This is a genomic window from Novosphingobium sp. HNCC26BN242, assembly GCF_057180525.1.
This window is the reverse complement of the sequence record NZ_JBXUGM010000003.1, coordinates 454,610-511,100: the sequence shown is the minus strand read 5'-3', so window position 1 is coordinate 511,100 and position 56,491 is coordinate 454,610. Positions and strand designations below refer to the sequence as shown.

The 56,491-nt window shown below is 60.7% G+C and carries 52 protein-coding genes (2 of these 52 cut by a window edge); 18 read left to right on the top strand and 34 right to left on the bottom strand.

Translation table 11 applies throughout. From position 1 onward, the window contains the following. Both AC2A1F_RS14490 and AC2A1F_RS14485 read left to right on the top strand, forming a co-directional pair. A protein-coding gene (locus tag AC2A1F_RS14490; protein ID WP_484209467.1) for an amino acid permease crosses the window boundary here: on the top strand, positions 1–1,305 show its 3' portion. The gene continues 60 nt to the left of window position 1, outside the view; 1,305 of the gene's 1,365 nt are visible here — the last part of the coding sequence; its start codon lies beyond the left edge, outside the window; the stop codon is at positions 1,303–1,305. A gap of 103 nt (positions 1,306–1,408) precedes the next feature. Further along, positions 1,409–2,416 carry a DUF481 domain-containing protein gene (locus AC2A1F_RS14485; protein ID WP_484209466.1) on the top strand — a complete coding sequence of 336 codons (1,008 nt, stop codon included), beginning with the start codon at positions 1,409–1,411 and terminating at the stop codon, positions 2,414–2,416. Between the two features lie 25 nt (positions 2,417–2,441). Here the strand turns inward: AC2A1F_RS14485 and AC2A1F_RS14480 are convergent, their stop codons facing one another. From AC2A1F_RS14480 to AC2A1F_RS14460, 5 genes are all read right to left on the bottom strand, one after another. Next, positions 2,442–3,248: an outer membrane protein assembly factor BamD gene (locus AC2A1F_RS14480; RefSeq protein WP_484209465.1), complete on the bottom strand. Its 807-nt coding sequence runs from the start codon at positions 3,246–3,248 to the stop codon at positions 2,442–2,444. 76 nt (positions 3,249–3,324) lie between these two features. Beyond that, positions 3,325–3,759 (bottom strand): RrF2 family transcriptional regulator, encoded by a 435-nt coding sequence (locus tag AC2A1F_RS14475; RefSeq protein WP_484209464.1) that lies wholly within the window; start codon positions 3,757–3,759, stop codon positions 3,325–3,327. A gap of 103 nt (positions 3,760–3,862) precedes the next feature. Further along, a complete protein-coding gene (locus tag AC2A1F_RS14470; RefSeq protein WP_484209463.1) occupies positions 3,863–5,389 on the bottom strand; it encodes a carboxylesterase/lipase family protein in 1,527 nt (508 codons plus the stop codon). A 236-nt stretch (positions 5,390–5,625) separates the two neighbouring features. Next, complete coding sequence (locus AC2A1F_RS14465) at positions 5,626–6,015, bottom strand: c-type cytochrome (protein ID WP_484209462.1); 390 nt, start codon at positions 6,013–6,015, stop codon at positions 5,626–5,628. A gap of 94 nt (positions 6,016–6,109) precedes the next feature. Continuing rightward, complete coding sequence (locus tag AC2A1F_RS14460; protein WP_484209461.1) at positions 6,110–6,589, bottom strand: MarR family winged helix-turn-helix transcriptional regulator; 480 nt, start codon at positions 6,587–6,589, stop codon at positions 6,110–6,112. 170 nt (positions 6,590–6,759) lie between these two features. Here AC2A1F_RS14460 and AC2A1F_RS14455 point away from each other — a divergent pair, with 170 nt between their 5' ends. Then, positions 6,760–7,308 (top strand): DUF3237 domain-containing protein, encoded by a 549-nt coding sequence (locus tag AC2A1F_RS14455; protein WP_484209460.1) that lies wholly within the window; start codon positions 6,760–6,762, stop codon positions 7,306–7,308. 4 nt (positions 7,309–7,312) lie between these two features. On the opposite strand, the gene AC2A1F_RS14450 is transcribed toward AC2A1F_RS14455, so the two are convergent. The 4 genes from AC2A1F_RS14450 to AC2A1F_RS14435 form a co-directional block, all read right to left on the bottom strand. Beyond that, complete coding sequence (locus tag AC2A1F_RS14450; RefSeq protein WP_484209459.1) at positions 7,313–8,779, bottom strand: helicase HerA domain-containing protein; 1,467 nt, start codon at positions 8,777–8,779, stop codon at positions 7,313–7,315. Between the two features lie 171 nt (positions 8,780–8,950). Continuing rightward, positions 8,951–10,510, bottom strand: a complete 1,560-nt coding sequence (ahpF, locus tag AC2A1F_RS14445; protein ID WP_484209458.1) for an alkyl hydroperoxide reductase subunit F — start codon at positions 10,508–10,510, stop codon at positions 8,951–8,953. Between the two features lie 181 nt (positions 10,511–10,691). Next, entirely contained in the window at positions 10,692–11,255 is a 564-nt protein-coding gene (gene ahpC / locus AC2A1F_RS14440; RefSeq protein ID WP_292631768.1) for an alkyl hydroperoxide reductase subunit C, read from the bottom strand. A 4-nt stretch (positions 11,256–11,259) separates the two neighbouring features. Further along, complete coding sequence (locus tag AC2A1F_RS14435; protein WP_484209457.1) at positions 11,260–11,598, bottom strand: hypothetical protein; 339 nt, start codon at positions 11,596–11,598, stop codon at positions 11,260–11,262. 21 nt (positions 11,599–11,619) lie between these two features. Between AC2A1F_RS14435 and AC2A1F_RS14430 the strand changes: the two genes are divergently transcribed. The 4 genes from AC2A1F_RS14430 to AC2A1F_RS14415 all read left to right on the top strand — a co-directional run bounded on the left by AC2A1F_RS14430 (position 11,620) and on the right by AC2A1F_RS14415 (position 16,835). Next, a complete protein-coding gene (locus AC2A1F_RS14430) occupies positions 11,620–12,762 on the top strand; it encodes an HlyD family secretion protein (protein WP_484209456.1) in 1,143 nt (380 codons plus the stop codon). Continuing rightward, positions 12,759–14,351 (top strand): DHA2 family efflux MFS transporter permease subunit, encoded by a 1,593-nt coding sequence (locus AC2A1F_RS14425; protein ID WP_484209455.1) that lies wholly within the window; start codon positions 12,759–12,761, stop codon positions 14,349–14,351. The genes AC2A1F_RS14430 and AC2A1F_RS14425 overlap by 4 nt, the downstream gene beginning before the upstream one ends. Continuing rightward, a complete protein-coding gene (locus AC2A1F_RS14420) occupies positions 14,351–15,808 on the top strand; it encodes an efflux transporter outer membrane subunit (RefSeq protein WP_484209454.1) in 1,458 nt (485 codons plus the stop codon). The genes AC2A1F_RS14425 and AC2A1F_RS14420 overlap by 1 nt, the downstream gene beginning before the upstream one ends. A gap of 223 nt (positions 15,809–16,031) precedes the next feature. Then, the gene (locus tag AC2A1F_RS14415; RefSeq protein WP_484209453.1) at positions 16,032–16,835 is read left to right on the top strand and encodes a TetR/AcrR family transcriptional regulator; all 804 of its coding nucleotides are present in this window, start codon (positions 16,032–16,034) and stop codon (positions 16,833–16,835) included. Here the strand turns inward: AC2A1F_RS14415 and AC2A1F_RS14410 are convergent. Then, positions 16,810–18,066 carry a YceI family protein gene (locus tag AC2A1F_RS14410; protein ID WP_484209452.1) on the bottom strand — a complete coding sequence of 419 codons (1,257 nt, stop codon included), beginning with the start codon at positions 18,064–18,066 and terminating at the stop codon, positions 16,810–16,812. The two genes, AC2A1F_RS14415 and AC2A1F_RS14410, sit on opposite strands and share 26 nt — an antisense overlap. A gap of 161 nt (positions 18,067–18,227) precedes the next feature. Between AC2A1F_RS14410 and AC2A1F_RS14405 the strand changes: the two genes are divergently transcribed. Next, positions 18,228–19,061 (top strand): TIGR00266 family protein, encoded by an 834-nt coding sequence (locus AC2A1F_RS14405; protein WP_484209451.1) that lies wholly within the window; start codon positions 18,228–18,230, stop codon positions 19,059–19,061. Positions 19,062–19,110: 49 nt separating this feature from the next. Here AC2A1F_RS14405 and AC2A1F_RS14400 read toward each other — a convergent pair whose 3' ends face one another. From AC2A1F_RS14400 to AC2A1F_RS14360, 9 genes are all read right to left on the bottom strand, one after another. Continuing rightward, positions 19,111–21,573 (bottom strand): TonB-dependent receptor, encoded by a 2,463-nt coding sequence (locus tag AC2A1F_RS14400; protein WP_484209450.1) that lies wholly within the window; start codon positions 21,571–21,573, stop codon positions 19,111–19,113. 104 nt (positions 21,574–21,677) lie between these two features. After that, the gene (locus AC2A1F_RS14395) at positions 21,678–21,863 is read right to left on the bottom strand and encodes a YezD family protein (RefSeq protein ID WP_484209449.1); all 186 of its coding nucleotides are present in this window, start codon (positions 21,861–21,863) and stop codon (positions 21,678–21,680) included. A gap of 328 nt (positions 21,864–22,191) precedes the next feature. Next, positions 22,192–22,389 (bottom strand): hypothetical protein, encoded by a 198-nt coding sequence (locus tag AC2A1F_RS14390; RefSeq protein ID WP_484209448.1) that lies wholly within the window; start codon positions 22,387–22,389, stop codon positions 22,192–22,194. Between the two features lie 465 nt (positions 22,390–22,854). Beyond that, positions 22,855–23,370, bottom strand: coding sequence for a c-type cytochrome (locus AC2A1F_RS14385; protein ID WP_484209447.1), 516 nt, complete (start codon positions 23,368–23,370; stop codon positions 22,855–22,857). Positions 23,371–23,377: 7 nt separating this feature from the next. After that, positions 23,378–23,920 (bottom strand): methylamine dehydrogenase light chain, encoded by a 543-nt coding sequence (locus AC2A1F_RS14380; protein WP_292631753.1) that lies wholly within the window; start codon positions 23,918–23,920, stop codon positions 23,378–23,380. 39 nt (positions 23,921–23,959) lie between these two features. After that, positions 23,960–24,562 carry a thioredoxin domain-containing protein gene (locus AC2A1F_RS14375; RefSeq protein WP_484209446.1) on the bottom strand — a complete coding sequence of 201 codons (603 nt, stop codon included), beginning with the start codon at positions 24,560–24,562 and terminating at the stop codon, positions 23,960–23,962. Further along, positions 24,562–25,110, bottom strand: a complete 549-nt coding sequence (locus tag AC2A1F_RS14370; RefSeq protein WP_484209445.1) for a MauE/DoxX family redox-associated membrane protein — start codon at positions 25,108–25,110, stop codon at positions 24,562–24,564. The genes AC2A1F_RS14375 and AC2A1F_RS14370 overlap by 1 nt, the downstream gene beginning before the upstream one ends. Continuing rightward, complete coding sequence (locus AC2A1F_RS14365; RefSeq protein ID WP_484209444.1) at positions 25,107–26,309, bottom strand: amine dehydrogenase large subunit; 1,203 nt, start codon at positions 26,307–26,309, stop codon at positions 25,107–25,109. Before AC2A1F_RS14365 ends, AC2A1F_RS14370 begins: the two co-directional genes overlap by 4 nt. Before the next feature lie 152 nt (positions 26,310–26,461). Continuing rightward, a complete protein-coding gene (locus AC2A1F_RS14360) occupies positions 26,462–27,142 on the bottom strand; it encodes a TetR/AcrR family transcriptional regulator (RefSeq protein ID WP_484209443.1) in 681 nt (226 codons plus the stop codon). A gap of 201 nt (positions 27,143–27,343) precedes the next feature. On the opposite strand from AC2A1F_RS14360, the gene AC2A1F_RS14355 reads away from it, so the two are divergent. The 4 genes from AC2A1F_RS14355 to AC2A1F_RS14340 are packed head-to-tail and all read left to right on the top strand — an operon-like array spanning position 27,344 to position 31,566. Continuing rightward, on the top strand, positions 27,344–27,862 hold the full coding sequence (locus AC2A1F_RS14355) for a (2Fe-2S)-binding protein (RefSeq protein WP_484209442.1): 519 nt from the start codon (positions 27,344–27,346) through the stop codon (positions 27,860–27,862). Next, positions 27,859–30,021, top strand: a complete 2,163-nt coding sequence (locus AC2A1F_RS14350; protein WP_484209441.1) for a xanthine dehydrogenase family protein molybdopterin-binding subunit — start codon at positions 27,859–27,861, stop codon at positions 30,019–30,021. Before AC2A1F_RS14355 ends, AC2A1F_RS14350 begins: the two co-directional genes overlap by 4 nt. Positions 30,022–30,031: 10 nt before the next feature. Beyond that, positions 30,032–31,009, top strand: coding sequence for an XdhC family protein (locus tag AC2A1F_RS14345; protein ID WP_484209440.1), 978 nt, complete (start codon positions 30,032–30,034; stop codon positions 31,007–31,009). Further along, entirely contained in the window at positions 31,006–31,566 is a 561-nt protein-coding gene (locus AC2A1F_RS14340) for a nucleotidyltransferase family protein (protein WP_484209439.1), read from the top strand. Before AC2A1F_RS14345 ends, AC2A1F_RS14340 begins: the two co-directional genes overlap by 4 nt. On the opposite strand, the gene AC2A1F_RS14335 is transcribed toward AC2A1F_RS14340, so the two are convergent. The 3 genes from AC2A1F_RS14335 to AC2A1F_RS14325 form a co-directional block, all read right to left on the bottom strand. Continuing rightward, positions 31,554–32,381 (bottom strand): penicillin acylase family protein, encoded by an 828-nt coding sequence (locus tag AC2A1F_RS14335; RefSeq protein WP_484209438.1) that lies wholly within the window; start codon positions 32,379–32,381, stop codon positions 31,554–31,556. The two genes, AC2A1F_RS14340 and AC2A1F_RS14335, sit on opposite strands and share 13 nt — an antisense overlap. A 131-nt stretch (positions 32,382–32,512) precedes the next feature. Further along, positions 32,513–33,430: a response regulator gene (locus AC2A1F_RS14330; protein WP_484209437.1), complete on the bottom strand. Its 918-nt coding sequence runs from the start codon at positions 33,428–33,430 to the stop codon at positions 32,513–32,515. Further along, positions 33,408–36,776: a hybrid sensor histidine kinase/response regulator gene (locus AC2A1F_RS14325; RefSeq protein ID WP_484209436.1), complete on the bottom strand. Its 3,369-nt coding sequence runs from the start codon at positions 36,774–36,776 to the stop codon at positions 33,408–33,410. The genes AC2A1F_RS14330 and AC2A1F_RS14325 overlap by 23 nt, the downstream gene beginning before the upstream one ends. Positions 36,777–37,161: 385 nt before the next feature. Between AC2A1F_RS14325 and AC2A1F_RS14320 the strand changes: the two genes are divergently transcribed. Continuing rightward, a complete protein-coding gene (locus AC2A1F_RS14320) occupies positions 37,162–39,597 on the top strand; it encodes a TonB-dependent receptor (RefSeq protein WP_484209435.1) in 2,436 nt (811 codons plus the stop codon). Positions 39,598–39,714: 117 nt separating this feature from the next. Here AC2A1F_RS14320 and AC2A1F_RS14315 read toward each other — a convergent pair whose 3' ends face one another. Further along, complete coding sequence (locus AC2A1F_RS14315; protein ID WP_484209434.1) at positions 39,715–41,283, bottom strand: tetratricopeptide repeat-containing sulfotransferase family protein; 1,569 nt, start codon at positions 41,281–41,283, stop codon at positions 39,715–39,717. Between the two features lie 210 nt (positions 41,284–41,493). Between AC2A1F_RS14315 and AC2A1F_RS14310 the strand changes: the two genes are divergently transcribed. The 3 genes from AC2A1F_RS14310 (at position 41,494) to AC2A1F_RS14300 (ending at position 43,974) form a co-directional block, all read left to right on the top strand. Then, positions 41,494–41,904, top strand: a complete 411-nt coding sequence (locus AC2A1F_RS14310) for a low affinity iron permease family protein (RefSeq protein WP_484209433.1) — start codon at positions 41,494–41,496, stop codon at positions 41,902–41,904. Next, positions 41,901–43,283 carry a class II fumarate hydratase gene (gene fumC / locus AC2A1F_RS14305; RefSeq protein WP_484209432.1) on the top strand — a complete coding sequence of 461 codons (1,383 nt, stop codon included), beginning with the start codon at positions 41,901–41,903 and terminating at the stop codon, positions 43,281–43,283. Before AC2A1F_RS14310 ends, fumC begins: the two co-directional genes overlap by 4 nt. A gap of 76 nt (positions 43,284–43,359) precedes the next feature. Continuing rightward, complete coding sequence (locus AC2A1F_RS14300) at positions 43,360–43,974, top strand: hypothetical protein (RefSeq protein WP_484209431.1); 615 nt, start codon at positions 43,360–43,362, stop codon at positions 43,972–43,974. Here AC2A1F_RS14300 and AC2A1F_RS14295 read toward each other — a convergent pair. The 9 genes from AC2A1F_RS14295 to AC2A1F_RS14255 all read right to left on the bottom strand — a co-directional run bounded on the left by AC2A1F_RS14295 (position 43,971) and on the right by AC2A1F_RS14255 (position 53,692). Further along, positions 43,971–45,011 (bottom strand): hypothetical protein, encoded by a 1,041-nt coding sequence (locus AC2A1F_RS14295; RefSeq protein ID WP_484209430.1) that lies wholly within the window; start codon positions 45,009–45,011, stop codon positions 43,971–43,973. The two genes, AC2A1F_RS14300 and AC2A1F_RS14295, sit on opposite strands and share 4 nt — an antisense overlap. Before the next feature lie 106 nt (positions 45,012–45,117). Next, positions 45,118–46,743 carry an AMP-binding protein gene (locus AC2A1F_RS14290; RefSeq protein ID WP_484209429.1) on the bottom strand — a complete coding sequence of 542 codons (1,626 nt, stop codon included), beginning with the start codon at positions 46,741–46,743 and terminating at the stop codon, positions 45,118–45,120. Beyond that, a complete protein-coding gene (locus AC2A1F_RS14285) occupies positions 46,740–48,143 on the bottom strand; it encodes an aldehyde dehydrogenase family protein (RefSeq protein WP_484209428.1) in 1,404 nt (467 codons plus the stop codon). The genes AC2A1F_RS14290 and AC2A1F_RS14285 overlap by 4 nt, the downstream gene beginning before the upstream one ends. Before the next feature lie 41 nt (positions 48,144–48,184). Next, positions 48,185–50,392 carry a TonB-dependent receptor gene (locus AC2A1F_RS14280; protein ID WP_484209427.1) on the bottom strand — a complete coding sequence of 736 codons (2,208 nt, stop codon included), beginning with the start codon at positions 50,390–50,392 and terminating at the stop codon, positions 48,185–48,187. 13 nt (positions 50,393–50,405) lie between these two features. Beyond that, complete coding sequence (locus tag AC2A1F_RS14275) at positions 50,406–50,879, bottom strand: cytochrome C (protein ID WP_484209426.1); 474 nt, start codon at positions 50,877–50,879, stop codon at positions 50,406–50,408. Next, entirely contained in the window at positions 50,879–51,427 is a 549-nt protein-coding gene (locus tag AC2A1F_RS14270) for a methylamine dehydrogenase light chain (RefSeq protein ID WP_484209425.1), read from the bottom strand. Before AC2A1F_RS14270 ends, AC2A1F_RS14275 begins: the two co-directional genes overlap by 1 nt. Positions 51,428–51,430: 3 nt before the next feature. Then, a complete protein-coding gene (locus tag AC2A1F_RS14265; RefSeq protein ID WP_292629236.1) occupies positions 51,431–52,018 on the bottom strand; it encodes a thioredoxin-like domain-containing protein in 588 nt (195 codons plus the stop codon). Continuing rightward, complete coding sequence (locus AC2A1F_RS14260) at positions 52,018–52,503, bottom strand: MauE/DoxX family redox-associated membrane protein (protein WP_484209424.1); 486 nt, start codon at positions 52,501–52,503, stop codon at positions 52,018–52,020. Before AC2A1F_RS14260 ends, AC2A1F_RS14265 begins: the two co-directional genes overlap by 1 nt. 1 nt (position 52,504) lies before the next feature. Then, entirely contained in the window at positions 52,505–53,692 is a 1,188-nt protein-coding gene (locus tag AC2A1F_RS14255; protein WP_484209423.1) for an amine dehydrogenase large subunit, read from the bottom strand. Positions 53,693–53,881: 189 nt separating this feature from the next. Between AC2A1F_RS14255 and AC2A1F_RS14250 the strand changes: the two genes are divergently transcribed. Further along, the gene (locus tag AC2A1F_RS14250; protein ID WP_484209604.1) at positions 53,882–54,544 is read left to right on the top strand and encodes a TetR/AcrR family transcriptional regulator; all 663 of its coding nucleotides are present in this window, start codon (positions 53,882–53,884) and stop codon (positions 54,542–54,544) included. Here the strand turns inward: AC2A1F_RS14250 and AC2A1F_RS14245 are convergent. After that, on the bottom strand, positions 54,504–54,968 hold the full coding sequence (locus AC2A1F_RS14245; RefSeq protein WP_484209422.1) for an Lrp/AsnC family transcriptional regulator: 465 nt from the start codon (positions 54,966–54,968) through the stop codon (positions 54,504–54,506). The genes AC2A1F_RS14250 and AC2A1F_RS14245 overlap by 41 nt on opposite strands. Before the next feature lie 145 nt (positions 54,969–55,113). Here AC2A1F_RS14245 and ald point away from each other — a divergent pair, with 145 nt between their 5' ends. Beyond that, positions 55,114–56,229 carry an alanine dehydrogenase gene (gene ald, locus AC2A1F_RS14240; RefSeq protein ID WP_484209421.1) on the top strand — a complete coding sequence of 372 codons (1,116 nt, stop codon included), beginning with the start codon at positions 55,114–55,116 and terminating at the stop codon, positions 56,227–56,229. Positions 56,230–56,256: 27 nt separating this feature from the next. Here the strand turns inward: ald and AC2A1F_RS14235 are convergent, their stop codons facing one another. Further along, positions 56,257–56,491, bottom strand: the 3' portion of a protein-coding gene (locus AC2A1F_RS14235; protein ID WP_484209420.1) for a phytoene desaturase family protein. The gene runs 1,379 nt beyond the window's last position; only the last 235 of its 1,614 coding nucleotides appear in the window; its start codon lies beyond the right edge, outside the window; it ends in the stop codon at positions 56,257–56,259.

Genomic DNA, 56,491 nt, shown 5'->3' with positions numbered 1-56,491 from the left:
GCGATAGGCGGGATCATCGGGGCGGGTCTGTTTGTGGGGTCGTCCACATCGATCAACCAGATCGGCCCGGCGGTGGTGGTCAGCTATGCGCTGGCGGGCGTGGTGATTCTGATGATCATGCGCATGTTGAGCGAGATGGCGATGCTCAATCCCGCCGCGGGATCGTTTACCGAACATGTGCGGATCGGCTTTGGCGACACCTGGGGCCCGCTGGCGGGGTTCGTGACGGGGTGGCTGTACTGGTACTTCTGGGTGATCGTGGTGGCGATCGAGGCGATTGCCGGGGCGGCGATTATTGCGTTATGGGTGCCCTTGCCGGTCTGGCTGATCGGTAGCGTGCTGCTGGCGCTGATGACGATGGTGAACCTGTTTTCGGCGCGATCCTATGGCGAGTTCGAGTTCTGGCTTTCATCGGCAAAGGTCGCCGCGATTATCGGGTTTATTGTGATTGCGGGGCTCTGGGCCTTTGGCGTGACATCGCCCGATGGGCCGACTTTTGCGAATTGGACGGCGCACGGCGGGTTCGTGCCCAAGGGATGGGGCGCGGTGATTGGCGGGGTGACGAGCGTGATCTTTGCACTGTGCGGGGCCGAGATTGCGACGGTGGCGGCGGCTGAATCGCGTGCGCCGGCACAAGTTATCGCGCGTATGACTGGATCGGTGGCGCTGCGCATCCTGCTGTTCTACGTGGTGTCGCTCGCGCTGATCGTGGCAGTGCAGCCGTGGGACACGATCGAGCCGGGGCTTTCCCCCTATGCCAGTTCGCTGGGGCTGATGGGCATTCCGGCGGCTGAGGCGATCATGAACGTGGTGGTGCTGGTGGCGGTGCTATCGTGCCTGAACTCCGGGCTTTACGTGACATCGCGGGCGCTGTTCGGGCTGGCTCGGCATGGCGACGCGCCGCAGAGCCTGATCCGGCTGAACAAGCGCAAGGTGCCAGTGCGTGCGACGATCATTGCCAGCCTGTTCGGCTATGGCGCGATGGCGGCATCGGTGCTGTCTCCGGGCACGGTGTTCAGCTTTCTGGTGAGCGCGTCAGGTGCGCTGATGCTGGTGATTTACCTGATGGTGTGCCTTGCCCAAATCCGTCAGCGCCGGATCATCGAAGCCACGGCACCGGAGACGTTAGCTTTGCGGATGTGGCTGTTTCCGTGGCTGTCCTATGCCACGGTAGCGGCGATCGTGATCGTGCTGCTGGCGATGGCATTGGTGCGCGATCTTCAGCCGCAGTTCATTGCCAGTGCGCTTACCGTCGTGATCGTGGCGGCCGCATGGTGGGCACTACGGCGCAAACCTATGCGATGACCGTACGCCAATTTTGGTGTGGTTCGATGGCAAAAGGCTGGCATAAAGGCTAAGATCGGTCTGCAAGGGCCTGATTTGCCAACTATTTTGGAGACGTTTGACCATGTCCGCCTGCCTGCTGGTTGCTGCCCTGACGACGGCCACACCCGCGATTGCAGGACAAGCGGCCCTTTCGCTGGCAACAAGGCAAGCAGTATCAGCCGACACGGCTGCGCCGGACACGGATTTACCCCCGACTGTTGCGCTGATATTGGACGCCGCGCTGAAATCCGGCGACGCCGCACAGGTCGATGCCGTTGTGCGCACGATTAAGAGCGCATTTCCGCAGTCCGTGGCAGCCATCGACCTGCACATCGCCGCATGGCCGGAAAGCATAGGCGCTCCTGCGCTGGCAGCGGTCAGGCCCCCTGCCCTTCCCGCGCCGCAGCCAGAGCCGGCGAAGGCTGACGCTGCTGCAACTGTTGCCGCAGCGGTGAAGATCACGGGTGAAGGCGAAGCTGGGGCGTTCAAGAATACCGGCAACGCGCCCGGCATCGGCCTGGTGGGCGCTTTCAAGCTGCTCGTCGAAGGCCAAAACTGGCGGATCGGAACCAATGCGCGGGCCGATTATCAGGAAACATTGGGCGTAGTGACGCGCGAACAGTATCGTTTTTCAGCCGAGCCGAATTACAAGTTTGACGAGCGCGGATATGTGTTCGGCCTGGGCCAATACGAACAAGACCGCTTTCAGGGCTTTGCATCGCGATACAGCATTTCCGGGGGACTGGGCTACAAGGTGCTGAACGCCGAATCTGCCAAGATCAACGTGAAGGCCGGGCCTGCCTGGCGCGTGACCGAACCGGTTGAGGCCGAACGGGAATCAGTTGTTGCCGGGCTGGCATCGCTGGAGGCCAAGGTGACTCTATCCCCCGGCCTGCAATTTACGCAGGACGCCAGCATATATTCCGACGCCACTGGTAGCACATTCTACACATTGGCCGCGCTGGATTCAAAGCTGATCGGAAAGCTGAAAGCGCGACTGTCGTACATGGTGCAGCACGAAACCGCACCCGAACTGGGGCGGTTTGGGACTGACACGACGAGCCGTCTAACGCTTGTTTACGGGTTCTGAGTGAATTGCGACCGCAGAGGCAAAATCAGCTCGCAGTCGTGCTTGGCGCGTGCTTGTTCATCAGATCGTACGACCGTTCATACCACTTGCTGCCCGGATAGTTGGTCCCGAGAACCGCAGCGGCCTTTTGTGCTTCCTTGGGCAGGCCGAGCGAGAGGTAGCTTTCGACCAGGCGATAGAGCGCTTCGGGCGCGTGACTGGTGGTCTGGAACTTTTCGGCCACGGTGCGGAAACGCAGCGTTCCAGCCAGCCATTTGCCGCTGCGCTGATAGAGCCTGCCGATTTCCATTTCCTTGCCGGCAAGGTGATCATTGATCAGGTCGATCTTGAGGCGGGCATCGGCGGCATAATCGGTGTTCGGATAGCGGCGGACCAGTTCGTTCATCGCGGTCAGCGCCTGCTGGGTGATTTTCTGATCGCGCGTAACGTCAGAAATCTGCTCGTAGTAGCACAGTGCCACCAGATAATAGGCGTAAGGCGCATCCTTGTTGCCGGGGTGGATCGACAGGAACCGCTGCGCAGACTGCACCGACTTGGGATAATCGCGCGTGACGTAGTAGCTAAAGGCCGACATCAGCTGTGCCCGGCGTGCCCACGGCGAATAGGGATGCTGGCGCTCAACCTCGTCAAACAGAGCAGCGGCCTGCTTGGAATCGCCCCGGTCCAGACGCTCTTTGGCTGCGGTGTAGAGCGTGTCCACATCGCGGGCGACATAGGCCACGTCCTTCTTCTTGTTGCCACCGCCTGCACAGCCAGCGGTCAGGCCGATGGCAAGAGTAGCAGCAGCGATAACGGCGAAGCGCAGAGGACGGCGCGGGGCAGGATGCGTCATGATGACCCTATAGCCAGCAGGTTCCTGAACGCCAAGTGAAGTTACCGGATTTTGCGCAAAGCTGCGCGAATCCCAATCAGGCTTCGGTAAACGGCGGTTCCACGCTGATCGGATCGGCCAGCGTGATGCGATCAAGGATTGCTGCCGTTTCATCGCGCAGCTGCAGCATCAGCCCGCGCAACCTGCATTCGGCTTCGGGCAGGCAATTGTTGCAATGTTCATAAGCATTGCGGCTGGCGCAGGGGACCAACGCAAGGCTGCCGCGAGTCAACCGGATGATATCGCCATAACGGATATCGACCGGGGCGAGCGCCAGTTCATAGCCGCCATCACGCCCACGGTGCGAAACGACAATCCCTTCGCGCGCCATTTCAGACAGGATCACGGTCAGGAATTTGCGCGGAATGTTCTGCGCCTCGGCAATCGCATCAAGGCGCACCGGCCCTTGCCCAACCGTATCGGCAAGATGCTGCAAAGCCCGGATCGTATAGCGCGTCTTTTGCGAGAGCATCCCCAACAAATGAACGCTCTCGCCGGAATGTCAATTCCAACGGTAGAATTACCTGCGCCAGTTTGGCGTTAGCACGATATCCAAGCGTGATGCGACGATGGGGCTATTTGCCCGCAACGAGGCTTTCGGCAAAATCGAGGCGTGCACGATAGGGATCGTCAGTGTGCGTTGCGCCGCTCTCGTCAATCAGCATGACCTTGGTATCGCCCGCTGTTGCGGCAGGCCACGCAGGTGACGGAATACCGGTTCTGGCGAAATTGACCCAAAGATCGTGTGTTCGCCGTGCGATGGAATCCTCGCCAGGCGCTTTGCCGGTTGGCTCAGTGCGGACCACAACTGTATCGAAAACATAGGGAATTTCACTGGCGTGGGGTGCGCCACCCATCACTGCCTTCACCTGCGGATGCGCATAGCCGAAGCGGAAATGATAGGCCGCGTGCCCGCGCGCTGCCAAAGCACGCGCGACGGCGCGGGCCGGTTCGATGAACAACCGGTCTGCGCTGGTCATCGTGGCAACGACAAGGCCGGGCGTCTGGCCATCGGAATCATAGAGACGGCGGGCTTGTGCGGCGTTTGCAGCGTATTCGCCGAAGATCGCGGCTTTGTCGGTCGTCATCGGGAAACCATCGGCAGAGTTCGCGCCGACCATTACGGGGACTTTGGCGTATAGCCCTGCATTGATGGCGTCGATGCTGGACCCGAAGATGGTCCGGCCATCAATCATGGGGCCGGAGTAGCCAGGTTTGGTCATCGTCATCATCGACAGATCACCAGTGACCTTTCCCGCCGGCAGCGCCCGGAGTGCGGCAGCATCGAGGCCGGGGGCAAAGTCTTCGCCCGCCTTTGCGGCAAGGGCCATGGTGGGCATCGGCAGAGTCATGTCACGCCCGCCGCCGCTCTGGATGATGACCTTGTGGAACAGGCCGCGTGCCTCGGGCGCTTGCAGCAGCATGTGCATCGACATGCCGCCTGCACTCTCACCGAAGACCGTCACGTTTGCCGGATCACCGCCAAACCCGGCGATGTTCGCCTGCACCCATTTGAGCGCGGCGATCTGATCAAGGAAGCCGAAATTGCCGCCATAACCTTCGCCCGCGAGGGCCGGATGGGCGAAGAAACCGTAGCGCCCGAGCCGATAATTGATGCTGACCAGCACGATCCCATCGCGGGCAAAATTGTCCCCCGAATAGATAGCAGGAGATGTGCCGCCATTGACGAAGCCGCCGCCATGGACCCAGACCATGACGGGCAGCTTTGCCGCTGTCCCCGCCTTTGCCGGTTTCCAAACATTGAGATAAAGGCAATCTTCCGCAGGTTTTGTCCTGATCGGAGCGGCATCCGGCGGAAACGGGGCCTGAGCACAATCGGGCGCGAAATTGCCCGCATCGCGCGTGCTCTTCCACGGTTGCACGGGTTGCGGTGCCCGCCAGCGGTTTTCACCCACGGGGGGCGCGGCATAGGGGATGCCCATGAAGACAGCCACACCGTTGCCCATATCAACACCATGAAGCGCACCCGAATTAGTTTGCGCCTGTTGGGCAAGGGCCTGAACCGACAGTAGACTGGTGGATGCAGCGATACCGATCAAAGCCTTGCCAATCAGAGCGTTGCCAATCAGAGCCTTATCCATCCTGCATCCTTTTCGCATCCGGCACAGGGCCAGCAACAGCCAATGCGCCCGATCCCTGCCACATGATTGTAAATTGCGCTGGATTTCAAGTGCCGGTCTGGCACGAGGCCGTCAACCATGAGCGATCAAGCGTGGCTACAAACATGAAAAAGCTGCGGCCACTGGTGCCGCAGCTTCATCACCGCATAGTCATGTTCAAACTGCGCAGTATTGCCGGAAGTCAGTATTGCCGGAAGTCAGTGCGCAGACTGATCCAGAAAGGCAATCAGGTCTGCCCGATCCTGCGGGTTGGCAAGCGGCGGGAAGGCCATGCGGTTGCCGGGCACGTATTTGGCGGGACCGGCAAGGAACTGGTCAAGCGTGGAGGCATTCCACACCACAGCCTTATCCTTGAGCGCTTGCGAATAGTTGAAGTTTGGCGATGTGCCCGAAGTCCGCCCGATCACACCTTTGAGCGAGGGGCCAAGCCGCGTCGCGCCGGTGTTCAGATCATGGCAGGCGGCACAGCGGGCGTAGACCGATTTTCCGCGCGCAGGATCTCCGGCAGCGGCTTGCGCTCCAGCCTGAGCGACCACGCCTGCAAACATTGCAAGGCCAAGGACACCAATCAGGGCGAGACGTTTCATCGGTGGCGTTTCAATAGTCATGATATATGTATCGCACGCTGCGCATGTCCTGTCGATGAACAGTCATCAGGGTTTTGCCATCAGGGTTTTGCCATCAGGGTTTTGCAGGCGATAACAGGTAGAGCTTCATCAGGATGCGGAAGAGTTCGGACTTTTCCCGTTGGGTGAGGCAAGCCGTCAGTTCTGCTTCATGTTCGAAAATGAGTTCTCGGGCCGTGGCCAGCACTTCGCGCCCGGCTTCGGTGAGCCACAAGCCCCCTGCCCTACGATCGAGCTTCGATGGTTCGTTCACGATGAATTCGTTCTTCAGCAATTGCCGCACGAATTGATGCACTGTGGGACGTTCAATTTGGAAGAAACGGGAAAGATCGGTCTGCTTGACGCCCGGATTGGCATTGATCAACCACAGGATTGCCACCTGCTTGGGCGTGACGCTGAGCGGATCGAGTCGCTTTTCAGTGCGGGTGACGAATAGCGTGTTGACGGTGCCAATGTGCAGGCCAAGGACCGAATCAAGACCATCAAGATCAAGCTCCGGGACGGCAGACTGCCGGGTGATTTCTGCCGTAGCCACGAAGGCGGCTCCTTCCAATTCTTATTGACAAGCGATAGCTGTTCAAGGCTGAACCTAACCAAGGAGAGGTTCTCTGCAAGGTTGCATTAGTGAAACATGGCCATTTCTGCAAATCCTGCTGCACTGCGGGATACGCCCTTTTTGATCCGGGCTGAACGGGAGAGAACATAGTGTCGATAAGCAAGATCATGGCCGCGACTGCAGGATGCGTTGCACTGGCGGCTATGGCCGTGCCAGCCGTGGCGCAAAGCGGCCCGGCTGCCCCTGCTCCATCGCTGACTTATGCATTTTCCGTGCGGGCCACGCTCGATCCGGTGGTGGAGCAGGGCGACGTGGACAACGGACGTCGGCGGTTCATCCCGATTACCGGCGGTACGGTGAGCGGCCCGGCGCTCAAGGGCACGGTCTTGTCCGAAGGTGGAGACTGGCAAGTGATCATGCCAGGCGGCCTGACCAGCATCGAAGCGCGCTATTTCATCAAAGCGGACGACGGCACCGTGATCGAGGTGACCAACCCCGGAGTGCGCACGGCCAGCCCTGAAGTGATCGAAAAGCTGGCCAAGGGCGAAGCGGTTGACCCCTCGTCCTACTATTTCCGCACCACGCCACGCTTTATGGTCAAAGATGGCCCCCATGCCTGGATGCGCCGCAAGGTGTTTGTTGCGCGCGGCATTCGCATGCCGGACAGCGTCGTGATCGACTTTTACACGGTAGAGTAGCTGCTCAGGCCTCGACCGGGGCGGTGGTGAGGCCGAGCGCCGGGATACCGACAGAGCGTCTGCCGCCGTAATCGGTGCGGACCACGATCAGATTGCTCTTTTCGAGGTGTTCGAGCAGCCGGCGGATGCGGCCTGAGGAACGGGTGCCGTAGATTTCGGCCAGACGCTCGTCATCGGGGCATGGCGCGCCGTCTGCGGCGGCGCGGGCGAGCGTGAGGAACGGGGCGAGCAGATCGTCGGGAACATCCTTGCCGATGCGTAGCAGATCTTGCCATTCGGGCGCGCTGTTGTCGGTGATCCCGGCCACGGCCATCGCAAAGCGGCGGCGGAACGCGGTCAGGTCCATGCCGGGCAGGATGCGCAGCATGCGGCAGCGCACGGTGAAATCCTGATAGAGCTGCGCGGTGGGCTGGAACGTGCAGTCAGGCTCCTGCGCCATTTCGGCAAGGATCGAGGCGATGCTGGCAGCGGTTTCCTCGGCTTCGAACAGGCTGGGGGCGACCGGGGGTTCGACCTGTTCGGCAGCGGGGACAAAGCCTTCGATCTGGCCCAGCAGTTCGCCCGCTTCGACCGGGGCGAGTTCGGGTTCTGGCGGGCGCGGGAGCGGCTCCATCGCCAGCGGTTCTGACAGGAGCAGCGATTCCATTTCGGCCCCGCCCGCATTCGGCAGCGGCATCAGGCCCTGCACCACGTTGCGCGCGCGGGTTTGCACGTCGGCGATGCGCACGCTGATCGGGCGGCGGGATATGGCTGGGCCAAGGCCGATGAAGTGCCCGCGTTCCAGATCGCGGATCGCTTCGGCCTGCTTGCGCTCCATGCCCAAAAGATCGGCGGCGCGGGCCATGTCGATATCGAGAAAGGTGCGGCCCATCAGGAAGTTGGAAGCTTCGGCCGCCACGTTCTTGGCCAGTTTGGCAAGGCGCTGCGTGGCGATGACGCCGGCAAGCCCGCGCTTGCGGCCGCGACACATCAGGTTGGTCATGGCCGAGAGGCTGAGGCGGCGCACTTCGTCGGACACATCGCCCGCGGCGGCAGGCGCGAACATCTGCGCCTCGTCCACCACCACCAGCGCAGGATACCATTCATCGCGCGGGGCATCGAACAGGGTGTTGAGGAATACGGCAGCGCAGCGCATCTGGGCTTCGAGTTCCAGCCCATCGAGCGTGAGGATCACCGAGGCACGGTGTTTGCGGATGCGGGCGGCGAGTTTGGCGATTTCGGGGCCATCGTAGGCCGAGCCATCGACCACCACGTGGCCGAACACATCGGCCAGCGTGACGAAATCGCCTTCGGGATCGATCACCACCTGCTGGACGATGCTGGCGCTTTCTTCAAGCAAGCGGCGCAAAAGATGCGACTTGCCCGACCCGCTATTGCCCTGCACCAGCAGGCGGGTGGCAAGCAGTTCTTCGACGTCGATCCGGACAGGGGCGCCGGACCGGTCGGCACCGATGACGATAGTTGCGCTCACGGCTGCGTCTGTGGCGCAGGTGCGCAGAGTCGGCAAGGCTGGGGCGCGGTGATTTCCCCGACCTTGTGGCGTCCAAAGCAAAAGCGGCGACAGGGCACAAACCCTGCCGCCGCTCCTGCGACCCGAAGAGCCGAGGGGGCAGTCTCTCCGGGGAAACTCTAACGTAGCCGATCAGTTGTGGCGGATCAGATGGTCAAACGCAGACAGGGCCGCTTTTGATCCCTCGCCCATCGCAATAATGATCTGCTTGTAGGGCACGGTGGTAACATCGCCCGCCCCGAACACGCCCGGGACATTGGTGGCACCGCGTGCGTCGACTTCGATTTCGCCGCGCGGTGAAAGTGCGACGCTGTCCTTCAGCCATTCGGTGTTGGGCACTAGGCCAATCTGGACGAAGATGCCCTCCAACTCGACCGTGTGCAGTTCTTCGGTGGTCCGGTCCTTGTAGACCAGCGCTGTGACCTTGGAACCATCGCCCAGCACTTGCGTGGTGAGCGCCGAGGTGATGATCGTAACGTTGGGCATCGAACGCAGCTTGTCCTGCAGCACAGCATCGGCGCGAAGTTGGCTGTCGAATTCGATCAGCGTCACGTGTGCGACGATCCCGGCGAGGTCGATGGCCGCTTCAACACCCGAATTGCCGCCGCCGATCACCGCCGTGCGCTTGCCCTTGTACAAAGGGCCATCGCAGTGCGGGCAATAGGCGACGCCCTTGTTGCGATATTCCTCTTCACCGGGCACGCCCATCTGCCGCCAGCGCGCGCCGGTGGACAGGATCAGCGTCTTGGTTTTCAGGCTTGCGCCGTTCTCCAGCTTGATTTCATGCAGGCCGTCTTCCCCTGCGGGCACCAGCGCGGTAGCCTTTTGCAGGTTCATCACGTCGACTTCATAGTCCTTCACGTGGGCTTCAAGCTGGGCGACCATCTTGGGGCCTTCGGTGTGCTGGACCGAGATGAAGTTCTCGATGCCCATTGTATCGAGCACCTGCCCGCCGAAACGCTCTGCCACCACGCCGGTGCGGATGCCCTTGCGCGCAGAATAGATTGCAGCGGCAGCGCCTGCGGGGCCGCCGCCAATGATCAGCACTTCGAACGGCTCCTTGGCCGCAATCTTCTCGGCTGCGCGTGCCGAGGCGTTGGTATCGAGCTTCGCGACGATCTGCGCGAGGTCCATGCGGCCCGAGCCGAAGGGCTGACCATTCATGAACACGGTGGGCACGGCCATGATCTGGCGGCGCTCAACCTCGTCCTTGAACAGCGCGCCATCAATGGCGACGTGCGTGATGTTCGGGTTCAGCGCAGCCATCATGTTCAGCGCCTGCACCACATCCGGGCAGTTCTGGCAGGTGAGCGAGAAGAACGTCTCGAAGTGCAGCGGGCCTTCAAGGGCGCGGGCCTGATCGAGCAGTTCTGCGTCCTCCTTGGGCGGGTGGCCGCCGACATGCAGCAGCGCCAGCACCAGCGAGGTGAATTCGTGCCCCATCGGCAGGCCTGCAAACACCGCTTGCGCCCGGCCCTCATCGGCGCGGATGGCAAAGCTGGGGGTGCGCTCGCCCGCGCCATCGAAGCGCGCCGAGACTTTGTCTGACAGCACCGCGATTTCTTCGAGCAGCGCGCGCATTTCGGCCGATTTGGCACTGTCATCCAGCGTCGCGACCAGTTCGATCGGGCGGCGCAGATTGCCAAGATAGGCCTTCAGCTGGGCGGTGGCGTTGGCATCAAGAACGGGCATTTTGCAAACCTTTCGGGCATACAGAGCCGCGCGTCACCGGCTGGTCGGCGCACGGGGGATCATCAAAAAGTGTGATCGGGCATCGTGGAACCGGCGGGCCGCCCGTGATCGGCACAGCCCGTCCGGCATTGTTTATGGCAGGAAGATCAGCCCCACGCGGCGATCTTCCTGCCGCGTAGTATTAGATCTTGCCGACGAGATCGAACGAAGGAGCCAGCGTTTCGCCGCCTTCTTCCCACTTGGCCGGGCACACCTGACCGGGATTCTCGCGCCAGTACTTGGCAGCCTTGATCTTGCGCAGCAGTTCGGTGGCGTTGCGGCCCACGCCCTCTGGCGTGATTTCGACCAGCTGGATCGTGCCATCGGGATCGGTCACGAAGGTGCCACGGTCTGCAAGGCCAACGCCTTCACGCAGGATGCCGAAGTTGTTCGAAATCGTGTGGTTCTGGTCACCCAGCATGTAGTAGTTGATCTTGCCGACTGCTGGCGAGCTGTCGTGCCATGCCTTGTGGCTGAAGTGCGTGTCGGTGGATACCGAATAAACTTCGACGCCGAGGCCCTTCAGCTCGTCATAGATGTTGGCCAGATCTTCGAGTTCGGTCGGGCAGACGAAAGTGAAGTCGGCCGGGTAAAAGAAGAACACGCCCCACTTGCCCACAACATCGGCATCGCTGACATCAACGAACTTGCCCTGATAGTAAGCAGTGGCCTGGAATGGCAGCAGCTTGGTTCCGACGATCGACATAGACTCAGGTCCTTTTGCGGTTGGATTGGGAAACCGGATTGTGAGGCTGGAAGTAGTGCATGGCAGGGCGATTTTCCAATGAGCAATTCCGCCCTGTTTGATTGACTATATCGATCAATAGAGCAATTTTCCGCGCAATTTCAGCAAAACAAGCCTTTGCCTGTCCTTTTGGGCACGGCTGCCGGAACAGGATAGCGCTTCGGTGCTTGTAGCGCCGAAACGGCCCCCAAGTGTCAGTTTCGCAGTTGCGTGCATTTTTTGCACAGGCTGTCGCGATTTCTGCACTTGAAGTTTCCAAGGCTTGGAACCAAGTAGCAAATAGAAACGGAACGATTTCGTTCAATTATTTTGACTGGACCTTGAAATGGCTGCCGCAACCGATCTTGCCTCTGATTCATCCGCACCGGCAAAAGGCGAAGGCCGCAAAAAGGCCATTGGCCGTGTTGCACTCGTGGCTTTGGGTGCGGGCGCGCTGTACGGCGCGTGGTCACTGTATGATTACCAGACCGTTGGCCGGTATATGCAGGAGACCAACGACGCCTATGTGAAAGCAGACGGCGTAACGATCAGTTCCAAGCTCGCGGGCTATGTCCGCAAGGTAGAGGCGCAGGAGAACCAGAGCGTCAGCAACGGCGCATTGCTGGTGCAGATCGATCCGACCGATTTCGACACACGCCTCGCCCAGATCAGCGCGCAAGTGGACGTGGCCCGCGCGACCGAAAATACCGCGCGCGCTGCGATTGCCGAGGCCCGTTCTGCCACCGGTCAAGCACGGGCGGCGCTCGATGCGTCACAGCGTGAGCTTGCCTATCTGAATGGCGAAGTGGCCCGCATGCGCCCGCTGGTGGCAAGTGGCGCAGAACCCAAGCAGGCGTTCGATCAACTGATTGCCAACCGCGACAAGGCAGCGTCCGATGTTGCCGCAAAGCGTGCCGGGCTTGCCGCAGCGACGGATCGCGTGGCCAGCGCCGAGGCGCAAGTCGGCCAGAGCACCGCTCAGATCCGGGCTGCACAAGCCCAGCGCGAGGCTGCCAGCGTTGATCTGGCCACGACCCGCATCACCGCGCCAATTGGCGGCAAAGTGGGCAATTCCACTGTCCGCGTGGGCCAGTTCATTCAGCCCGGCCAGCGCCTGATGACCATCGTTCCGACCGAGGCGATCTATGTCGAGGCGAACTTCAAGGAAACCCAGATCGGTCTGATGCGCGCCGGGCAACCGGTGACCGTACACGTCGACGCCCTGCCCGATGTTGATTTCCGTGGTGTGGTGGAAAGTATCACGCCGGGCACTGGCGCCAATTTCTCGTTGATCCCGCCGCAGAATGCGACCGGCAACTTTACCAAGATCGTGCAGCGCGTGCCGGTGCGCATCCGCCTCAACGCCGGACCGGAATCCCGCAAGGTGCTGGTGCCCGGCCTGTCGCTTTCGGTTGAGGTTGATACCCGCGCCGCCAAGGCCTCGCTCGATGCGATCCGCAAGGAACAGGAACGGGTGTCGGCCAAGTGAGCAGCACTGCAACCCTTGATGGCGCAGCGGTGGGAACACCGCCGCCGCCTGCCACAGGTAAAGCGGACATAACCGCGTGGCTCGGCGTGGCCGCAGGGGCCATCGGTTCGCTGATGGCCACGCTGGATATCTCCATCGTCAATGCGTCCCTACCCACCATTCAGGGGGAAATCGGCGCATCGTCGAGCGAAGGGACGTGGATCGCTACGTCCTATTTGGTGGCCGAAATCATTATCATCCCGCTGACAGGATGGCTGGAGCGCGTGTTCGGTCTGCGCCGCTTCCTGATGATTGCCACGATCCTGTTCACGATCTTCTCGATCATCTGCGGGCTGTCCACCTCGCTGACGATGATGATTTTGGGCCGCGTTGGCCAAGGCTTTACCGCAGGTGCGATGATCCCCACGGCGCTGACCATCATCGCCACGCGCCTTCCGCCGCAACAGCAACCCATCGGCACCGCGCTATTTGGGCTAACCGTAATCATGGGCCCGGTACTTGGGCCGCTGGTCGGCGGGTGGATCACCGAGAATTTCAGCTGGCACTATGCCTTCTTCGTCAACGTGCCGATCAGCATCATTCTGATGACACTGCTTTATATCGGCCTGCCCAAGGGCAAGATGCAGCTGGGCGAGCTGATCAATGCCGATTGGCTGGGCGTGATCGGCCTGGTGCTGGGGCTTGGCGGCATCACCATCGTGCTGGAAGAAGGACACCGCGAACAATGGTTTGATTCCGCGCTGATTTGGCAGTTGAGCGCCGTGACGCTGCTCGGCTTCATCATGATCGGCGTCGGCCAGTTCACGGCCCGACGCCCGGTGATCAAGCTAGCGCTGCTGCGCAATCGGGCCTTTGCTGCGGTCTTTGCGCTCGCCTTCGTGCTGGGCTCGGTCATGTTTGGCACGGCTTATGTGATCCCGCAGTTTCTGGCTGCCGTTGCCGATTACAACGCCTTGCAGGCCGGCAAGATCGTGTTCCTTTCGGGCATTCCGGCGATGATGATGATGCCGCTGTTCCCGATCCTGATTTCGCGCGTCGATCTGCGGCTGATCGTGGGCACCGGCATGTTTCTGCTCGCCATGTCCTGTTATCTCGACATCACGCTGACCGCGCAATCGCGGGGCGACGACTTTGTCGTGACGCAGTTGATGCGCGGGCTTGGCACCGTGTTTTGCATGATGTTCCTCAATCAGGCGGCGATCAGTTCGGTATCGCGCGATGAGGCAGGCGATGCTGCGGGCCTGTTCAACGCTGCGCGCAATCTGGGCGGCTCGATTGGCCTTGCTGCGCTTGCCACCTTGCAGGATGAGCGGTGGGAGTTTCACCGCTGGACCATCCACAGTTCGCTGAGTGCAAACAATGTGCATGTGCAGGACTGGGTCAACCAGCAGTCCATGACCTATGGCGGCGGGCCGGACGGCATGGCCGCGGCGATGCGCTCGCTCGATGGCATGGTCGTGCGCGATGCACTGGTCATGGCTTTCAACGATGATTTTCTGGCGTTGACGATCGGCATCGTGCTGGTTGCGCCGCTCGTTCTCTTCCTTCGCCCACTTCCCAAGGGCTACCACGCAAAGGCTGCACACTGATGCTCCGCTCTTCGTCTTTCCGCCGTGCCACAGGCGCCACGCTGCTGGCGGCCCTTTTGGCGGGCTGCACCACCGTTGGCCCGGATTATGCCGGCGCGCCAGATGCGGCACCGCAAGCCGCCGCACGTGCTGGCTTCATCCGCGCTGATAGCAATGCCAATCCGGTCGCCCCTTCCCCGCGCTGGTGGGAAAGCCTTGGCGATCCGGTGTTGAACCAACTGGTCGATCAGGCGCTGGCCGATTCCCCCTCGATTGCCGCTGCCAACGCGCGCGTGGCCCAATCGCGCGCGTCGCTTGCCGCAAGCCGGACGGCGGTGCTGCCGACCATCAGCACATCGTTTGCCGCGCCCTATATCAACGTGCCGGGTAACCTGCTGGGCGAAGGTAGCGGGCGGGACGAGATCAACGCCTACAATCTGGGCTTTGACGCATCGTGGGAAATCGATCTGTTTGGTGGCACCCGCCGCAAGGTTGAGGCCGCGACCGCCCGCGCCGAAGCCGCTGAAGCGGGCGCTGCCGATGCGCGCGTTACGCTGTCTGCCGAGATCGCGCGGGCCTATGTCGGTCTGCGCGCACGGCAAGCAATGAAGGGCCTGCAGCAGCGGCAAACAGAGATTGATCGCGAGCTATCTGGGCTGGCCCGCCAGCGCTTTGCTGCGGGCACGATCGCGCAGCAACCGGTCAACGCGGCTGAGGCGCAGACCTTTGCCAGCGAGGCTGACCTGGCAAAGAGCGAGGCAGAAATCGCTGTGCTTATGGATCAGATCGCAGTGCTGGCGGGCAAGGAGCCGGGTGCGCTTGATAGCCTGCTGACTGCGCCTGCCCCCGTGCCGCTCCCACCGGCACAGGTCAGCATCGGTGATCCGACGCTGCTCTTGCGCAGCCGCCCCGACATCCGCATGGCCGAACGCCAGCTTGCCGCCGCTAATGCCGATATCGGCGTGCGCATGGCTGACAAGTTCCCGAAGATCTCGTTCCTTGGCCTGCTGGGCCTTGGCGGACAGAACATCGGCGATGTGCTGGACCCCGGCAATATCGTCGGCATTGCCCTTCCGCAGCTCAAATGGAACCTGTTCGACGGCGGCCGAGCCGAACGGCAGGTCGAGGTGGCGCGGGGTGCGGGCGCTGAGGCCGAGGCGAACTACCGCAATGCTGTGCTGCGCGCGCTGCAGGATGCTGAAGGGTCGCTCGCCCGCTTTGGCGGCCAGCGTATTGCCTTTGGAAAAGCGCTGGACGCCGAAGCGCGGGCACGCCGCAATGTCGATCTGCAGCAGCAACGCCTTGATGCGGGCCGCATTGCCCGGGCTGATCGACTGGACGCCGAGCGGCAGGCTTTGCAACTGAGCATGGCCACAGCTTCGGCGAAAGCGGAGCTTGCGACCGGTTTCATCGCAGTGGAAAAGGCGCTTGGCCTTGGTTGGCAGAACGGCTGGCAGAGCGCGGAGCCGAATAAATGAGACGGTTTCGCCCATTTTATAGTCTATTGACTCTGCCACTGGCCATGGCACTCTGTCCCCATAAGAACTCGTTTGAGCGAGGACATGGGAACGATGCGCTGGTTTACGGATGCAGGTGTGCGCTTTTGGCAGGCCTACTGCGAAGGATTGGAAATGTCTTGCCCGGTTCACAACCGGATAGCCGACGCTATGGCAGATCGGCTGTGCGAGCGGGACCGCAATCATGACGCCACCGAACGCAATCAAGGGCAAACAGCCTCCACCGTCCACTGACAGCTACGCAGCCCACTCGGCTCATGGATCAACGTCGGCTGACTCTAGCCTGATTTGTACAGCTGCTACATCTGGCGAATGCGATGCAGGCCTCTTCAGGGCAACCACGATCAGTCGGCGCGGTCGCCCTTCGCTTGAAGAGGCGCAACGCCTGCCGCAGCGCATTCTGGAGGCAGGATGGGAAGTCCTGCGCGAACATGGCTTCGAAGCTTTTACGTTTGACCGTGTCGCCCGCCATGCCCGCATAGGCAAGGCCACGATCTACACGCGCTTTGGCAGCAAGCGCGAATTCTTCGATGCGCTTCTGGCGTTGAAAACGACCGAACGTAGCCTGAAGATTATGGCAATTGGCACGGGCCTTCCTGCGGTAGAGGCGTTCTGCCTGCGCGCGGCGGCCATAATGGAAGTATTGCAATCTACAGACGGCCTGATGATGGAACGACTGGTGGACTGGTGCGATCAGGAGTTCGGGGACAGCCAGTATGGATATCGCCATGCGATGTACGCAGAAGCCATTGAAAACGTTTCGGCTGAACTGTCTGAAATCGCAAAGGAACAGGATATCGCGCTATCACACCCGGAATTGGCTGCACGCTTCTGGATAGAGGGCATCCTTGGCCACGTGCGCATGGCTGGTGCCGCACCGCTTCCCGAACGCCAGGAAAACGAACGATGGGCACGTGCTTATTCGGAGTTCTTCTTTGCAGGCTTGCGCAGTTCGCAGAACCTTACTTCCGCTTCGCGCGGAAGTTGAAGTCGATGCCAACCGCATCCTTTAACTGATCGGTGGCTGACCATTCAGCCTCTCCAACGCCGAAGACAAGCCGCTGCAAGGTGGTGCTGCCGGTCGCAACGGCTTTGTCTCCATCGATTTTCAGATTGAAGCGCAGTGTCACCGGCCTGCTCTTTCCATGCAGCGACAGCGTACCGTTGGCGACATAGCGCCCCGTGCCAGCCTCACGGATCGCGGTCGAAACGAACTGCGCCGTGGGATGCGCTGCCACGCCAAAGAAGCTGTCGCTCTTCAGCATGTCATCGCGCTGACCATCGCCACTTTCAACCGAGGCAAGGTCTATCGTCGCGCGGATCGATGAGCCTGCAAGGTCCTGCGGATCGAACACGATTTTCGCGTCCCACCGTCCGAAAGAACCCTTTATTCCCTCACCGCTATAATCCGCTGTGAAACCAAGCCGCCCGCCCTTTTCCAGTGCCCACGGGCTGGCTTTTGCCGTGACGGCAGCTTCAGAAGCCGTTGGCGCGGATTCTTCTTCGATAGCGCTGGTGCTGGCATCCGGCAGCGGCTCTTCGCTCACCGATGCAGTTGATGCCACGGCTACCGGGGCAGCAGCGGGTGCAGCAAAAGTCATGCCGCGGCCGGAAGCCAGCGCCGCAAATCCGGCAACCACGGCCACAGCAGCAGCAATGCTGATCCCGGAATGGCTAGTGATCGCCTTCGGCAGCATTCTGCCAATCACGTCTTCGCGCTTGAAATGATGGTACAGCGCCCCAGCCACGTGCAGCAAAACCAAAGCGAGCGTCATCGGCCCAAGCAAACCGTGCATCGCCTCTGCCGGTTCATGCAGAGCTTGCCCGACCGGCAGATCCGGCCAAGGCACCACCCCGAACAGCATGGTCTGCAACCGCACTTTGGCTGTGGAGACAATCACCCAACCCGAGATCGGCCCGCCAATCATGATCGCATAGAGCAAAAGATGAACCGCCCTTGCGGCCAGCACCTGCAGCTTGCCATCGGGCACTTGTGCTGGACGCGGCTTTACAAGCCGCACAGCCAGACGCAGCAAGCTTAGCAGCAAAATCGTGATGCCGACCGACTTGTGGAACTGGTATCCGGCAAACTGCGCCACACCCTTTGGCAGGTGCTCAAGCCCGCCGCCAAGCCCCACCTGAAACAGCAGCAAAAGCGCCAGGACCCAGTGCAAGGCAATGGCGGCAGACGCATATCGGGACGGAGAAACGGCAGTCATCGGCAACCTTCACGAGAATGAATGGGCTTCACGAAAAATTTTAAACGGTGATGTCTGATATGACGAGTGGCATACACGCATCGACCAACGCAAGGCATGTTCCTTTTGCTTGTCATTCGCGATCGCTACATTTGACAGTGATCTTTCAACGGGAGACCTAAATGTCCAACAGCCCATGGGCCCACCACCGCAGCGCCTCCATTGCCGATGACATCGATTTCGAGATCAAGGGGCAGGAACTGCAATTCCTCGAAATCGAACTCGATCCGGGTGAAAGCGCCGTTGCCGAAGCAGGCGCGCTGGTGTGGAAGGATGCTGCTGTCGGCATGACCACCGTCTTCGGCGATGGCAGTGCCGATCAACAGGGCGGCTTCATGGGCAAGCTCCTGGGCGCAGGCAAGCGGCTGGTGACCGGCGAAAGCCTGTTCACCACCGTGTTCACGCACAATGGCCACGGCAAGGCCCGCGTGGCCTTCGCCTCACCCACGCCCGGCGCAATCCTGCCGATGAAGCTTTCGGACGTTGGCGGCACGCTGATCTGCCAGAAGGACAGCTTCCTTGCCGCAGCGCGCGGCGTGTCGATCGGCGTCGCCTTTCAGCGCAAGGTGATGACCGGCCTGTTTGGCGGCGAAGGCTTCATCATGCAAAAGCTTGAAGGCGATGGCTGGGTGTTCGTGCAGATGGGCGGCACCATTGTTGAACGTGAGCTGGCACCGGGACAGGAACTCCACGTCGATACCGGCTGCTTGGCCGCCTACACGCCTTCGGTCGATTTCGATCTGGTGACCGCAGGCGGCGTGAAGTCGGTGCTGTTTGGCGGTGAAGGCCTGTTCTTTGCCCGCCTGCGCGGCCCCGGCAAAGTGTGGATTCAATCGCTGCCGTTCTCGCGTCTGGCCGGGCGCATGATGGCCGCTGCCGGATCGCGCGGCGGACAGAACCGGGGCGAAGGATCGATCCTTGGAGAATTTGGCGATTTCATCGGCGGGAATAACTGAGTTTTTCGGATCAGGGGCCGATGGTGCAAAGCCACCAGCCCCTGAAAACTCAAAACGCCTTGCGCAGCGTAAAGCCCCATGTGCGCGGATCACCCGGAAGCCCCGCAATCAGCCCGGTATTGCCCGGCCCGACGAACACCTGTTCAAAGTAGTTCGCGTCAAACGCATTGCGCACCCAGCCATAGATGTCGAAACCATCGTCCGTGCGGAAACCGGCGCGGAAGTTCGACAGCGCATAGCCATCGACATTGGTGTAGGCCGAAGGCGTCGGGTTTGAAGAAAAGCCAGATCGATAGCTGCCATCATAGCCCAAGTAGATCTGCCCATCCTGCTTCAGGAACGTGACCGGCGCATTCGCTTCAAAGCCGAACGAGAACGACCACTTTGAAACGCCCGGCAGGCGCTGGCCAGAAATGTCGCAGTTTGCGGGACTGAGCGCGCCCGGTGTGCCTGCAGCACCCGGCACTTGCGTGCCCGTGGCCACGGTTCCGCCTGCAAGCTCTGGCGGGCATGGCGCATCAACGAACTTGCGATAGGTCGCGTCGGTGTATGCAGCGTTGGTGTAGGCGTTGAACCGGTCGTTTGGCCGTATCGAGAAATCGGCTTCGAAACCCTGCGAACGTACCGCTTCGGCATTGGCCAGGTATCCGCGCAGCACCCCGAACTGGCCATTGTTCACGTTGGCCTGATAATCCGAAATATCAGTGCGGAAAGCCGAAAGATTGAAGATCGCGCCGATGCTTCGCAGCTCGGTCTTGATGCCCAATTCGTAGTGGTTGACCGATTCCGGCTTCACCGTGGCTGTGCCCAGCAGCGGGTTATTTTGCGTATCGGTCGGCACACCGTTCTGGTTGATTCCGCCCGATTTGAACGACTTGGCATACGTCGCATAGGCAAGAACGCCGTCTGCCACCTTGTAGCTGGCCGTGAAGTCGTAGCTGAAATTCCAATCGCTGAACTTCGGCGCAATTTCCTGCGGGGTAAAGATCGCCAGCTGCGCCGTCTTGGTGGCACTGGTTGTCCCATCGAGCAGGATTTCGGTGCCTGCCCCGGTGAACACGCGGCGCTGGTAGAAGCCGTCCTTCTTGTCATAGTTCAGGCGCACGCCGGGCTGCAATGTCAGCTCCGGCGTAACCTTCCAGCTGACCTGCCCATAAAGCGCCAAACTGGTATTCTTTAGGAACTGCGTGTTGCGCGCGGTCAGCCCATCCAGCACGTTGGAATTGTAAAGCGCATTGGTGGGGGCAAGATTCCACTTGGTCGATGCTGAGCCGTGCGATTCCGTGCCTTGCGTATCGATGCGCTGATAAAAACCGAACGCTCCCACCACGAAGTCAAACCTGTCGCCGCTGTAGTTATAGCGCAGTTCTTGCGTATACTGGTCCTGCTGCGAAGGATTTTGCGATCGCGTGACGATTGGCAGGCCGGTAAAATCGCGGTCGTTCTGCGGCAGCCAGTCCCAGAACCGCCACGCGGTGACAGAGGTCAGCGTGCCTGGCCCCACGTCCCACTTCACCTTGATCGAAGCGCCGCCAATCTTGTTGCCTGCCTGTAGCGCGGCATCCAGATCGGTCGCCCGGTCAAACGGTTCGGTGCTGGAAGGCGCATAGCCCTGCGCCGCAGCAAGGGCTGCAAACTGGCGATTCAGCGCGCGCTGCGTTAACCCCGTGCGCACATACACCGAGCCGCAGCACACGGCATCCTGCTCGCTGTAATCGCCTGCCAGCGTGATGCTGAAAGCATCGCTGGGCTGGAACAGCAATTGTCCGCGCAGGCCCAGGTTGTCCTGGCTTTGTATCCATTGCTGCGAGGTGACATTGTAGATCGTGCCGCGCCGGTTGGTGGACGACACGGCAAAGCGTGCGGCCAGTGTGTCCGATATCGGCCCGGATACGGCCGCCTTGGCTTGCACGAAATTCAGATTGCCCACGCTTGCCTCGGCCCGCGCTTCGAAATTGAAGGTCGGCTGATTGGTGGTGATGTTGATCGCGCCGGCCGTCGTGTTTTTGCCATAGAGCGTACCCTGCGGCCCGCGCAGCACTTCGATCTGCTTCACATCGAGGAAATCGAATGTGGCCGACGCCACGCGTGAGTTGTAGACATCATCGATATAGATGCCCACGCCCTGCTCGATACCGTCGTTGGTCAGGCCGAAGGGCACACCCAGCCCTCGGATGTTCACCGCCGTGTTGCGGGGATTTGAAGAGTAGAACTGGAGGGTAGGCGTCAATTGCTGCAGGCGGCCCACGTTGAAGCTGCCGGTGCTGTCAATCTGATCACCCGCCAAGACGGAAATGGCGAGCGGCACATCCTGCGCCGTTTCGGCCCGCCGGCGCGCGGTGACAACGATCGTGCCGGAATCGTTCGCACCGGTGCCGACGGACGATTCCTGCGACTGCGGACCATCAATCTCGGCAGGGGAAGGAGCCATGGCTGCGGTTTCAGCAAATGCGCTGGACGAAATGAGGGCAAGAGGCGTGGCCCCTGCCAGAAGCAGAACACGGAAAGTCATCGCAAAACCTCATGGTTTCCAAAAGCGATGCCTCCGGTCGTCCGGTCAGCGGCTCTATGGTTGGCTGTATTGTATTGTTGAAGTGTAGTTGCCGTGTTGTCCGATCAGTTCGGCTTGAGCCGTCGCTTCTCGGTCACGTCAATCTGGACCACCCGGCCCTCGTGGATCGTCAGTTGGATCGAACCATACTTCATACCAGTGAGCGCCTGGCGTACGCTGGCGAGGCTTTCGTCGATCTGGCTTTCGGTCGCCCCCGAACCTGGTCCCCCGCTTTGCTCTGTTTCAGTCATCTCTGGATCACCCCTGTTGCCGACGATTCGCACCACCGCCGTGCAATCCTATATACTCAACAAATTAGATAGACATTAAAATTGCACTATGCCGTCGTTAAGCAGATCTTTAATCTACTGAAATCGCTTAACTTTGGCACAGAACAGCGGGTGAAAGCGCATGCGCTCACCCTCACCCGACATACAGGACGCTAAACTCTATTATATTGATAGACTATAGTGGAGCGACAAACCGCCTGAATTGCGAGGCGATTGGAAAGGCCTTGATTGGTCAGCCCAAGGGTATGTGCAGGAGCCCTGGACAAAACGCTGCGCCACGTTTCTGGATTCAGGAAGAAACCACAAGCTTCAAGTGCCCACGGCTGCGGGTGTGGTCGGGCGTTGCTACAAGGCAAGCGCGCAGGCAATCAACCGCCATGGCCAAATGCAATGCTGCCATAGCCTCCCCATGCTGATCCAGATCGTCCAGCGCCCCTGAAAGAGCTTCGAACACTTCTTCGAGCGGTCTTGCTGCGGTCTGCATCACGGCATCTCATCCTGCTACGAGGCGGCGAATTTTATTCCCGGGGCCTTACCAGCCCGCGGGTCCGCACGGTGAACGAAGCGAAGTGGTAGCCAACTGGCGACAGAGCGAAAGGGAAGAATGCACCGCTTAAGAGCAATCCTTCTGCTCCCATTATGGCAGAAACGCGGGGTTTTGCGTAATATCACTTACAACACTGTAGGTTAGCCTGAAGCCATGGGAAACGGCATCGAAAACCAGACAGCGCACGCCGGAGGCAAAATCGGTTCCGAATTGGCCGCACTGGCTGAAAGCCCGAAATCGCGGGCGCAAACCTCATACGAAGATACGAAACTGTGATGCGAATCACACATTGTCCACTGTCCGACATAGCCTCGTTGGCCTGCCTTGGACGGTCACCAGTCTGAGGCACGCAGGCCTCGAAGGTAAACGTACGCTAATCAACCAAACCGGAACATATCCCACGCCTCAGCGGGTTCGATAAAAGTCGCGAAAGGTTTCTGGCGCACCACATTTTCGAATGGCTGTTTCTACATGCCGCCGCCGCTCTGCCACCAGCGAGGCAGAGGTCAGCGCCAAAGCTCTTTCTCGCGCCACTTCGGCAGCCGTGAATGGTTGCGAGCCGGGGATCACGCTTTCCCCGCCAAGGCTATAAACCATGAAGTTCAGCATGTCGGCCAGTTGCTGGTTATCGCTGATGCGGCTTTTGGCGATATTGGGCAGGCGTAGCATGTATGCTCGCGTGTCTGCGGTACACATCATGTAGCCCACCCGTCCGCGCAGTTCTGGCAACTTTGCCGGAGCGGACAGGCCCTGAACTCCGTGGCAACCGGCGCAGTGTTCCACGTAATCGCCGCGCGCCAGTTCAGGATCGGTGATTGCAGCAAGGCCCTGCGTCACGGTTGCAGCGCGCAGATCCTGACGTGCGGCCAGCTGGGGGGCCAGCAGCAACGCTAGACATGCCAAAACCAGCGCGCGCTTCATCGTGGCCTCAGGCCGCGCCGATCATCATTGCGGTGGAGCAGTGGTATTCCATGCTGCTCGTGCCGAAGCACCAGATCACGTTGTTGTTGAGTTGCGGCAGGTAAAGCTGCGTCTCACGATCCGTATTGTCGCAACCGCACTGGCCGCAGGTCGGCTTGCCGCAGCAATCGCGATAGGCGATCATATAGGCCTTGCCGTCATCGGGATTGATGCACGATCCGACCCACGATACCGGCGAAGGCTCCGACCCGGCAGGGCACGTATGCATGCCGCCGCCGCAGCAGGTGCACAACGACCCGTCAATCGCGCAATAGCGCCAGTAATTGCACTTGGTATCGTCCTTCGTCTGCGCGGTGCGGGCAAAGGCAGTCTTGGCTTCGGGCGAGCGGTCCGGCTTGGCTGCTTCAGCCCGGCTGACGGGCAGGAGCGGAAAGACCGGCGCTGCAACCAGTGCGGCGCCAAGCCGGGAAAGAATGCCCCGGCGCGATGTGCCGCCGGCCAGGCGCCGCAGCATCTTTTCGCCAGCTGCATCGGGATTGAACCTGATCATCTGAAGCCCCCTTCGCTTGTCCCCGTCATGCTGCCTCAATCATGCTGCAACAGCCTTTTTCAGGCCCGAAATGTAATCCTGCACGGTCGCTATGCCCAGTTCGTGGGCCACAACCAGACTTTCGAGATGCTCGCGGCTATTGACCAGGCCCTTGGACAGGATCACGCCCTCGGCATCGAGCAGCACCGCATAGGGCAGCTTGCCCACTTCGAACGCCTGCCCCACTTCCGGGCCATTGATAAAGCGGTAGTCCTCAAGCCCCTGTGCGGCGATCAATCCTTGCTGTGCATCCACCGTATCATCGCCAACGAATGTCAGTTCCACCCGCTCATCCTTGGCGAAGGAGCGCGCGGCCGGGATCAGGCCCTTGCACAGCGGACATGTGGCCGAAACGAACATCAGCAGCCGCAAAGGCACGTTCTTGGCTGGCCCGCCCACGATCACGTCTTTGCCTTCCAGCGTGCGCGCTGGCACGGCAGGTGCCTTTCCCCCAACAGCAGGCCCGCCGCTGGTCTGCAATGCTCCGGCTGGCGCAACACGCATGTGCAGCACGCCCACCTGCCGGGCCAGCGCGAGCAAGGCCACGACCAGTGCGATGATCACCATCCATGAAAGCACTTGCCCCACGATCAGCGCGGTCATCATCGCGAATTCCTTTCAACTGCCAGAGGCCCTGCAGCCAGCGCCGCCAGCGCATTGACCAGCAAGGTCATCAAGTAGAGCGCCAGCCCGCCTGCCAGCGAAAGGCCCCATTCGAGTGAGCCAAACAGCGGCAGCGCAAACAGCGCCGGGATCAACAACACCGCCAGCACCAGATTGCGCAGCACCAGCGTGCGGCTGAGCGGCTGCCGCAGTTCAGAGCGTCCGCAGCCGCAATCGATATGCGCCCGCCCCCGCCCGATGTTCACCGCCATTGCCGCAGCAAAGGTGATCAGCAAAGCGCTGGCCGGAAACACCGCAAGCCAAACCCCGCCCACAAGCGCGGCACCGATCAGCGTTTCGGCCACGGGCAGTGCCGCCGCAATCGGGCCGATCAGCTTTTCGGGCAGGAGCCGGTAGTTGGCAACCACGCCCGGAAAGACCCGGCGATTGCGCAGCTTGCCAATGCCCGCTGTCAGAAATACCAGACCATTGCCGACCGCCGCGACACCGCCGCAGATTGCAAGGGTCGTGTTGACAGGCTCGCTCACTTCGGTTCGACCACCGTGATCAATCCGCCGCCTGCGTTTTCGATCTCGTGCTTGGTCTCGCCCGTCTTGGAATCGATGATCATCGCATTGTTTTCCATGCCATTGACCATGATCAGTGCCGCGTCATCCTGCGTAATCTCGATGTTTCGCGGATGGCCTTTGACCGGGTAGCGCTTGACCACTTTCTTGGTGGCAAGGTCCAGACCCCAGATTTCTTCAGCCCCTTCCTTGTGGCTCCAGTATTCGCCTTTGTGCATCAGCACCCAAAGCATGCCGGTGGGCCGGTGCAAGGCGGTCGGCTGCATCCCACCTGGATACCATGCAATGTCCAGTGGCTTCACATCAGCAGCGTGCATACCGCCAGCTTCCTGGATCGAGAACGGCGCGCTGACCACCGGCGTGGCACCCATGGCCACAGTGCGTACTTGTCCGGTGTAGCTCACCATCACAGCCAGCTTCTTCTTGCGATCATAGACCACATTGGAGAAGATCGGATCAGCGGCAGCGTCAAAGAACTCTGCCGTGCGCGTGATGTCCTGCGCTGCCCCTTTTACCGCCACGGTGGCCAGTGTGCCATCGGCGCAGAGCGCTGAGAAGCCAACGCCGGGATTGGGAATGAGGCTGGCACAACCCGGCAATTCAATCGCGCGCACAAACTTGCGCTTGACCATGTCGATCACGTTGACCGACGAGGCCGGATCGAAGTTGTAATCGTAGGCTGTCTTGCCATCATCGCTCAACACGAAGTTCGTGTTGAACCCGCCGATGATCAGGCGGCCCGGCGTAGGGATTTCGGTAACCAGCTTTAGCGTTTTGCTGTCATAGACTGAAACCAGATCCATCCGCGTGCCACGGTTGACCTTGGTCCACATTGTTTCGGCCACGTAATAGAACTTGCCGTCAGGATCGATGGCGAGATCGGAATCCCGGCTGGTGGAGACCATGCCAATCATCTTGCCGGTGCCTGCGTCGAAAATGCTCGATCCGGCAGAGCCCCAGCCACCACGCACAAAGAACCAGTTCGGCTTGGGCGGTTCGATCGTGTTGACTTCGGCCTCTTCGGCCTCAACCATGGTTTCGGCCAGCAGCGGCGATGCGAAGGTCCCCGCAATCGCAGATGCGCCCAAGGCAAGCCCCACGGCACGCGATGCCAGCTTACTTCCGAGCCTGTTCTTACCTGCGCCGATAAACGTCATCATGGCCCCCGCTACCTGTCGCCAGTCCCCTGCGTGGCCCAAGGCTTGACGATTGTCCAGATTCGGTCAAGGGCCTTGTTGCAGGTGCGAATGAAAACCTTGGGCATCACGTCTGCAGTCCCGACGCAGGTATGGCCCTAACCCGTGTTTGACGGTCAAGCCCGGTTGGCTACACCTGCAATCTGCGCCGGAGTGATCGTTTTGGCAAGATGCACCAGACTGTGCGCAGCAATCGCGGTAAAGGCTGACATCCGGTCTGCCCATGGCTTTTCATAGCCGAGAAACGGGGTCGCGCCTTCCATCGATGCGCTGATGAACAAGGCCACATCGCGCACTTGCTGGTGATCCAGCACCGGATTGAGTTGGCCCACATATTCCGAAATGAAATCGTGCACGCGCTGGTAGAAGACGCGCACCCGGTCGGCCACGAACTCGTTGTGATTGGCCAGCGCCCACAATTCTGGGAATAGCCGCGTGGTGCGCTTGCCCGCGATATCATCCAGACACAGCACCACGATCAGGCGCAAACGCTCTTCGGCATCAAGGCCGGGTTGCCGCACTGTGCGCTCCAGCAGCTTGTCATAACTGCTGATGATATCGTCTAGCAGGGTCTGGACCAACAGTTCCTTCTTGGGGAAATGGTAGCTGACATTGCCAACTTTCATGCCGCATTCGGTCGCGATACGGCGGATCGTGAAAGCGCCCGATCCTTCGTCAATCAGCACCCTCAGTGCGGCTTGAATGATCGCATCGACGGTTTCTGTGCCACGCGCATATGTCCCCGGACGCGGAGCAGACGGCAGTTCGGTATCGGCAAGATCCAGTTGTGCGGGCATATGTCACGCGCATAACACCAAGATTGCAGGTGCGCCAAGAGCAATGACCTGCCCTCAAGGCCCCATTTGCAGCAAGTGACCCCAAGATGCCGAACAAGGCGCTTGACCCAAAGCACCCCTCTGTTCAGTTTCCGTCGCAACAGCCTGCGGGTCAGGCAATGCAGCGACGATCGGATTCGCTTTGTCCAAGGAAACAACACGATGAGCGTCTCTTTCACCGTCAATGGCCGCAAACGCACGGTCGAGGCAGAGGCTGATAAGCCCCTGCTCTGGGTCCTGCGGGAGGACCTTGACATGCCCGGCACAAAGTTCGGCTGCGGCGCTGGCCTGTGCGGAGCCTGCACTGTTCATCTCGATGGCGAAGCGGTCCGCTCCTGCCAGACACCGATTGCCGATGCTGCGGACAAGCAGGTGACGACGATCGAAGGCATCGCCACCAATGAACTGGGCAAGCGTGTGGCCGATGCGTGGACCGCGCTTGACGTGCCGCAGTGTGGTTATTGTCAGGCCGGACAGATCATGTCGGCCACCGCGCTGCTGAAACAGAACCCGAAGCCCACGCCTGATGATATTGACGGCTGGATGAGCGGCAACATCTGCCGCTGCGCCACCTACCTGCGTATCCGCGCCGCCATCCGCAAGGCTGCGGGCCTGCCCGCCGAAATGGCCGATGCAGCGGCCTTACCCTCACCTGCTACCAATGCGGAGCAACTGGCATGACCGGGCCTGTCTCTGTTTCGCGCCGCTCTTTCCTTTTTGCCTCGGTGGCAGGCGGCGCGGTGCTGACGCTCGATGCGTCGGTCGTGCTGTCTGCTGCTTCCGGCACGGCCCCTGCAGACGTGCTCAACGCCTTCGTGCGCATCAATGCCGACAACACCGTCACGATCGGCGCAAAGAACCCCGAGATCGGCCAAGGCGTAAAGGTCATGCTGCCGATGCTCATCGCCGAGGAAATGGACCTCGCGTGGGAACAGGTTCGCATCGAACAGACCGACGCTGACGAAAAGCGCTATGGCCCGCAAGTGGCCGGTGGCAGCACCGCCACGCCGCGCAACTGGCTGCCGATGCGGCAAGTCGGGGCGGCTGCGCGCGAAATGCTGGTCATGGCTGCGGCAAAGAAGTGGGGCGTCGATGCTGCCACGCTCTCGACCGCCAAGGGCGCTGTGCTTCAGGCATCGTCTGGCAAAAGCGCCACTTACGCCTCGCTGGCCAAGGATGCCGCAGGGCAGACACCGCCCGATCTGGCCAAGGTCACGCTGAAAGAGCCTGCTGCCTTCAAGATCATCGGCACATCCAAACCCGGCGTGGACGTTCCCAAAATTGTCAAGGGTGAACCGCTGTTCGGGATCGACACGCGCGTAGCCGGTATGGCCCACGGCGCGGTCGTCAAATGCCCAGCGCACGGCGGCACGGTCGCTTCGTTCGATGATGCGGCGGTCAAGGCCATTCCCGGCGTTATGGGCGTTGTCGCGGTCAACAGCGGCTTTGTACCCGAGGGCAAGAGCGATACTCTGGTGATCGTGGCGGACAGCTGGTGGAAGGCCAGCAAAGCGCGCGAAAAGCTGGCCGTGAAGTGGGATGATGCCACCGTCACCGGCTTCTCCACCGCCAAGTACGAAGCAGACGCTGCCAAGATCGTGGCCGGAACCCCGCAGACCAGCGTGTTCAAAGCAGGTGATCCCGATGCCGCACTGGCCAAGGCGGCCAAGGTGATCACGGCCGACTATGACTATCCGTTCCTCGCCCACGCCTCGCTGGAACCGCAAAACTGCACCGGGCTGTTCAAGGATGGCAAGCTGGAGCTTTGGGCACCAAGCCAGTCGCCCGCCAATGGCCGCAACGAAACCGCCAAGTTCTGCGGCCTCACGCCCGATGACCTGACGATCCACCTCACCCGCATCGGTGGCGGGTTCGGGCGACGCTTGCTCAACGATTACATGGTGATCGCAGGCCAGGTCGCAAAGGCGATGCCGGGCAAACCGGTCAAAGTCCTGTTCGACCGCACGGATGATTTCCGCCACGATTTCTACCGCCCTGCAGGGTGGCACCGCCTGACTGCAGGCCTCGCTGCGGACGGAGCGCTGGTCGCGTTCAAGGATCACTTCGCAACCTTCGGCACAGATGGAAAGCCGATCCGCGCCGCGCAAATGGCTTCCGGCGAATATCCAGCGCCCGTCGTGCCGAACGTTGATCTTGGCGTCACCTACATGGCCACCAACTTGGCCACCGGCTGGCTGCGCGCGCCTTCATCAAACGCGATGGCCTTTGTGTTCCAGTCGTTTCTTGATGAAGTCGCCGAAGCTGCCGGGATCGACTTGCCCGAACTCATGCGCCGGACACTGGGCGAAGCGCGCGAACTTCCGGGCGAGAGGGCGAAGTTCCACACCGGCCGCGCGCGCGGCGTGATCGATGCGGTGTGCAAATCCGCAGGCTGGAAGGGCCGTGAAAAGGGGCGCGGTTTCGGGTTCTACTTCAGCCACTTGGGATACTTTGCCGAAGTCGTGGACATCTCGATGGAAGGTGGCGCGGTGAAGGTGAACAAGGTGTGGGTGGCGGGCGACATCGGCGCGCACATCATCAACCCGCTCAATGCACTCAATCAGGCGCATGGCTGCGTGATCGAAGGTCTGGGTCAGGCCATGATCGGCCAGAAGATCGTGCAGGAAGCCGGCGCGATCACCGCTGAAAACTTCGGCGATTTTGCGCTGATGCGGATCGATGCCGCCCCGCGCGAGATTGCAGTAGAGTTTGTGAAGACCGATTTTCCGCCCACCGGCCTCGGCGAACCGGCCCTGCCCCCGGTCATTCCAGCGCTGGCCAACGCAATCTACTCGTTGACTGGTAAACGGCATCGCCGTCTGCCATTGGAGATGGTATAGCGCGCACCTGATGGTCGCAGCGACACCCCTCGATATCCTCCGCTTCCTTGCTGCACGCGCAGCGGAGGGGGTTGAGTGCGTGCTGGTAACGCTGGTCGGGATCGAGGGCGGCGCGTCGCGCAGCGTCGGCACGCAGATGGCGGTTGCCGCCGATGGACGGCGGATCGGATCGTTTTCGGGCGGCTGTGTCGAAGATGCGGTCGCCACCGAAGCGCTTGAAACGCTGGCCGATGGCTGGGGCCACGTCGTGCGCTATGGCATCGGTTCGCCCTATATCGACATCCGCCTGCCCTGCGGCGGCGGGATCGACTTGCTGTTCACCCCGCGCCCCGCGCCCGAAGCCATTATCGCCGCATTGGACTTGCTCGACAAGCGGGAGGCTGCGGCGCTTCGGGTTGACTGTGATCGGGCGACTCTGGCCGACGCGATGGCGCAGAAAAGCTGGGATGGCCGGGAGGTTACGCTGGTCTATCAGCCGCCACTGCGGGTAATCGCGCTTGGCCAGGGGGAAGACCTCACCGCTTTTTGCCAGCTTTCCAAAGCTTTCGGCACCCAAGTTACCGCGCTGACACCCGATGGCGGGACACAGCGTCTGCTGGAGCAATCGAGCATTGCGGCCATCACCTTACCCACGCGCAAGGCTCTACCACAGATCGCAACCGATCCGTGGACAGCCATCGTGTTCCTGTTTCATGGGCGCGATTGGGAAGAATTGCTTCTGCCGCAAGCGCTTGCGCTACCCGCCTTCTATCATGGCGCCATCGGTAGCCGCCGCACCCACGCGGCGCGGCTTGCGGCTCTCCGCGCGGTCGGTATGGATGAGCGGGTCATCGGCCAATTACGCGGGCACATCGGCCTTATCCCCGCCACGCGCGATCCGGCAACTCTGGCACTCTCGATCCTTGGAGAAATTGTTACGGAATACAATGCTTTGGCCAACTTCTCCTACTGGACCGGCCAGCCCCTCACCGCCGCAACATTGCGGTGACCATTCCTCGAATTGCGATCATCCTGCTCGCCGCAGGGCGAGCCACCCGCTTTGGTGGCGGCAAACTGGGCACGACGTTGGCGGGGAAACCGTTAGCGCGCCATGCCGCAGACAGCCTCAGCACTTTGCCTCACGCGCAGAGCATCGCCGTCTGCTCAACGCAGACGCCTGATCTTCCGGGTTTTTCCCGCCTGCTGCTTGATCCCCCCGACGCCCCCCTTTCACACTCGATTGCCACCGCCGTTGCGGCACTCCGCGATGTCGACGCTGCGCTGTTCGCGCTGGCAGATATGCCGCTCATTCCACCTGCGCACTTTGCAGAACTGATCGCGCAGTTCGATGGCTACAAAATCGCAACGCAAGTCGATGGACGAAACATGGTGCCAGCGATTTTCGGTCGCGCACATTTCGCGGCACTCAAGGCGCTGGTCGGAGACAAGGGTGCGGGCGTGCTGCTAGCCGATGCACCCGCCGTAGATCTGCCCGCCCACCTCGCTCTCGATATCGACACGCCAGACGACCTGCAAAGCGCGCGGGAGCACCTTCAGGGCTTGTAGGTGCGCTCTAGGTGCATCTTGGTGTCGTTCAGATAAAAGTACACCTCGCGCAGCTTTCCGGCGGCGTAGAGCGCAGCCTGATCATTGAAATGCGGCGATTTTTCCCGCCCACTTGCCCCGCCAGACGAAACGGCAAAGGCCTTTACGCGCGGTCCGAATTCCACCACGGCCACAAAGCTGTTCCCGCTCGTGCCATACCAGCGCTTTGTCCCCGGATATTGCTTGGTCCCGAACGAAGCGAGCGAACCCCAGCGCGCTGACCCGAACACCACCGGCACGCTCGGCTTGTCGTCTGAGAAGGGCTGCACGATATCGGACGTTACGCGCTGATAGCGATTGACCAGCCTCCATGGCACTTTCCAGCTGCCAAAGTCCGCCGTCAACTTGGCCATCGCACGCTCAAGGGCGGCAGCGCGTTCTGCAGGTGAAGTCTTGCGTATTTCGGCGAAGACATTGGCATGCTTGGGCATTTTTGCACGCACTGTAGTCTGCAAGTCTTCGGCCCAATAGTGCGCAAGGCTCATGGCGTCAGACTCTTCGGTCCAGCGTCGATCCCACCCTTTGAGCAGCGCCACGGGGCCTGCCAGCGCGTCTCCTGCAGCTGGGACGGCAAGCCCGGGGATGAGATCATCGAACAGCGGCATTTGCGGATCATAGGCCAGCGCATGCAGGCTTTCGAGCGTCAAGCCTTTGGCTTTGCCCAGCAAATCCATTACATGATCGCCGCGCGGATTAGGGCCGAACGTGTCAAAGGTGGCAGGCCATTGGCCAGAATCGAATGTCCCCTCAAGTGTCGCGCATGATGGTGACGTCATGACTGTGCGCAGAGGCGGCAGAAGGGCTTGCCAGCAGGGCGAACAGGAGAGCGCTGTAACAATGGAGCGTGTTTCGCATGAAATGCAGCCTATCGAACTTCACTGCGTGAGGCGAGATACCGTCGCCCGGTTCAGGTAATCGTCCGCACCGCAAAGGCCGCTGCGGCCGCGCGGGTTTCAACGCCAAGCTTTTCAAACACTTGTTCCAGATGCTTGTTCACCGTGCGCGGGCTGATGCCGAGGATTTCGCTGATGACGCGGTTCGGCTTGCCATAGCTGATCCACAGCAGGACTTCGGCCTCACGCTGGGTCAGGCCATAGCGATTGCGCAGCAGTTCGACTTCGGCCCCTTCGCGGATGACGTTCAGCCGCACCAGCACTTCATCGCTGCGCATCGAGCCCACCAACACGAGTTCGATGGTGTGCCCGCCCGCCTCAAACCGCAACGACATTCCGGGATTTTCGTCCGGCACCAACAAGCGTGCAAGCGGCGCAGTGAAAGCTTCGGGCAGGCAATCGCTGCTGCCCAACCGTTCCAGCAGATGTTCAACCTGCGGTGTGGCCCACAGTAGGTTCCCCTCAGCCGTTACGGCCAAGAGATGCCGCCCTGTGGCATCCAGCGCGCTTCGGCCCGACTGCGAAACCCGCGCGGACGACAAGTGTACCCGCATCCGCGCCAACAATTCCTCAATCGCCAGCGGCTTGCGCACGTAATCAACCCCGCCTGCCTCAAGCGCGCGCACGGCGTGTTCGGTCTCGGTCAGGCCGGTCATGAAGATCACCGGAATATCGGCAAGGCGCGGCTGCTTCTTGATTGCGCGGGTGGTATCAAAGCCATCAAGGCCCGGCATGATCGCATCGATCAGGATCAGATCCGGCGCGACATGGCCCAGCAATTCGAGCGCATCATCACCATTGGTGGCGATCAGCACGGTCATGCCCGCTCGCTCGATCGTATCGATCAGGAAGTGCAAGGACTCCGGGTTGTCATCCACCACCAACACGGTGTCCCGGCCAATGGCCTCACTATCCGGTGTGGACGACGCCACTTCGAAGGGCTTCGCGTAACCCCTTGAAATTGAAGCATTCAAGGCAGGTGCGGAGGTGGGCGACAAAGCGGGCTGCATCAGGTACGGCATCCTCAAGTTCGGACAGGCGGGTCTGGATTGCCCTGACATTGCCGATCCGTGCGAGACCTTCGATCTCGGGCACGAATGGCAGGGCGGCGGCGGGCAAGTGCAGTTCGATCCCTGCATTTGCAGGCGGGGTGCGGCGTGGTGACCCATCGGCCACGGTCCACGTCAGATCCAGTTGCCAAGACAGGGCGTCCAGCAGGTTATCAAGTTCAATCGGCTTGGTCAGAAACATGTCGTGCGGATCATGGCCATCGCCGCCCCGGCGGAACTGGTGAGCATCGGCTGAAACCATAACAATGCGGAACGCATCACGATGCGCCGCGCGCAAGGCGGCTGCGGTTTCCCAGCCATTCTTGCCCGGCATCGAGATATCCAGCAGTGCGATGTCAGGTCGCGAAGCGGCGGCAAGCACTATGGCCGTTTCGCCATCGCGCGCGCCGATCACGGTGAACCCCAGCGGGCGCAGCAGGTTTTCGATCACGGCGGCTTGCGCCGCATCATCATCGGCCACCAGCACGGTGCGGCGCGCGCCCTGATAACCGGTGATCACTTCGGCGCGGTGGCTTTGCACCGGTTGGGTCACGGGCTGAGACAGCATCAACCTCAGCGCAAAGCGCGTGCCCTTGCCCGGTTCGCTTTCCACGCTGAGGTCTCCGCCCATCACGTGGACCAGCGTCGAGGTGATCGCAAGGCCAAGGCCGATGCCCGGTTGGCCTGCTGCCGATTTGCTGCTGCCGCGTTCGAACGCTACAAAAATGCGGTCCATGTCTTCGGGCGCGATGCCAATGCCGGTGTCGATCACTTCGAACGTGGCGATTTCGCCCCGCCAACCGATGCGCAGTGTCACAGAGCCTGAGGGTGTGAACTTTATGGCATTGGACAGCAGGTTGATCAGCACCTGCCGCAAGCGCTTTTGATCACCCCGTACAAATTCGGGGAGTGATTTAGGCACATCGAGCGTGAATTTCACACCCTTTGCGCCGGCCTGCGGGCGGAACATATTGGCGATCTGTTCAACGAAGGCGGGTAGGCGAATGGTATCGCGCGACAGACGCAGCACGCCCGCTTCGACCTGCGCGATATCGAGCAGGCCATCGACAAGGTTCGACAGGTGCTCGCTCGACCGGCAGATCACTTTGCCCGCCTCTTCGGGCTTCAGATCGCTGCCGCGTTCGAGCAATTGGGCATAGCCATAGATCGAATTGAGCGGCGAGCGGATTTCGTGGCTGACCGAGACGAGATAGCGGCTCTTGGCGGCATTGGCCGCTTCGGCCACTTCGCGCGCTTTTTGCAGCGCGGCATCGGTTTCCTCGTGCGCGGCGATTTCCTGCTGCAGTTCGGCCAAGTGCCGGCGCGTTTCCTCTTGCGCAGCGCGGCGGCTCTGATGCGCCAGCACGATGATCCAGCTACCAAGGCCTGACATGAAGAAGAACACGATGAACACCGCCAGCAGGATGGCCCAGACATGGCTGGTGAGTGCCGGGTGTGTGCGCGCATATTCACGCCCGATCAGTCCGATCACGAGCATGTTGGCCAGCGTGAACGCACCGATCACGCCGACAAAGTGGCCTGTCGTGGTATGAACGTAGCGTGCCAGACGGCGTGGCAGCAGCCATTCGGCCAGATTGGTCACTTGCTGCGTGGCCCGGCTACCTTGCTTGCACATATCGTGGCAGCGCGTTTCCAGCGAACAGCAGGTGGAGCAGATCGGCCCGGCATAAAGCGGACAATGGGCGGTATCAGCCGGTTCATAGTTGCATTCGCACACCGCACATCTGGGCTCGCTCATGTCGCCAGCTTCGCGTTTGCGGGCAAGATAGAAGCGCCCGCGGGTGATAGCAGCGATGAGCGGGGCTGCGGTGAATGCTACGCCAAGGCCGATCAGAGGCGCCAGCGCCTGCGCCACAGGGCCGAACAGGTGAAGCTGGCACAGGGCGGATGCAGTGATCGACAGCAGCATCGCACCGATGCCCACCGGGTTGATATCGTAGAGATAGGCCCGCTGAAATTCGAGCTCTGCCGGGCGCAGGCCTAGCGGTTTCGAGATCATCAGATCGGCCGAAAGTGCCCCAATCCAGCCTGCTGCAAGGCTGGCATAGAACAGCAGGACAGCTTCCATAGATTGCGTGATGCCGAACAGCAGCATGATGGCAACGAGCCCGGCATTGAACAGCAGCCACACCACCCGGCCCGAATGGCTCTGCGTAAGGCGGGAAAAGAAGCTCGACCATGCCACCGACCCGGCATAGGCATTGGCGACATTAGCCTTGGTCTGGCAAACCACGATCAGCAGCGCGGCCATCAGCAGCGCCGCGCGAGGGCTGCCGACCAGCGGTTCATAAGCATGGCGGAACATGCCCGTGGGGGATTCCGACAGGATTGGCGAGACGCCTGAAGACACAGCCCAGGCCGCCAGCATAGAGCCGAGCAGCATCTTCGCCCCACCAACCAATACCCAACCCGGCCCGCCAAGCACGACAGCAGTCCACCAACGGCGTGCGCCGATGACTTCCTGCCTTGGCAAAAAGCGCAGGAATTCTGCCTGCACGCCGATGCGCGGAAGCAGCGAGAGCAGCAGGGACAGAGCTAGGCCGAACGCAATCAGCGGGGGCCGCGTGGCATAGATTCCGGTGAATTCTCCCCACTGATCAAGCACGACGTCACCGCGAACCAGCAGGTATGCCACCGGAAGCAATTGCAGCACGATCCACAGCGGCTGCGTCCACACCTGGAACCGCGCCATCGCGGACAGACCATATTGCGCCACCGGAATGACGATCAGAGCGCTGATGATGTAGCCTAGCGGCAGCGGAAGACCCGTGGCTGCGCGTATCGCAACCGCCATGATGCCTGCCTCAACCGCAAAAAACAGGAAGGTGAACGCGGCGTAGATCAACGATGTCAGGGTCGATCCGAGATAACCGAAACCGGCCCCGCGCGTCAAAAGATCGATATCCAGACCGCGCCGTGCAGCATGGATCGCAATCGGCAAGCCGGTCATGAACATCAGCAAGCAGGCCGTGGCGATTGCAGCAATGGCAACCGGCACTCCATGGAGCAGGGTAATCGATGCCCCCGCCGCCTCACACGCCAGAAATGCGGTGCCACCCAGCGCAGTTTGCAGAACGGTTGTCGCGCTCCATTGGCGCGCATCGTCTGGCGTGTAGCGAAGTGCGTGATCGTTGCGAGTCTGGGTGGAAACCCATTGTCCGTAGGACCGGCGTTCGGGAAGTACAGAAGCCGCGCGGGCCATGGTCATGCAAGCCCTTGTGCGTGATCGGAAGCATTATCTGCAAAAAGTGCCTCGGTCAGCCGACGACGGTTATCCGATGACTCGGCACAGCGACAAATCGCGATAACCCATGACCTCCTCATCAGAGGATAGTGCGCCTGCAAGGGCCTGCCGAGGATGGGCCGATTTACGTATGCCCGTTGGGGCCAAACCCGCTGGCCTTGGCGAAGCCTACGCCAAATTGCGCATGTGTCGCTTTTTGCAACTGCTTATTCCCAGCCAAGACGAAGAGGTTATCGGGGCCAAGCACAACGGGTGCCGCTGTGACGGGTTACGATTTCAGCCAAAAAGACCAGCCGAAATCAGGGTGAACCTGCGTTTGGCGACGACGAACAAAACAATGAGGGTTGCAATGCACTTTTCTTTCACGCGCGCAGCACTGCTGTCTGCCACGGCCATTGTAGGCGTGGCCTCCTTACCTGCATTTGCGCAAGACATTCCGCAGGCGGAAACGGCCGAAGAAGCGGGTTCGGAAATCGTGGTCACGGCAACACGCCGTGCGGTTTCACTGCAAGATGTGCCGATCAACATCACAGCAGTTTCTGGCGCGGACCTTGCCGAGAAGCGCATTGACGATGTCCGCGGGCTTGCGGCCTTCACGCCGGGTATCACAATCCTGGATACTGGCCCACGTTCAACCGGCACGATCGTGATGCGCGGCCTTTCGGCAGGCGATACCGGCACTACCGGTAACAACACCGATAGCGCCGTTGCTCTCTATCTGGGGGAAGTCCCGCTCTATCAGGACTTCAAGCTGCTCGACATTGCCCGCGTGGAAACGCTGCTTGGCCCACAGGGCACACTGTATGGCGTGGGCACGCTGGCAGGGGCCATTCGCTACATCCCCAACCGGCCTAATGCAACGAAGTGGGAAGCCAACTTCCACGGCCGCGTGTATGATGTTGCGCAAGCCGATGATCCGGGCTTCCAGGTTGACGCCACGTTCAACATTCCGATCATCGAAGACAAGATCGCGCTGCGTTCCACTTTCGGATATTACAACGATCCCGGATTCATCGATTATATCGCGCTGCTGCGTGAGCCGGGCGTTTCGCTGCCTCAACCCGGCGGTCCCGCCACTTCGCGGACGGCACCTTTGGGAACGCCCGAGCAGATCGCGGCTAACCTATATACCTACAAGGACGCCAATTTCGAGCGCACCTTTACCACGCGCAACACGTTGGGCCTGTTTCCGTCAGAAAACGTCAGCGTCTTTGTAAACTACGCCTATCAGAAGACCGAAACGAACGGTCGGCAGATCAATAGTGCAGGCGTGTTCGGCACCGGGCGCTATGAAGCAGCGCAGCGGTATCTTGAACCGTCGAACCGTCAAGTCCACCTGATCAGCGGCGAAGTGCAGATCGACGTGGGCGACATTGCGCAGATCGTTTCGGCAACGGCCTGGTCGCAGCAGAAGCTGCGCAGTTCGGCAGATGTGACTGACCTTCTGCTGGACCTCGACTATGGCTATGAGTTGCTGCCCGAATTTTCAGGATTCACCCGCGCAGCCACCGAAATCAAGCAGTTCAATCAGGAAGTTCGCATTGTATCGACCCATGGCGGACCGCTGAGCTGGGTGGTTGGCGGCTTTTACAACCAGCGCAAATCAAGCGGCACCTATCGCGAAGTCACTCCTGGCCTGCCCGAATTCATCTTCGGCACGGTCAACTACTCGCCCGCTTATCCCGAGCCCATCGAGTATGCCAGCTTCAACGATAGCAAGGTGACCGAGAAGGCCGTGTTCGGCGAGGCGACGTTCGAAATCACGCCGCAATGGCAGGTAACGGCAGGCGGCCGCTACTTCGATTACGACGCCACCACCAACGGCGGGATCACCCTGCCGCTGCTGGAACCGGTTCCGGTGCTGCGGTTCGATACCGGCGGCGGGGATTCCGGACAGGACGGGGTGGTGCTGAAGTTCAACACATCCTACAAGATCACGCCTGATCTGATGCTCTATGCAACATACAGCGAAGGCTATCGCATTGGTGGGCCTAACAGCGTTCCAGCATGCCCCGAAGGAAATCTCGATGATTTCCAGAACGCCTGCGCCCTTCCCAACGAACAGTTCTTTGGCCCTGATTCGACCGAGAACAAGGAAATTGGCATCCGCGCCACGCTGTTTGGCGGAAAACTGCAGGCAACCCTTTCGGGCTACCACATCAAATGGCAGGGCATTCAGCTTGCATCGCAAACCCAATACGGCGTGGCAGGCATTACTGCAAACGGTGGGGCAGCCGTTTCAAAGGGTATAGAAGCCACCTTCAACGCGCGACCGGTGGACGGGCTGACGATCAGCGGCAGCTACTCCTACAACGATGCCAAGTTGACGCAGGATGTCCCTCGCCTGCTGACCATCCGCAATCAGGTTTTATCGGACAGGCCCAAGAACATCCGCGTCGATGTACTTTCGGGTGATCGCCTTCCCGGAACCGCGCGCCATACCGGCAGCCTTGGCATGACGTATAATGCACAAGTCGGAGCCGATGCCGTTCTGTCGACCAATCTGACCGCAACCTATCAGGGTGAAGTTCTGTCACGCGTTGGCGCGCGTGCGGGTGGGGAAGTCATCCCGGATTACATTCTGGCGCGGGGCTCGATCGGCTACCGGCGCGACAGATACGAGGTGCGCCTCTATGTCGACAACCTGTTCAACAAGTTTGCAGTGTCGTCGGTCGGCGAAGACCTTTCGCGCCGGATCATCAACGATGGCGTCGTTTCGCGCTACTACAGCAACGCCGTGATCGCCCCGCGCAAGATCGGGATCGAGTATTTCGTGAAGTTCTGATGCCCGGTTACCCGGCCTGCATTCTGTAGGCCGGGACGGTGGCACGAATTTGTTTCCTGCGAAGGACTGGGCCGCTGTCTCAACCAGACAGCGGCCCCCTTTTTTGCGAATGCAGGATCAGTCGAGCGGGATTCCGTTGGCAGTGAAAAAGTCCATCACCTCGCCAAGATGACGTTCATAGGATCCCCATCGGCCGACGGCTCGGGAATTGATCGGCTCGCGCACTTGCTGGGCGCTGGGGGTGGCGACCGCGGCGGTGTTATTCTGGAAATCAAGGCAAGCCGGATCCCAACCCAGCCCGCAATAGGCCAGCATCTTGCGCGTGTTCGCTTCCTGATCGGCCACCAGCCATTCATAGGTAACCTCGTGCACCCGGCCCGGAAAACGTTGCCGCCAGAACGACATAAGTCGCTGGAATTCCAGCACGTAGCGGGCGGTATCCATCAGATCATAGGACCAGCGATAGTAGGGTGATCCAATAGCAAAAAGGTGCTTGTAGTTGGACCAGACGCTGTCCATCGCCCCGCGCCGCAAACACAGCACTTTGGCATGGGGAAAGGCCTGCATGATCCAACCGATGTACAGGAAGTTCAGCGGAAATTTGTCGGTAAAGCGAGGGCTTTGCGCTCCGGCATTCTGACGTGCACGGGCGAGATACAGCTCGCCCAGAGCCTGTGCCGAACCGCCCCGCGTGGCCGTAACCGTTTCAGGATCAAGCACGAGGCGCGACGGCGTTTTTGCCTGTTGCTTCACCGCCAGCGGCATCGCCTGCAGTTCTCCGGCAGAGGTAACGGCGTGGTGCGATGATATGATCCGGTCAACCAGTGTGGTGCCCGTACGCGGCAGGCCCACCACGAACAGCGGCGCATCGGTGAGTGTGCTGTCGGGCAACAGTGGCAACTCACCGGCAAATGTCTGGCGCATGGCATCGAACACAGCCGCATCATCAGCCATATCATAGGCCAGCTGCGCGCGATGGATAGCATTGCCCTGAGCCAGATGGTCGACGGCGCGATCATGCGCCTTCATGTCTTCCAGCGCCGCTGCCGCCGCATAATGAAGCCGCACTTTCTCCAGCGGATCAGCAATCTTGGCCAGCACTGCTTCAATCCGTGCAACCCCATCGGGCTGCGCTTTCCGGCGCAATCCCGCCAGACCGAGGTGCGCCCGGCCGTGCGCAGGATCACGTTCGAGAATGGCCTCATAGTTCTTTGCGGCATCATCTACACGGCCGAAAAATCCCAGCGTGCTGGCCAGATTAAAGCGATAATCCAGAACGTCGGGCTGCGCACGAACAGCCTGTTCGAACAGCGGCATCGCCTCATCATGTGCGCCGAGCCGGGCGAAGACACAGCCGATGGTATCGAGCACCAGCGGATCAACCGGATCACACGCTGCTGCCGCCCGGGCAGCATTCAGCGCATCGGCTTCGCGGCGAGCTGTCAGCAGGATGCGTGCGTGCTGCGAGAGGTATTCCGGGTTTTTCGGCACAGCCCGAACGACCGCGCCCATTGCCTTCAAAGCGTCGGATATCCTGCCGGTTTCCGCCAATGCCATGGCCGCCACAAATCCCGCATCGGCATCGGTAGGGTCGCGCGTAAGTGCAGCTCCCGCAGCCTCTAGCGCCTTTGCGATTTCGCCTGACGCAAGCAGGGCACGCGGCGCAGGCAGAGCGGATCGCGTCATCACATCCGCACGCCTTGTTTTAACGCGGCCCGCATCACACGGTTTCTCCTGTCTGACCCGGTTTTCCTAGAGACACGAGCGTAGCGACGACGCAAGCCTTCATTGCTACGTTAAATGACGCATCGGCCGATCAGGCAAAAGGAACGGCAAAACTTATCGGGCGTTCTGGTAAAGATGCTACCCGGACCATGAAAGCAGAGATTGAGGGATATGGATCAGGCTTTTACCAACATTGCCAATCGGGTTTCTGTCTGGGCGGGACAAGCCGGGACCTTCATCCTCGCGCTCACGATCATTATTGTGTGGGGCTTTACCGGCCCCCTGTTTGCATGGAGCGACACCTGGCAACTGGTGATCAACACCGGCACGACCATCGTGACCTTCCTGATGGTATTCCTGATCCAGAACAGCCAAAACCGCGATGCTGCAGCGATGCAGGCCAAGCTGGATGAACTGATCCGCGCACTCGACAAGGCACGCGATGGCTTTGTGGGGATCGAACATCTGACAGAGGCTCAGATCGAAAAACTGCGCGACGCGCTTGAACGCGAGGTGGACGCAATCCATCGTGTGGCTGACACTACAGGGGATACTGTCGACCATTTGCTGGACCGCAGATGACAAATTATCGCACAGAAATCGACAGCCTTGGCGCCGTGCATGTTCCTGCGGATTGCTACTGGGGTGCACAAACGCAGCGCAGCATTGAGAATTTCCCGTTCGGCTCGGCTGAGCGTATGCCGACCGGCGTCATTCGGGCGCTGGCGCTGATCAAGCAGGCAGCGGCGCGGGTCAACCGCTTGCACGGCTTGCCGCCCGAAATTGCCGATGCGATAGAGGCAGCGGCTGCTGAAGTGGCCGCAGGTACGCTTGACGACCAGTTTCCGCTGGTGATCTGGCAAACCGGCAGCGGTACGCAGTCCAACATGAACGTCAACGAGGTGATTGCGGGCCGCGCCAATGAACTGCTGACCGGCAAACGGGGCGGGAAAAGTCCGGTGCACCCCAATGATCACGTGAACATGGGGCAGTCTTCCAACGACACGTTCCCCACCGCGCTGCATGTTGCTGCGGTAAGCGCCCTGCACCACGATCTCTATCCGGCGCTCGGGCGGTTGCGCGGAAGCCTTTCCAGTGCGGCGCTGGCTTGGAAGGATCTGGTGAAGATCGGGCGCACACATTTGCAGGATGCCACGCCGCTGACGCTGGGGCAGGAGTTCTCCGGCTATGCCCAGCAACTGGCCAATGCGGATGCGTTTCTGAAGAGCACCGAGATGCACCTACACGCCCTTGCGCAAGGGGGAACTGCGGTTGGCACCGGGCTGAATGCACCTGAAGGCTTTGCCGAAGACATTGCATCCAAAATCGCGTCGATCACAGGTCTGCCCTTCGTGACGGCGCCAAACAAATTTGAAGCCCTTGCCTCAAACGATCCGCTGGTTCAGCTTTCTGGCACGCTTTCGACACTGGCCGTGGCACTTACGAAGATCGCCAATGACATCCGTCTGCTCGGCTCCGGTCCGCGCTCCGGCCTTGGCGAATTGGAACTTCCGGCCAATGAGCCGGGCAGTTCGATCATGCCCGGAAAGGTCAATCCCACGCAGGCTGAAATGCTGACGATGGTGGCCGCGCAAGTGATCGGTAATCATCAAGCAGTAACGGTTGGCGGGCTTCAGGGGCATCTGGAACTCAATGTTTTCAAGCCGATGATCGGTGCGGCGGTGTTGCGCTCAATCCATCTGCTGTCGGTGGCGATGCTAAGCTTTGCCACGCGCTGTGTGGAGGGGATTGAGCCGAACCGGCGTCGGATCGGGGAACTGGTGGAACGCTCGCTAATGCTGGTCACCGCGCTTGCGCCGGAAATCGGGTATGACAATGCAGCGAAGATTGCCAAGCATGCGCTTGAGCATGACCTGAGCCTGCGCGAAGCGGCGCTAGAGCTGGGTCTGGTAAATGAAGCGACGTTTGAACGGCTGGTCAATCCTGCCCGAATGATCTGAAACGGGCCTAAGTGTTAGTGCGGGCTTAACCTCGTTTCTTGGGTTGGCGCTAAGCGCGGCATGATCATATGGTGACATGACCATTCGCGCCGCCATTGTGTTTGCCTGTGCCAGCCTTGCGCTGGCTGTGCCGATGGCTGCGCCTGCCAAGGGCCCGGTTACAGTCAAGCAAGCGCAGTTCGGGCCATTCACGGTGGTCTCGGCCGACAAGGCCCGGTTGGTGGGCGTTACCGATGGTAGCTCACCGTCGGCATTCCTTGCGATGATCGAGGCTTATCCCGCGATCCGTGTCCTTGAACTGGTCGATTGCCCCGGCACGCGCGATGACATCGCCAATCTGCGGCTTGGCCGGATGATCCGCCAGCATGGCATTGCGACGATTGCGCCCGCTGGCGCTTCGGTGCGATCAGGAGCGGTGGACATTTTCCTAGCCGGAGCAAAACGCAAGGCAGCAGCCGACGCACGCTTTGCCGTGCATTCGTGGCTTTCAGCCGATGGGCGCGATGCCAGCGCGGCGCGCGCCGATGATCCGGCCCGCACCGCCTATGAGCGTTATTATCGCGACATGGGCCTGTCCGAAGCCGACGCACGCGCGTTTTACGCGCTCACCGTTTCCGTGCCGAACAACCGCACCTTGCAACTGGCCCCGCGCGATCTGGCGCGCTTTGCCAAGGTTGCGACGGCCAGTTAACTGCGCTTTGAAGCGCCGCAGGCCTGCGCCAGCGCGAGAATGCTGGAGGGGCCTTCCTTGCTGCCAAATTCCACCGTGGTGGTCTGTCCGGCGACAACGATCTGATCGAACTTCATCAGCGCCTGCAGTTCCTTGGCCGAAAGCGGGTGGCCTTTGCCGTCCTTGCCCGGCTCCACCGGGAAGCGGGCGAGCATTTGGCCTTTGGCATAGACTTCGGCGGTGTTGGCCGGGCCATTGACGGATTTCATGAACGCGAGGGCATTCTGGCCCGCAGCGTCCTTTACGCTGGCATGCACCGCGCCGTTGCGGAACATGGCATGAAGCTGCCCGGCACGGCAGGTGACTTCGAAATTGAAGCTGGCCAGTTCATTGCCGGGGAAGCCCGATACCGACGAAAACGCCTGATAGCTGCCGCGCGCCGGATCAGGCGAAAGCAGACCGGGGGCAAAGGCCCAACGTGATTGGACCGGCGGCCTGGGACGGCTTGTGCTTTCCACAGCCATGCGGCTCGCACGGATCGGTGATGCGCCGCCGCAGACCAGCGCATTGGTGGCGGTGAGCGAGCCATTGCCAGTGAACCAGAAGACCTTTTCGCCAACCTTGATCGTCAGCGAACGGGCCGAACGGATCAGGTTGTACTGCTCTGCCGAGAGATAGCCTGCGACATAATCGGCAACGCCGGTTTGGCTGAGTTGCCCCCTGCCTTCGAGCGCTACGCCGAATTCGGCCCAGGCGGACTGGGATTCAACCGAGATGTTGATGACCTTGGGCCGCGTGGTGGTGAGCGCTCGGAGCAGACCGGAGCCGTCCTCGTTGCGATAGGCACCAAAGATCAGCCGACGCCCGCGCATATCGTTGGCATCGCATTGCACGCCAAGCATGGCGCCCGACTGCTGCTTACCGGCAGAAACAAGCGCGGTGCTGCCAGCTTCGGCCAGACGCCAATCAGCCTGAGATGAGACAACACCTTCAGCCAAAGCCTGCGCCGGCACTGCGGCCAGCGCAGCGGTGAGCATGATGGATGCGGAGCGCGACATGGTTTTAGACCCCCAACTCATTTTTCATTGAGCCGGTGTTAACCACAACCGGCAAGCATTTGCTTACCAAGGGACTACGCACAAATCCTTAACGCCTGCCGGGCCTTCAGTTGGCCAGTTCCGCTTCCATAATCTTGCGCATTTCGAACTTCTGCGCCTTGCCCGTGACGGTCATTGCAAAGGCTTCGACAATCCGAACATGGCGCGGCACCTTGTAATGCGCGATGCTGCCTTTGCAGTGGGCCAGCACATCATCCGGGGCAAGGACTTGCCCAGCCCGTGGGATCAGCCAGGCGCAGACTTCCTCGCCATACTTTTCATCCGCCACGCCAAAGACTTGCGCATCCTGCACCGCCGGGTGGGTGAGCAGGAATTCCTCAATCTCGCGCGGATAGATATTCTCGCCCCCGCGGATGATCATGTCCTTGATGCGCCCGGTAATGCGGATGTAGCCGCCCGCGTCCATCGTCGCCAGATCGCCCGAGTGCATCCAGCCATCGGCGTCGATCGCTTCGGCGGTCTTGGCCGGATCGTCCCAATAGCCAAGCATGACGGCATAGCCGCGCGAACAGTATTCGCCCTGCTCTCCGATGGGCAGCGTTTCACCGTTCGGGCCGACTACTTTGGCTTCAGCATGGGGGTGAACGCGGCCAACCGTGCCGACGCGCTCTTCGATCGGATCATCGGTGGCAGTCTGCGTGGTGAGCGGACTGGTTTCTGTCATGCCATAACCGATGGTCACCTCGCGCATGTTAAGGCGATCCATGACCTGTCGCATCGTGGACACCGGGCACGGTGATCCGGCCATGATGCCTGTGCGCAGCGTGTTGACGTTCCATGCGTCAAGATCGGGCTGTGCAAGGATCGTGATGAACATCGTGGGCACGCCATAGAGCGCGGTGCAGGCTTCGGCCTGCACGGCATCCAGCGCCATTTTCGGGTCGAACGCCTCACCGGGATAGACCATCGCCGCACCGCTGGCGAGCGCGGCCAGATTGCCCAGCACCATGCCAAAGCAGTGGTAAAGCGGCACCGGTATGCAGACGCGGTCCTTGTGCGTCAGCTTGATCGTGCGGGCGGTGAAATGTCCGTTGTTGAGGATGTTGCGATGAGTAAGCGTCGCACCCTTCGGGAAGCCGGTAGTCCCGCTGGTGAACTGGATGTTGATCGGATCGTTCGTATCAAGCGTGGCATCCGCCGCAGCAAGCCGTGCCGGATCTGCCTGTGCGCGCAAAGCTTCCCACGGTTCGAAGCCTTCAGGCGCCTCTTCCCCCAACACCACAATGCTGCGCAGCATAGGCAGCTTTTCTGAACCCAATTCGCGCAGCATCGCCACGTAATCGCTGGACTTGAAGCGGGCGGCGCTGACAAGGAATGTGCAGCCGACCTTGTTCAGCGCATATTCGACTTCACTGGTGCGATAGGCCGGATTGATGGTGACGAGTACCGCCCCGATCCTTGCCGTGGCAAACTGCAGCACCGTCCATTCGGCGCAATTGGGTGCCCAGATGCCGACGCGATCACCCTTCGCCACGCCTCTATCAAGCAGGCCAGTGGCGACGCGATCAACCTCGGCATCAAGCTCCGCCCAAGTCCAGCGCACACCCTGATGGCGCGAGGCAAGGGCAAGGTCCCCGCCCCACTGCGCGGCTGCATCGCGCAGGGCCTGTCCGATGGTCTTTTCCAGCAGCGGTTCACCAACCGCGCCTTTGGCATAGGAAAGCTGCGTCATCGCTTGATGTTCACCACTTGCGTCTGTGTGTATTCGGCAAGCCCTTCGACCGATTGTTCAACACCAAGGCCGCTGTTCTTAAACCCGGCCATCGGGATGTGCGGGCCGATAGCAATGTGTTGATTGACCCATACTTGCCCGCTTTCGATGCGCGCGGCAATATCGGCGGCACGGCCCACGTCCTTTGACCAGACCGAACCGCCAAGGCCATATTCGCTGGCATTGGCGCGGGCGATCACATCCTCGATATCGTCAAACTTGATCACCGGCAGGATTGGGCCGAACTGCTCTTCGTCCACGATGCGGTCACCGTCGGTAACATCGCGCACGATGGTGGGGCGGATGAAATATCCGGCGCGTTCCATCACCTCACCGCCTGCCACAACGGTGCCTTCGGCGCGGGCAGATTCGAGGAAGCCTTTCACCTTTTCAAACTGCATCGCGTTTTGGATTGGGCCGATCTGGGTGCCCTGTTGCAAACCGTCATCCACCACGGCGGCCTCAGCCAAACGGGCGAGTTCGGCGCACATCGCATCATAGATATCGGCGTGAACATAGGCACGCTTGATCGCAAGGCAGACTTGCCCGTTGTTGAGGAAGGCATTGCCGAAGATGGCTTGGGCAGTTTCGCGCACGTCCACGTCTTCAAGCACGATGGCCGGATCATTGCCGCCAAGTTCGAGCGTTACGCGCTTGAGCGTATTGGCACCACTTGCGGCAATGCGCTTGCCAGTGGCGGTGGAGCCGGTGAAGCCGACTTTGGCGACATCAGGGTGTGCGGTCAGATGCGGGCCAAGGTCGTTGGCATCGGTGATGACGTTGACCACGCCTGCCGGGAACACTTCCGCGCAGATTTCGCCAAGGATCAGCGCACAGACCGGCGTTGTGGGCGCAGGCTTGAGGACGATGGCATTGCCCGCGAGCACCGCCGGGCCGATTTTCCAGCAAGCAACCAGCAGCGGGAAGTTCCACGCGATGATCCCGACGACGACGCCAAGCGGCCGGTGCTTCACCGCGATGTATCCGGCCTCATCATCCTGAATGACGCGGTCAGGCAGTTCCAGCGTGGCGTAATGGCGCAGATAGCCATCGGTCCAAGCCAGTTCGCCCTGCGCCTCTGCCAGCGGCTTGCCCTGCTCCATCGTCAGCGCGCGGGCAATCTCGTCCTTGCGGGCAGCAATGGCATCAGCGAGCGCGATTAGCCTTGCCTGTCGTTCCGCCCACGGGACTGCCGCCCAGCCCGGCACCGCCGCCTTTGCCGCTGTAATGGCGGCGTCAGCCTGCGCGGTGCTGGCGCGGGGGACCGTGCAGAACGGTGTGCCCGTGGCCGGATTGATCACGTCCATCGTCATGTCGCCATCGACGAGCCTGCCGCCAATCAGCAGCTTGTAATCAGTCATTGTCCTCTCCCGGCCCTTCGTGGGGCCTTGTAGTTCCCATATCAGAATTTCACGCCGACGCTCACACCATACATGCGCGGATTGCCGATGTGGTTGTAATCAAAACCGAAGCCTGCCAGCAGATCGACGCGCGAGGTGAAGAAGAACTTGTCGGTCAGGTTCTTGCCCCAGACCGATGCATTGAACCGGCCATCGGCGCTTTCCCAATCAATGTGGCCGCCGACGATGGCATAGGCGGATTGTTCTAGCCGAGGGACGTTCAGCACTTCGAAGAACTGGCTGGACTGGTAGGCGATGTCCGGGTGAATCGAGAGCTTGCCCATATCACCATCGAACAGCGTCAGATCCACGGTGGTGTTGAAAGTAAGGCTGGGCGCGTTGGACAGCTTGTTACCCGAAACGTTATTTCCGCTCACTGTGCCGCGCTGGATCTTGGTGGAAAGCAGGCCAAGGCCCGAGTGAATGGTGAAGCGGTCACTGGCGCGGATCGTCAGTTCAGCCTCACCGCCGAAGATGCGCGATTTGGGAATGTTCAGAAGGGTTTGCGCAGCGCTGGTGGGATCGACGTTGATGAACTGCTGGTTCTTGTAATCGTAGTAGAACCCCGAGACATTCAGCGTGATCTTGCGGTCCATGAACTGCGTCTTGACGCCAGCTTCGTAGCTGGTGACCTCTTCGGGGCGCGCAATCGAAAGCTCGGACGGATCGAAGAAGGCCTGCGCATTGAAGCTGGGCGCGCGATACCCGCGGCTGACGCTGGCATAGAGCAGGTTGCCACCCGCAAGTTTGTAATCAAGGCCGATCTTGCCCGAGAGGTTGTCCTGCTTATATCGCAGCGCCGAAAGCGGGATCAGGTTCGCCACAAGCGAACCATCCACGCCCAGCGCGTCGGACGAGAAGTCCGTCTGGCGGCCGGTGTCATGGGTGAAACGCAGGCCACCGCGCAAGGTCAGCGCATCGGTCAGATCATACTTCAGATCGGAATAGAGCGCGTAGCTGTGCTTGACCTGATCGAACTGGTTGCGGAACAGGCAGCCCAGCGGCAAACCCACCGCGCAATCGTTTGCCGTGATGCCGGATTGGCCATCGGAATCGATGTCCTTGCCGATTTCAAAGGTGGTCTGGTTGTACACCTTCTCGCGGTGGTAGAACGCACCAAGGATGAAATCGAACGGGCCGCCGCTATCACTGGTCAGGCGCAAATCCTGCGAGAACTGAGTTGCGCGATCGCGGTATGGGATTTCGAGCAACTGGCCTGCCGTGCCATCGGTATCTTCGTAGAACGACAGGTTGCCCTTGTCCCACGCGGTGATGCTGGTGACGGTGAGCGTGTCGGACACGTCAAACGTGCTGGTCAGCGCCACTGAATAGGTCCGGGCGCGGCGCTTTTCATCGATGTTCGAGGCAATTTCACGCTCACCCAAGCCGGGGCGGTTGGTCGCTTCGGGCTGGGCATAAATGCCGTAGTTGTAGGGGTTCTGGAAACTGGTCGAGGCGCGCAGCACGAAGCGCACGGTCTCGCTTGCCTCCACGTTCAGTGTGGCCCGCACGGCGTATTCATCGGTTGAGGCAAGATCCGGCTTGCCGGGAACGACGTTTTTGAACCAGCCATCGGCCTTGGCAAAAGTGCCAGCGATGCGCAGCGCGGCCTTCTCGCCCAGCGGCACGTTGATCGCGCCGTTCAGATCGATGCGGTTGTAGTTGCCGTATCCGGCGTTGGCATAGCCGCTGGTCTCGCCCAGCTTGGCCGGGGCCGCAATGATGTTCACCGCGCCGCCAGTGGTGTTCTTGCCGTATAGCGTTCCCTGCGGGCCGCGCAGCACTTCGACCCGTTCAAGATCGTACATGGCAACGCCGAGGAACGCGAAGTTGCCCTTGTAAACTTCGTCGTAATAGGTCGCCACCGGGCTGGACTGGTTAAGGCTATAGTCCGACATCGACACGCCGCGTAGGCTGAAAATCGGGGTGTTATCGCCCACGATCGAGGTCAATTGCAGGTTCGCCACTTTGGTGACGAGGCTATCTACACTGTTCACCCGCGACTTGGCCAGCGTATCGCCGCCAATGGCGGTGACCGAGATCGGCACGGACTGCAGGCTTTCGGCGCGCTTGGTGGCGGTGACGACGATTTCGCCATCAGCAAAGGTGCTTTCCGCCTGCGCTTCTTGTGCAAGGACCGGCGTTGCGGCGAGGATGGATGCGGCGGCTACCCCAGCCAGCGCGATTCCACGATAGAGACGTTCCCTCATTCTTCCCTCCCATTCAGGGTGTGTGCGTTGCTGCTTCTTCCTGCGTGAACCCTGCCACCAGTCGCGCTCTCATATCGGCGCGTTCCAATCGCAGGGGTTGGCGGCGTAACTGCCCGATTTCTTCCGGCGTAAAGGGCCGGAAATCAGCAGGCATATGTGCCGGATCAAACGTATAGAGTGTCCAATTGACGAGGTTGGCGAGCCGCACATTGTCGAGATCGACTGTCGACACGCCGGGCACGCGGACCAGGAATTCGCGCCCGCCCGGCTCGCTCAGAAATTGGGCCACCACGTGCTTCATCGGCGGGTTAGACCGGTCGTCTCCCCCACCATCGGGGCGATGGCAGCCCTGGCATTTGAGCATGTAATCAACGCGCGCCTGACGCGGATCGGACACGCCGCGCATCACGCTCTCGCTCGCTCCCGCAGCTGCGCCCGCCGCCAGAACGGCAGCGACAGCAAAAGCAAGAGGCAGCGTCCAGTTCACTACTCCGACGCCACGCCGATGATCACAGCGGTCGAGCAATTGTAGATGCTGCTCTCAGTGCCAAGGCACCAGTTGTAATCGTTATTCGACTGCGGACGCACTTGCGGCCGGTCACCCTCGTTGCGGTTGCACAGGCACTGTCCGCACGATGACACGCCGCAGCAATCGTTGTAGCTGATTACATAGGCGCGCTTGTCGGCCGGGTTGGTGCACGTACCCACCCACGTGATCGGCGACATTTCGGTGCCGGGCGGACACGTGCTGACCGAACCGCCACAGCACGAGCACAGGAAGCCATCGATCGCACAATAGCGCCAGTAATCGCAGGCCGACTGATCGCCGGGATCTTGCGGATTGCCAGAGGACATCGGTGCATGGCCCCCTCCCCCGCCATGCGGTGATCCGCTGGCCGCGCGGGCAACCGGGAGAACAGGGAAGACCGCTGCGCCGGTAATGGTTGCGCCCAGCCACGCCAGCGTACTGCGCCGTGATGTGCCCCGCGCCACGCGGCGCGTCAGGCGTTCAGTCCACTTGTCAAAACCGATCATGGATCAGGCTCCTTGTCTGCGCGCGAGGAAATCCTGGATCGAGGCAACGCCGCGCTCCTTGGCTTCGAACAGGCTTTCGAGGTGTTCGCGGCTGTTGATCAGGCCGAGCGAAGCCACGCGGCCCGCTTCGTCCAGCAGCACCGCATAGGGCAGTTTGGACACGCCAAAAGCGCGGCCCAGCGCTTCGGACAGGACCAGTGGCACGCTGTCCAGCCCATGCGTCTGGCGCAGACGGCGGTATTCCCCCTCCGACCCGTCGCCTGCCAGCACCACGTCGAGCCAATCGGCCTCGGCACTGGCTGCCGAGCGGACCACCGGAAGCAGCGATTTGCATACCGGGCAATCGGGCGAGGCAAAGAACAGCAACTGGCTGCGGCCCGCGCGCTTGCCCGCAATCTGCAACGGTGCGCCATCGATCGTGGTCATGGCCATCGGGCTTGCCACTTCGCCCACCTCAACCTTCTGGTGCAGGGTCAACGCGCCTGCTGGCGCTATACGTTCGTGCAAAATGCCGACCTGGCGGGCAAGCGCTGCGATCAGCAGCCCTTGCACGATCACGACGGTCCACAACAGGATCTGCGAAGTCAGCATCACGATTTCCTCCAGCGAGGATGGGGAATGGCAAGGAGTTCGGAGGCCGCAAGATAAAGCGCCAGCATCGCTGCCGCCGCGAACGGGGCATCGAGCGCAAAATCTGTCGGCGGGACAAGGGAAACGACCAGAGCGAGCAGCGCCAGCACCACGGGCCGTGCGATCAGGGGCCAATCGACCGGCTTTTCCCGCGCCACCAGATCGCACCCGCAATCAAGCGTCCGGCCGCGCAGCCGCAACAGTGCCGCGCCATAGGCCAGCCAGACCGCCGCCGCGATCAACGTGCCCGTGGGCCGCAACGCAGGCACAAGCAGCGAAACAGCGGCGACGAGTTCCAGACAGCCCGCCGCGATCAGCACAAGTTGGCCGTGGCGATCAAGCCCGCTAAGCCGCGCTGCTGCAGCCGCCAAGCGCTCACGCGACAGCGCTTTGTGAACCGCAGAACTTGCCAGCACCAGCGCCAGAAATAGGGGCAGCGCGCTCATCTTATGGGGCCGTGATGACGAGAGGATTGTCACCGCCTGCCTTGCCCAGCGAACGGACAAAAGTGCCGGTTGCAGCGTCGTGCACGTCAATCTCACCATCGGCGCGGGCCACGATCAGTTGCGGCTTGGCCTCCTTGGTCAGGTTAATGGCCGTGGCAAGGCTGCGCAGCGCGATGCGGGCAGTGCGTGTCTTTGTTGCCGGGTCCGCCACCCATACTTCTGTGCCGCCGTCCTTGTGGCTGCCTTCACGGCCATTTGGGCTCATCAGCACATAGAGCTTGCCCGCCGTGTCAGTGGCGATGACCTGCCAGCCACCGGGGCGCCATTCAGGCGCGGCTCCCTCGGCTGATCCCAGATCAAAGGCTCCGGGCAGTGCCTTGCCGACATTACCGGAAAAATCGAAGGCCTGAAGGCGGCCGTAGTAGCTTACAAACCACGCCGTCTGGCCCTGCCAAGCGGGCGTGCCAAACATCGGCTGCTTGTCGACATCATGAATATTTTCAACCGTTTTTGATGCCGTAGCCTGCCCATCAGGCCCCAGAGTGACGCTCAGCAGCGAACCATCGGCGCACAAACTGGAAAAGCCGCGCTTGCCTGTGGGATAGAGGTGCGCACAGCCTGGAAGGTCTATCTCGGCGATCACCTTGCGCTCGTCGATGTCGAGCACGCTTACCGATTGCGCAGGTGTAAAATTGGCAACCAGCGCCCACTTCTGATCATTGGTGAACTGGAAAACTTGCGGATAAGTGACAGACTGCTGCCGCTTTCCGCCGGGCATCACAATTTCGCCTTTCGGCAAGAGTGTAGCCATGTCCCAAATAGTAACTACGTCCGTTCGCACGCCTTGCGTCAGCCGCGAATAAAAGGTTTCCGACGTCAGGATTTCACGGCGGGAGGGAGACACGAGCATGTTGGCAAACTGTGCCGCGCGCACCATTCCGCGAATTGGCCGCTCAATTGAGGCTGTATCGACGATCATGACTCGGCCGTCGAGCAGCGAGCTGAAATGGAAGTCGTGGACCAGCATCCAGCTTGCCGGCCATTGCGCTGGCAGCTTTTCCACCGCCGGAATGGGTTCCTCGGCAAGTGCCTTCGGGAACGGAACCGCCGCCGCATCTGCGGCCAGCACAGCACCGCCTGAGGAACCCCCTGATGCCAATAGGGCAATAGCCAACGCAAACCGCCTCATGCAAGCACTCCCTGACACGCTGGATTTAGGACCCTGGTGACATGACAATACTGTCAAACAGGCAACAAACCTGTCAAGTGACCTAAATTATCTTTGCGCATTGACCGTAGAGTGCGCGAAACATAAGCCAGACAAAACGGGATTGGATTTATGAATCAGAGGGATAGCTCCCCAATAACAGTGACCGACATGATCATGCCGGAAAGGGAAGGCGGCTATTTGAAGGGGCAGGAGACGCGCGAGTTGATCCTGCGTACCGCGCTTTCGATCCTGATCGAGGAAGGCTATCGAGCCATGTCGATGCGCCGAGTCGCGACAGCCTGCGGCATGAAGTTCGGCAATCTGACGTATCACTATCGCAGCCGCGAAGATCTGGTCCGCGAACTGATGGAAGCCGTGATCCGCGCCTACGAGGTGGAGTTCGAAGCCATCATGCACATGCCCGGCGTCCCGGCAGAGGAACGGTTACGCCGTCTTTGCACGCTGGTTCTCGATGATATTCGCTCGAAGAAGACAACGCGCTTTTTCCCTGAACTGTGGTCCCTGTCCAATTACGATTTGTTTGTGCTGGAACGTGTGCAGGAACTCTATGTCCGCGCCCGCGCGCCACTGCTGGAAATCGTGGCCGAACTGCGCCCCGACCTTGATAGCGATGACCGCGAAATACTTGCGCTGTTCATCTCTGCCTCCATGGAAGGGATGACGGTGTTCGCGGGCCACGAAAAGCCGTTCGAACCGCGCATGCCCCAGCTGGAACGCATCGCGATTCATTCGTTTTGCATGCTGGTAAAGACGATCTGTGTTAACGAGATCAAAGGCCTGAACGCACAGGATAGCCTCGCATCTGCTTGATGCGCCGCAACGAAAAGCTTGTTTGCATCGACGATACACCCGGCAACCGCGCGAGACATTCACGGTGGATGCGGTCGTATTGCTCAAGATCCTGCGCAGCCACACGCAACAGATAATCAGCGGCACCCGACATCAAGTGGCACTCCAGAATATCGTCGAAATCGCCAACAGCCTGTTCGAACCGATCCATAATCACACGGCTCTGCCCGGTTAGCGTGATTTCGACGAATACCTCCACCGAAAGCCCCAGTCGGCGCGGTTCGAGGCGCGCACCATAGCCTGAAATGACCCCAGCCGCCTCAAGCGCCTTGATCCGGCGGTGACAGGCCGACGATGACAGCGCGACTTTGTCTGCCAGCTCGGCAATGGAAACTGCCGAATCTTGCTGTAGCGCTTCAAGTAAAGAGACATCTGCACGATCCATGAAGCATTTTCCCAATTTTCAGCCAATCTGCGCAATATATTACCACGCCGTGCCAATACAAACGGGCAAATAGGTAGGAACTGCCGGGCACTTCTTTGTATTCTGTGGATTGAGGGTATTCGGCCCAAGCCAAAGGAATTTCGTCATGCGCGTTGGCACTGTCAGGGAAATCAAAAACCACGAATACCGCGTCGGCCTCACGCCCGAAAGCGTACGCGAACTGGCGGCGCACGGGCACGAAGTGTGGGTCGAAACCGGTGCGGGCAACGGTATTGGCGCAAGCGATGCCGACTATCAGGCTGCGGGCGCGAAAATTCAGCCTGATGCGAAGACAGTGTTTGACGGCTGCGAGATGGTCGTGAAAGTCAAGGAACCACAGGCGGTCGAGCGTGCAATGCTACGCAAGGGTCAGATCCTTTACACCTACCTTCACCTTGCACCTGATCCTGATCAGACGGCCGATCTCATCAAGTCCGGCGTTACCGCCATCGCTTATGAAACCGTGACCGGCGCGGGCAATGCGCTGCCCTTGCTAAAGCCAATGAGCCAGGTTGCCGGACGTATGGCAATTCAGGCGGGAGCAACGGCGCTGGAAAAGGCCAACGGCGGGCGCGGCGTGCTGCTGGGCGGCGTTCCGGGTGTGCTTCCGGGCAAGGTTGTGGTGATCGGCGGCGGCGTTGTCGGTGTGAACGCTGCACAAATGGCCGTAGGGCTTGGTGCCGACGTGACAATCCTCGATCGTGATCCTGATGTACTCGAAAGGCTCGACAACCACTTCGAAGGCCGCGCCCGCACGCTGTTCTCGGGCAAGGCGGCACTGGCTGCGCTGGTGGCCGAGGCCGATCTCGTGATTGGTGCGGTGCTGATCCCCGGCGCTGCCGCGCCCAAGCTCGTCACGCGCGACATGCTCTCCACGATGAAGCCCGGCGCGGTGCTGGTCGATGTCGCCATCGATCAGGGCGGCTGCTTTGAAACGAGCAAGGCCACCACCCATGCCGAACCCACCTATGTGGTTGACGGCATTGTCCATTACTGCGTGGCCAACATGCCCGGAGCCGTTGCCCGCACGAGCACCTATGCGCTGAACAACGTGACTCTGCCCTACGCCTTGCGCATTGCCAACATGGGTTGGAAAGCGGCCCTGAAGGCCGATGCGCATCTGGCGGCCGGCCTTAATGTCCACGAAGGCCAGATTACCTATGAAGCCGTCGCCCGCGAACTGGGTTACGACTATACGCCAGTGGCTGAAGTGCTGGATTGATCTTGTTCCGGTAAGGGCATCCCGCCCTTACCTCCGGTGCAGCAACTTCCAAAGCATTGACCGGTCGCGCAGGATCTCGCGCGCGGCGTTATGTCCTGGAGCGCCGGTCACACCGCCACCGGGATGCGTGCCCGATCCGCACATGTACAGCCCGCGGACCGGCGCGCGATGATCGGCATGGCCTAGCACGGGCCGCGCCGACCACAACTGGTCGAGGCTCATTCGTCCGTGGAAGATGTCGCCTCCTACAAGGCCGAACTTG

Excerpts from the sequence above, each read along its gene's own strand:
- AC2A1F_RS14485 (WP_484209466.1), top strand. The coding sequence starts at position 1,409 with ATGTCCGCCTGCCTGCTGGTTGCTGCCCTGACGACGGCCACACCCGCG.
- AC2A1F_RS14480 (WP_484209465.1), bottom strand. The coding sequence starts at position 3,248 with ATGACGCATCCTGCCCCGCGCCGTCCTCTGCGCTTCGCCGTTATCGCT.
- AC2A1F_RS14475 (WP_484209464.1), bottom strand. The coding sequence starts at position 3,759 with ATGCTCTCGCAAAAGACGCGCTATACGATCCGGGCTTTGCAGCATCTT.
- AC2A1F_RS14470 (WP_484209463.1), bottom strand. The coding sequence starts at position 5,389 with ATGGATAAGGCTCTGATTGGCAACGCTCTGATTGGCAAGGCTTTGATC.
- AC2A1F_RS14465 (WP_484209462.1), bottom strand. The coding sequence starts at position 6,015 with ATGAAACGTCTCGCCCTGATTGGTGTCCTTGGCCTTGCAATGTTTGCA.
- ahpF (WP_484209458.1), bottom strand. The coding sequence starts at position 10,510 with ATGCCCGTTCTTGATGCCAACGCCACCGCCCAGCTGAAGGCCTATCTT.
- ahpC (WP_292631768.1), bottom strand. The coding sequence starts at position 11,255 with ATGTCGATCGTCGGAACCAAGCTGCTGCCATTCCAGGCCACTGCTTAC.
- AC2A1F_RS14430 (WP_484209456.1), top strand. The coding sequence starts at position 11,620 with ATGGCTGCCGCAACCGATCTTGCCTCTGATTCATCCGCACCGGCAAAA.
- AC2A1F_RS14420 (WP_484209454.1), top strand. The coding sequence starts at position 14,351 with ATGCTCCGCTCTTCGTCTTTCCGCCGTGCCACAGGCGCCACGCTGCTG.
- AC2A1F_RS14415 (WP_484209453.1), top strand. The coding sequence starts at position 16,032 with ATGACGCCACCGAACGCAATCAAGGGCAAACAGCCTCCACCGTCCACT.
- AC2A1F_RS14410 (WP_484209452.1), bottom strand. The coding sequence starts at position 18,066 with ATGACTGCCGTTTCTCCGTCCCGATATGCGTCTGCCGCCATTGCCTTG.
- AC2A1F_RS14405 (WP_484209451.1), top strand. The coding sequence starts at position 18,228 with ATGTCCAACAGCCCATGGGCCCACCACCGCAGCGCCTCCATTGCCGAT.
- AC2A1F_RS14400 (WP_484209450.1), bottom strand. The coding sequence starts at position 21,573 with ATGACTTTCCGTGTTCTGCTTCTGGCAGGGGCCACGCCTCTTGCCCTC.
- AC2A1F_RS14395 (WP_484209449.1), bottom strand. The coding sequence starts at position 21,863 with ATGACTGAAACAGAGCAAAGCGGGGGACCAGGTTCGGGGGCGACCGAA.
- AC2A1F_RS14385 (WP_484209447.1), bottom strand. The coding sequence starts at position 23,370 with ATGAAGCGCGCGCTGGTTTTGGCATGTCTAGCGTTGCTGCTGGCCCCC.
- AC2A1F_RS14380 (WP_292631753.1), bottom strand. The coding sequence starts at position 23,920 with ATGATCAGGTTCAATCCCGATGCAGCTGGCGAAAAGATGCTGCGGCGC.
- AC2A1F_RS14375 (WP_484209446.1), bottom strand. The coding sequence starts at position 24,562 with ATGACCGCGCTGATCGTGGGGCAAGTGCTTTCATGGATGGTGATCATC.
- AC2A1F_RS14365 (WP_484209444.1), bottom strand. The coding sequence starts at position 26,309 with ATGATGACGTTTATCGGCGCAGGTAAGAACAGGCTCGGAAGTAAGCTG.
- AC2A1F_RS14360 (WP_484209443.1), bottom strand. The coding sequence starts at position 27,142 with ATGCCCGCACAACTGGATCTTGCCGATACCGAACTGCCGTCTGCTCCG.
- AC2A1F_RS14355 (WP_484209442.1), top strand. The coding sequence starts at position 27,344 with ATGAGCGTCTCTTTCACCGTCAATGGCCGCAAACGCACGGTCGAGGCA.
- AC2A1F_RS14350 (WP_484209441.1), top strand. The coding sequence starts at position 27,859 with ATGACCGGGCCTGTCTCTGTTTCGCGCCGCTCTTTCCTTTTTGCCTCG.
- AC2A1F_RS14345 (WP_484209440.1), top strand. The coding sequence starts at position 30,032 with ATGGTCGCAGCGACACCCCTCGATATCCTCCGCTTCCTTGCTGCACGC.
- AC2A1F_RS14335 (WP_484209438.1), bottom strand. The coding sequence starts at position 32,381 with ATGACGTCACCATCATGCGCGACACTTGAGGGGACATTCGATTCTGGC.
- AC2A1F_RS14325 (WP_484209436.1), bottom strand. The coding sequence starts at position 36,776 with ATGACCATGGCCCGCGCGGCTTCTGTACTTCCCGAACGCCGGTCCTAC.
- AC2A1F_RS14320 (WP_484209435.1), top strand. The coding sequence starts at position 37,162 with ATGCACTTTTCTTTCACGCGCGCAGCACTGCTGTCTGCCACGGCCATT.
- AC2A1F_RS14315 (WP_484209434.1), bottom strand. The coding sequence starts at position 41,283 with ATGACGCGATCCGCTCTGCCTGCGCCGCGTGCCCTGCTTGCGTCAGGC.
- AC2A1F_RS14310 (WP_484209433.1), top strand. The coding sequence starts at position 41,494 with ATGGATCAGGCTTTTACCAACATTGCCAATCGGGTTTCTGTCTGGGCG.
- fumC (WP_484209432.1), top strand. The coding sequence starts at position 41,901 with ATGACAAATTATCGCACAGAAATCGACAGCCTTGGCGCCGTGCATGTT.
- AC2A1F_RS14300 (WP_484209431.1), top strand. The coding sequence starts at position 43,360 with ATGACCATTCGCGCCGCCATTGTGTTTGCCTGTGCCAGCCTTGCGCTG.
- AC2A1F_RS14295 (WP_484209430.1), bottom strand. The coding sequence starts at position 45,011 with ATGTCGCGCTCCGCATCCATCATGCTCACCGCTGCGCTGGCCGCAGTG.
- AC2A1F_RS14290 (WP_484209429.1), bottom strand. The coding sequence starts at position 46,743 with ATGACGCAGCTTTCCTATGCCAAAGGCGCGGTTGGTGAACCGCTGCTG.
- AC2A1F_RS14285 (WP_484209428.1), bottom strand. The coding sequence starts at position 48,143 with ATGACTGATTACAAGCTGCTGATTGGCGGCAGGCTCGTCGATGGCGAC.
- AC2A1F_RS14280 (WP_484209427.1), bottom strand. The coding sequence starts at position 50,392 with ATGAGGGAACGTCTCTATCGTGGAATCGCGCTGGCTGGGGTAGCCGCC.
- AC2A1F_RS14270 (WP_484209425.1), bottom strand. The coding sequence starts at position 51,427 with ATGATCGGTTTTGACAAGTGGACTGAACGCCTGACGCGCCGCGTGGCG.
- AC2A1F_RS14265 (WP_292629236.1), bottom strand. The coding sequence starts at position 52,018 with ATGCTGACTTCGCAGATCCTGTTGTGGACCGTCGTGATCGTGCAAGGG.
- AC2A1F_RS14260 (WP_484209424.1), bottom strand. The coding sequence starts at position 52,503 with ATGAGCGCGCTGCCCCTATTTCTGGCGCTGGTGCTGGCAAGTTCTGCG.
- AC2A1F_RS14255 (WP_484209423.1), bottom strand. The coding sequence starts at position 53,692 with ATGAGGCGGTTTGCGTTGGCTATTGCCCTATTGGCATCAGGGGGTTCC.
- AC2A1F_RS14250 (WP_484209604.1), top strand. The coding sequence starts at position 53,882 with ATGATCATGCCGGAAAGGGAAGGCGGCTATTTGAAGGGGCAGGAGACG.
- AC2A1F_RS14245 (WP_484209422.1), bottom strand. The coding sequence starts at position 54,968 with ATGGATCGTGCAGATGTCTCTTTACTTGAAGCGCTACAGCAAGATTCG.
- ald (WP_484209421.1), top strand. The coding sequence starts at position 55,114 with ATGCGCGTTGGCACTGTCAGGGAAATCAAAAACCACGAATACCGCGTC.